The sequence below is a fragment of the Roseicyclus salinarum genome (assembly GCF_029624655.1).
In the GTDB taxonomy this organism is placed as follows: domain Bacteria; phylum Pseudomonadota; class Alphaproteobacteria; order Rhodobacterales; family Rhodobacteraceae; genus Roseibacterium; species Roseibacterium salinarum.
The window spans coordinates 1-54,168 of record NZ_JARRSA010000024.1; the positions used below are offsets into that span (position 1 = coordinate 1).

The window sequence follows — 54,168 nt, forward strand, 5'->3', positions numbered from 1 at the left end:
ACACGGGCTCCATCTGCGCAGGGCCCGTGGCGGAGGGCGCGGGCGCGACCGCGCGGGCGGGCGTCGAAGGCTGCACGACGGGTTGCACCGCGGCGACCGTCTCGGGTGCGGCACGGCCGGCCGTCTCGGGCGGCGTCGCGCTCCGGGCATCGGGCGGCGTCGCGGCCACGCGCGGGGCGCGGTCGGTCGGCGCGACAGGGGTCAGGGTCCCCGCGACGGCGTCCTCGAAACTGTTGCCGATCATGGCGATCTGCGCGGGTCCGCCTGCCAGGGCCTCGGGCGGATCGGGCGCGAAGGCCGTCAGCCCCGCGGCATGGAGGCCCACCGAGGCCACGCAGGCGAGACCTGCCGCCGCAGCGCGCCCCTTCACCGAAGCCCCCGCTCGGTAACAATCCTGACCTCGCCCGCCCCCGCGCCCCGCAGCGCCGAGGCCAGCGCGACCAGATCGCGCGCGGGCAGGTCGCGATCGGGCACGATCCGCAGAACCGCCGCGCCGTCATTGCCCCCGTCGCCCTCCGCGAGACGCGCGGCGAGATAGGCCTCGGGCGTGACGCGATCCCCGCGATAGACCATCGTGCCGTCGGACCGGATCACCGCGGCGTCGGGCGGCGGGCGGGCCTCGAGCCGCTCGGCCCGCACGAGGCGCACGTCGCCGTCGAGGGGCGGCGCGATGGCGGCGGCCGCGAGAAAGAAGATCAGCATCAGGAAGACGATGTTGATGAGGGCGATCATCGGCTGGGACCGCCGGCGTCTCGGGGCGGGCGCGAGGGCCATGGCGCTACTCCAGCACCGAGACGGCAAGCCACGGCATCGCCCGCAGCACCACCAGAAGGTCCACCAGCCGCTGCGAGGTCACACGGTCGTCCAGCGTCACCAGGATCGTGCGCGGCGCATCGCCTTCGGGGGCGAGCGGGACGAGCGCGCCCGCAAGCGTCTCGAGCGAATGGGCGTCGCCGTTCAGCGACAGGCCCTCCGCCCCGAGCCGCAGGAACAGGGGCGCCGTGCCCTGCGCCCCGCCCGCGCCCGCGTTGACCAGCGGCACCTCCGCGAAGCGCGTGAAGGTCGAGCTGAGCATGAAGAACAGGAGCAGCAGGAAGATCACGTCGATCAGGGGGGTCAGCGTCACCGGACGGCGCCGCCACGTCGTCCGTTCAAGTGCCATGGGCAAGGTTCCGGAAGGCGGAAACCGCCTCGGGCGCCTCGGCGGAGGCCGGCGCCATCGGATGGAACAGCGCCTCGAGGGCCTCGTCGGCCTTGGCGCGTTCGCGCGCGGCGCGCGCCTCGAACCACGACAGGACGAGCGCGGTGGGCATCGCAACCGCAAGGCCCGCCGCCGTCGTCAGAAGCGCGACCCAGATCCCGCCCGCGAGCGCGGCGGGATCGACCGCCTGCCCCGCCTCCTGCAGCGCGCGGAAGGCGTCGATCATGCCCAGCACGGTGCCGAAGAGGCCGAGAAGCGGCGCGACCTGCGCGATGCTGTCGAGCAGGCGGAAGCCGCGCTCGACGACGGCGAGGCGCGCCTCGGCCATCGCCGTCAGGCGCGGCTTCAGGTTCCCGTCGTCCCGGACCGCCGCGCGCAGCACTGGGGCGAGATGGCTGGGGCTCGCGTCGAGCTCGCTCAGCGCGCGTCCCCGCGCGCCCGCGTCCCGCGCCGCGACCGCCCGGTCGATGGCCCCGTGACGCCCCACGCCCAGCGCGTGGAACTGCCACAGCTTGTAGAGCACGACGGCCAGCACGACGACCGAGAGGCACATCAGCAGTGCTATGACCGGCCCGCCAAGGTCGATCAGCGCGGCGAGGGATCCGGAAAGCGGTTCGAGTGTCATCAGCCGATCACCTCCACGTCGGTTCGGGTGCGCAGCCGCAGCGCGTCGGCGCAGTCCGCCGCGCCGCCGCACTCCGCGACCCCGTTGATCAGGACCCGCCCGAGCGCGTCGCACGACAGGCCGGGGATGTCGAACTGGCGGACGCGCGGCGTGCCGGCGGGCAACGCGCCGAATTCGAACAGCGTCAGCCGCTCGACCACGCCGCCCGCGTCGATCAGGACCGTCTCGAGGGACAGGGCCGCGAGGTCCGCGCCGAGGCCGTTCTCGACCATGAAGGTCAGCCGGCAGGCGCCGTCCAGCTGGTCGATGCGGTTCAGTTCCACCGACACGCCCGGCCCGGGGGCCTCCTGCGCCGAGACGGCGGCGGCGGACATGGCTGCGGCGGACATGGCGAAAACGAGGGCGCTCAGGTGCAGGCGCATGGTCCCTCCGGATGCTGCGGGCAAGGCAAGGCGTGGTCGATGCGCGGTCATGACAGCGCCTCGAGGATGGCGTCGAGACCGTCGGTCAGCGCGGCCGGGCCGGGCTGCAGGATGAGCGGCGACTTGATCTCGGCGATGCGGCCCGCGCGCACCGCGGGGATCGCCTCCCAGCCGGGGCGCGCCGCGATCTTCTCGGGGCGGACCTTCTTGCCGCACCACGAGGCGAGGATGATGTCCGGGGCGGCGTCGATCACCTGCTCGGGCCGCACGATCCTGTCGCGCGCGCCCTCCTTCGCGGCGAGGGCCGGGAACGCCTCGCGCCCGCCCGCGATGCCGATCAGCTCCGACACCCACGCGATGCCCGAGATCATCGGCTCGTCCCATTCCTCGAAATAGACGATGGGGCGGTCGCGGCCCTCGGCCCTGCCCGCGACCTCTGCGAGCCTGCGCTCGTAGCCGTCGGCCAGTTCCTCTGCGCGCGCGCCCGCTCCCACCGTCGCGCCGAGATGCCGGATCATCGCGAGGATGCCGCGCACGTCGCGCTGGTTGTAGCCCATGACCGTGACGCCGGCGCGCAGAAGCTCGGCCGCGATTTCGGCCTGCAGATCCGAGAAGGTCAGCACGAGATCCGGCTCGAGCGCGAGGATCCTCGGCACGTCGGCCGAGGTGAACGCGCCCACGCGCGGCTTCTCGCGGCGCACGCGCGCGGGCCGCACGGCGTAGCCGGTGACGCCGACGATCCGGTGCTCCTGCCCCAGAAGGTAGAGCGTCTCGACCGTCTCTTCCGTCAGGCAGACGATGCGTTCGGGGGGGAAGCGTTTCATGCCGTCTCGCCGCGCCGCGTCACTGGATCATGCGGCCCGAACGCCGCGCGGTCGCGCCTCCGCGGCGCTGCCTGAGCGGCAGCACCATCGCAAGGGGCCGGGGCGGCATCCGGGTGGAGGCCACGAGCAGATCGCAGAACACGGCCACGGCGGGCGAGATGCGCGCAAAGGGCTGCGCCTTGGAGAAAGCCTCCATCGCCGCGCGCCTGTAATCCGCCGCGCCGGGCAGGCCCGCGAGCCATTGCATGTAGCCCAGATGGCCCAGTTCGGCCGCCTTCTCGGGCGGCAGGTGCCCTATGTCGAGCTGTGAGATCGTCCGTTCCAGAAGCATCGCGCCCTCCGCGCAAGGGGGCGAAGGCGCTTCTGCAACGGTGATGTCGGCGGGCCGGTCCGGTCCATCTCGGTCTCTCCGTGCCAGGGCACCCCGCCCGGGTCAAGGTGACTGCGGCGCGTCATGCGCCGGAGATGGCAGGTCTCCTGGCTTGCGGGTCGACGCTTCCCCGAACCTTCCCGGACAGTCGGTCCAGTGGTCACACTCGGGGTCGCTCGCCGCTCACAGTTGCGGGGGCAGCCGCGGACTTGGGGCTTCGCCCCGCACCGCATTCCCTTTTAAGCCGACTCCGTGAGAAGCCGGTCGCCATGCGCGGGAGCATCGCACGCAAGACCGCCCCTGTCCATCGCAAGCGGCGGGCGGCGTCGCGTCCCACCCTGCCCGGCCGCCCGCGCCGGGGGGGCCGCGGCCCGCCTTTCATGGCCGATCGCGCGGCGCCTGCGACGCTTCGTCAGGCGTGCTGGCCGGCGATGTCGCCCCGCCTATCTTCCCGGCGATGCGAACAGGCGAACCGACACCGATGACGCGCCTTCTGGACCTTGCCGCGGGCACACTGCGCCCCCCGCCGGGGCGGCGCCGGCTGGCGCTCGCCCTCGCCTATGGCGCGATCTGCCATACCATCTTCGCGGTCGCCGTCCTGTCGATGATCGCCGCCATGTTCTTCGGGATGAGCGAAAGCCTCGGGCGGGTGCCCGCGCCCTGGCACGTCCTCGCCAACGCCGCCCTGATCGCGCAGTTCCCCCTCGCGCATTCGCTGCTTCTGACGCGGCGTGGCGGGCGGCTCCTGGCGCGGCTCGCCCCCGGCGGGCATGGCGGGACGCTGTCGACGACGAGCTACGCCATCGTGGCCTCCCTCCAGCTTGTCGCGCTGTTCGTCCTCTGGACACCGAGCGGGACCGTGTGGTGGCGCGCGGAAGGGGCGGCCTTCACGGCCATCTGCACCGCCTACGCCGCCTCGTGGCTTCTGCTGATCAAGGCCAGCTACGACGCGGGCGCAGAGGTGCAGTCGGGCGCGCTTGGCTGGATGTCGCTGGCGCAGGACCGCAGGCCCGTCTTTCCCGACATGCCGACCACCGGGCTTTTTGCCATCATCCGCCAGCCGATCTACGTCGCCTTCGCGCTGACGCTCTGGACGGTGCCGGTCTGGACGCCGGATCAGCTTGCCCTCGCGGTGACGCTCACGGCCTACTGCCTCGCTGCTCCGATCCTCAAGGAACGCCGGTTCGCGCGGCGCTACGGCGAGCGGTTCGCGGACTATCGCTCCCGCGTGCCCTATGCCCTGCCCCGCCTTCGGAGACCGCGCAATGGCTGAGCGCGCGCGCAACGACCTCGGGATCTACGACGCCGTCGCGGCCGAGTGGTGGTCGGACGAGATCCGCTGGGTGCGGACGCTGAAGAACCTCGTGCCGGGGCGCCTTGCGTGGTTCGACCGCCATGCCGACTGGGACGGCAAGGCCGTGCTCGACCTCGGCTGCGCGGGAGGGTTCATGGCCGAGGCGATGGCCGACAAGGGCGCGCGCGTCACCGGCATAGACCCCGCCGCGAAGGCCGTGGAGGCCGCCCGCGCGCACGCCACGGCGGCCGGGCGTGACATCGCCTACGATGTCGGCGTCGGCGAGGCGCTGCCCTATGGCGACGGGGCCTTCGACATCGTGGTCTGCGTCGACGTGCTGGAGCATGTGAGCGACCGCGCCCGCGTCCTCGCCGAGGTCGCGCGGGTGCTGAAGCCCGGCGGCCTCTTCCTGTTCGACACGATCAACCGGAACCCCGTCGCCCGCTTCGCCACGATCACGATGGCCGAGGACGTGCTGCGGCTGCTGCCGCGGGGCACGCATGACCCGCGGATGTTCATCCGGCCGTCCGAGATGCGGCAGGGCCTCGCCGATGCCGGGCTGGTGGCGGGGCCGATGTGCGGCCTGGGGCCGCGCGGGCTGAACCGGCGGGGCGATTTCGTCTTCGGCCCGCTGCCGCTGCGGACGGTCATCTACCTCGGCCTCGCGAGGAAGCCGGACACGGACACGAACACGGGAGCCGCCCCATGACCGAGATCGCGCTGCTTGCCACGGCGCTCCTGTTCGGCGGCATGACGTTGTTTTCCTTCGGCTTCGCCGCCTTCGTGTTCAATGCGCTGCCCGCCGCGACGGCGGGAAAGCTTGTCCGGCGCGCCTTCCCTTGGTTCTACCTGTTCGTCTTCGGCACCTCGGCCGTCGCGGCTGGCTGCGCGGCGGCGGGCGACGGCGTCTCGGCCGCGGTCCTCGGCGCGATCGCCCTCACGACAGTCTTCGCCCGCGAGGTTCTGATGCCCGCGATCAACCGGGCGACCGACGCCGGCGAGGCGCGGCGCTTCAAGGTGCTGCACGCCCTCTCCGTCCTGATCACGGTTGCCCATATCCTCGGGGCGGGTGCCGTCCTGCTGCGCCTCGCCACCGGATAGCGGACGTCCCCGCGCGCTCAGTCGGCAAGCCAGCGGGCGAGCGCCGCCGTCGTCTCCTCGGGCCGTTCGAGCGTGGGCATGTGGCCCGCGCCCTCCACCACCACGAGGCGCGAGCCGGGGACGAGCGCGTGCATCAGTTCGTGGCGCTCCACCGGGCAGAGCGCGTCGAGGGCGCCGCACAGGATCAGCGTCGGCACCCGCACCGCGCGCAGGGCGTCCTGCCGGTCGGGACGGTCGCGCAGCGCCAGCGATTGCCGGGCGAAGACCTCGGGGCCGAGATCGAGGGCCATCGCCATGCACACCTCCAGGATCTCGGCGCGGTGCGGGCCGTCGGCGAGGTAGTTCGGCTTCAGTTCCTCGCGCATCACCCGCTCGAGCCCGCCTGCGCGCACCGCCGCGATCTGCGGGGCGCGGCGCGCCTTGACCTCCGGCAGTTCGGCGCGCGGGTTGGTGTCCAGCAGCGCAAGACGCTCGACACGATCGGGCGCCCGGGCCACGATCTCCATCGCGACGATGCCGCCCATGGAAAGGCCTGCAAGTGCAAAGCGTTGCGGGGCGTTGCTCAACACCGCTTCGGCCAGCCCGCCCATATCGGCGGCACCGGCGAGATCGCCGACGACCACTTCGCGTTCGTCCGACAGCGCCTTGATCTGGGGCGAGAAAAGCCTGCCGTCGCACATCATGCCCGGCAACAGGACAAGGGGCGGCGTCATCCGACCGCGCGCGCCCCTTCGCTCAGCGCGGCAAGCTTGGCGTAGGCGATGGCGGGATCGACGGCGCCGAAGCCCGCGAAGGTCCCGAAACCGCAGTCGCTGCCCGCGATCACGCGCTCGGCGCCGACGATGTCGATGAACCGCTGAAGGCGCTGCGCGACGAGCTCGGGATGTTCGACGAAGTTGGTCGTCGTGTCGACGACGCCGGGCACAAGGATCTTGTCGTCGGGGATGTCGCGCTTGCGGTCGCGGAAGACCGTCCATTCATGGCCGTGACGGGGGTTCGACGTCTCGAACAGAACGTAGCGCGCCTTGGCCGACATCAGGGTGTCGAACATCCTGGCCATCGGGATGTCGCAGACATGCGGCCCCTCGTAGTTGCCCCAGCAGATGTGGATGCGCACGCGGTCCTCCGGCACGCCCGAAAGCGCGTGGTTCAGCGCCTCGACATGGGAGGCCGCGACCTTCACGAACTCCTCGTCGGAGAGGTCCGCGAACAGCATGTGGCGCGACAGCGCGAGGTCGGGACAGTCGAGCTGAAGGTCGAGCCCGGCGGCCACGATGGTCTCGTATTCCTCCTTCATCGCGTCCGCGAGCGCGGCGAGATAGGCCTCGCGCGTGGGGTAGTGGGCGTTTTGCAGGAACAGGCTGATCACGCCGGGACTGGCCGCGTTCATGAAGCCGCGCCCGATGCCGTGGGCCTTCATCGCCACTTTCAGGTTCGCGATATCCTTCCCCAGTTCGCCCTGCCCCTTCGACTTCACCTCGCCGACGCACATCGGACGGGCGTATTTCGGCGTTCCGCCGGATTCCGCCAACCTTTTCAGGAAGCTGGGAAAGAGCTTCAGGTCGGCTGGCGCGTTCCTCGGGCTGTCGCCCCCGAAACCCGTGTAGCGATCCTTGACGTAGGTGGCGTAGGAAATTTTCGATGTTTCGCCATCAGAAACGATATCCACACCCGCGGCTTTCTGTTTCGCCACCGTCGCATCCACGGCCGTGGCCATGGCGGCGTCGAACGCCGCCGGGTCGAACGGTTCGCCACGCTCCCGGGCGAAGATGAAATCCACGACCTCCTGGCTGCGCGGAAGGCTTCCGACATGCGTGGTAGGAATGCTCATGCCCGGTCCTCCTCGAGCGTTTCGAAATCGGGGCCCGCGCCTCAGCGCGCGCCGGCGGATGCAGCGGCGCCGGGGTCGAGTTCGGTCTGCACCGCGCAGGCGCCCGTGAAGTCGGATCCGTCGTGATAGAGGCCCGGAAAGGCCAGAACCCTGATGCCCGCCGCCGACGCCGCGCGCAGACCGTCGGGGTTGTCCTCGACGGCGAGCACATCCTCGGCCGCAATGCCGAGCGTCTCGAGCGCGCTCAGGTAGAGGTCCGGCGCGGGCTTGGGCCGGGCGTCCCAGGTGGCGTCCGTCACGAGGTCGAAGTCGCGCCGAGACAGCCGCGCGGCCGCGAGGATCGCGTCGACGTTGTCGGCCAGCGTGCCCGAGACGAAGGCCAGCCGCCCACCCGCCTTCCGCGTCTCGGCAATCGCCTCGATCACGCCGGGGCGGAGGGGCACGCCGGCATCGAGGCGCGCCTGGAACAGCGTGCTCTTGAGGCGGTGAAGCTCGACGGCGTCGACCGTCATGCCCTGCGCCTCGGCATAGTCCGCGATCCGCTGCTGCCCCCCGGAGCGGCGCAGCATCTTCGAATAGGCCTCGCGTGACCAGTTCCAGTCCAGTCCGACCTCGGCGAAGGCGTCGTTGAAGGCCTGCCGCTGAAGCTCGGACGTCTCGGCGAGCACGCCGATGGATCCAAGGAAGAGGTGCGTCATGGGTCGTGTCTCCAGTCTCGCGCGCCGCGGCGAGTTCCCCGCGGGTGGCGCCTGTCTCGGATGCGCGGAGGGCAACTCGCCGTTCCGCGCGGTTCTATCATGCCCAGGTCGCGCCGGCAGGATCGTCGGTGGCGATGACGTGATAGAGCGCCGCCTCGCCGGTCATCGCGGGCACCGCGGCGTGGTCGAGCCCGCCGGGAACGCTCATCGTGTCGCCGGGGGCCAGAACGGTCGCGCCCCCCTCCCAGCTCACGCGCCAATGGCCGCGCACGGGCATCAGGACACTGGGGCGGTCGTGGGAATGCGGGGTCGCGCTCGCGCTGTCGCGGGTCACGAAATCGACCTCGAAACCCGGCCTGTCGCGCAGGATGCCGGTCTCACCGATCACCCGGGCGGGCCTTTTCTCCGCCAGCGCCACCAGGTCCCAGTAGCGGGCGACGTAGTTCGGGACCACCTCCGCGGCGGTCGGTTCGGGGAAAGCCTCCAGCTCCTTCTCGCCAAGGACGGGCATCGGTCCCACCCCCTCGGGCAGGCTTTCGCCCTTCGCGGTGTCGTAGAGCCTGCCGTTCGCGCCCAGAACGAGGCCATGCGCCCGCGCGTCCTCGATCACCTGCGGCGCCCAGATGACGCCGCCGCCCGCGTCGTCGCCGCCGAGGATCGCCATGATCATCCCGTAATCGGTGCCGATGTTCTCGAAGCCGCGGAAGATGCCGGTGGGGATGTTGAAGATGTCGCCCTCCTCCAGCACGACCGACCCCGCGTCGCCGCGGCGCCCCCAGAAGAAGCGCCAGCGCCCCGACAGGACGAAGAAGACCTCGGCCGTGCGGTGGGAATGGAGCGAGTTGCGGCACTTCGGCGGCTGGCCCGCGGCGCCGATGTTGAAGCCGTGCGGGATGGTGATGTGAACGTGCTGGTCCGCGGCCTCCGAGACGCCGCCGCCGATGATCGTGAAGTTCTCCTTGCGGTCGGAGCCCGGTGTGTGGGCGTCGATGAAGGCGGTGCGGCAGGGCTGAAGCTCGCCGTAGCGGACGATGCGGGCTGCCATCTCTTGGGCGTTCATGGGGTATCCCCGGCTGTCATGGTTTCGGGTTGGTGATTGGGCCGTAGGCGTCGATATCGGCCTGGAAACGCTCGAGGATCCAACTCCAGCCGGCCTCCTGTGCGCGGGCGATGTCGCGGCCCGACAGGTCGCTTGCCTGCGCCACGGCCTCGATGCGGCTGCCGTCCTCGGTCGCGATGAACTCGACCACGAGGGCCGTCATCATGGTCACGACGCCGCCGAAGATGCCGACCATAGAACTGGCGAGCAGGCGGTTCTCGTCGACGCGCAGGTGGGTCTGGATCATGCGCCCGATCTCGCGGCCGTCCTGCATCACGCGCACCGTCTCGGTGCCGCCGGGACGGGTGTCGAAACCGTCGTAGACCATCCCCGTATCGGGGCCCGCCTCCCAGCGCCGCCGGGTGACGGGGCTGGTCCAGTGCGCGAAGATGTCCTCGACGGGAAGCGCGAAGTCGCGGGCGGCGCGGATCGTGGCGACGGAGGTTCGCATCAGCGCGCGCCCTCCTGCAGGAGGATCTGCTTCCAGATCGCGGTCTCGTCGTAGAGCGTGCATTCCCGGCGCAGGCCCCATGGGCCGAACTCGGCATGGGTGATGCCCAGGACGTAGACCATCGCGCCCGTGGGCACGCCGAACGCGCCCCAGCCCTCATGACGGCCCCACAGGCTCCAGCGGACGGCGGCGCGGGGCGGCATCATGTCGTCCTCGCGGCCGATGACATGGTGCAGCGTGAACTCGGCGTTCGGAAACGCCGCGCGCAGCCCCATCCAGAAGCGGTCGGCGGCCTCACGGCCATGCGCCGTCACGCCGCCGGGATAGTCGAGATGGCAGGCGCGGTCATACTCGTCGGCGATGGCGGAGAGATCGGCGGACATGATCCGGCTCAGGATCTCGGACAGCCGCTCGCCCCATGCGCTGTCGTTTCCGGTGCCCGTGTAGGGGCCGGGAAGGTCGGTCTCGGGCGTGAGGGGCTTCACGCAGCGCGCCGGGCCGCCTTCGCGCTCGATCAGGCCGGCGGCGTAGTCGCGCGGCTCGAGGCCCAGCTGGCGCACGATCGCGCCCTGGTCGCGGATCAGCCACTCGTCGTCGATGGTGTTCTCGCGCGCGTGGCAGTCGGCGAGGATCCGGTAGACCAGCTTCCGGCCGGTCGCGCGGCCGTAGACGCCGTCGCCCGCATGGGTCGCCATCGACGTGATCCGGTGCGAGGACAGCATCCCCGTCTCGGGGTCGCCCGACCAGATCACGTCCTCGCCCAGAAGGACGCGGTCGGGAAATTCGTGCAGCGTGGCCATCGTGGCGCCGATCACGCCCCTGTTGCCGACGACGACCGAACCGGGGGTGCGCACGACGATGTCGGCCGAATAGTAGTCGTGCAGTGTGTGGATCCCGCGGTCTTCCCAGATCTCCTTGGTGATGCCGATGATGTAGTCGGGGAAATCGCGGAATTTCGCGTCGAAGCCCTTCATGTGTCCCATCCCTGAGGTATGCGCGCCGACCCCCGCAGGATCAGCTGCCCGTTCACCTCCACGCTGCGCGGGGGCGTCGTGGGGTCTTCGACAAGCCCGAGCAGAAGGTCAACCGTCTCGGCCACCATCCGGCCCGCCGGTTGACGCACGGTCGTCAGGTCGTAGGACGGCCAGGATGCCGCCGGAACGTCGTCGTAGCCCGCGACGGACACGTCCAGCGGGACGCGCAGGCCCAGCTCGAAACGCAGGGTGTCCATGACGGCGAGCGCCATGTGGTCGTTGGCCACGAAGAGGGCATCGGGCGGATCGTGCGCGAACATGCGGCGCGCCGCCGCGCGGGCCTCTTCCATGCGGAAGTTCCCGACCTCGCGGCAATGCAGGGACCGCCCGGCGGCCGCAAGCGCGCGCATGAAGCCGAATTCGCGGTCGCGCTGGGTCGAGGCGCCCTCCCACCCGGCGATATAGCCGATCCGCTCGTGTCCGGCCGCAAGGAACATCTCGGCCACCTTCGCGCCGCCCGCGGTATTGTCGGAGGTGACGACGCTGTCGTCCTCTCCGTCCTGCGCGCGGTTGAACAGCACCAGCGGCACGCCCGCCGCGCGGCAGCGGGCCGACAGGTCCGAGGACAGCGCAACGGAAGCGGCGATGATCCCGTCCACCTGGTAGTCGAGCAGCTCCTCCACCACGGTGTCGACGTTGCCGGCCGTCTGCGATGCCATGAACACGAGCACATGGTAGCCGCGTTCCTGCAGCGCGTTCGACAGCCTTTCCAGGACGTCGGGATAGAACTGGTTGTCGAGGTATGCGACCACGAGGCCGATCATCCGGCTCTTGCCAGAAACCATCGCGCGCGCGAGCACGTTCGGCCGGTAGCCCAGCTCGGCCGCCGCGCTGCGCACCTTCTCCACGGTCTTGGCCGAGGCCGAGGCGCCGGGCGTGAAGACGCGGCTCACGGCGGACTGGCTGACGCCGGCCAGCGCCGCGACCTCGGCGGATGTGACCTTGGTCGTGGTCATCGCGACACCGCGCAAGGAATGGGTTGCACCAGACCTAGTCTCATGCCGCCCCCACGGGAAAGGGAATTTCGCCGGGCACGCGCGCCTTGTTGAATTCCCGCAGGCGGGCAAACACGTCCACGCCGAGCTGGCGGTAGACGTCAAGAAGGTCGACCATCACCCAGTTCTCGCGGATGAGCCCGTCCTTCACCCGCCAGAAGTCGAGGGAACACATCGTGATCCGCCTGCCCGAGGGCGCGATCCCCATCCAGCCGTCATGGGTGACCGTCTGGATCATGTTGGGCCAGCCCGTGACGGCGGCGTAATCGCCGTCGCCGAAGAAGTGGTAGGTGATCTCGTCCCAGTACTGCCCCCGGTCGGGCATCGCGTTCAGGAACGGGATCTGGTGCCAGTTGCGGAAGCCCGCGATGCCGCGCCCCGTCCCGATCCCCGCGGGCCCGTACCAGTTGGCGTTCCGGTGCCAGAACCGCGGCATCTCCATCACCTCGGGGCCGCCTTGCGACGGGTGCCGCTTCATGTGGTCGAGCATCGCCACGATGTGATCGCAACTGGCTTGCGCGCGGCCCGCGTCCCAGGGCCCCGGCACGATCCCGTCGCAGGTCGCCGGGCCCGGAATGCAGAACTCCAGGCCGAGCGACGGCGCCATGGGCCATGCCTTGGCCTGCATCATCACCTCGGGAATGTCCCAGATCGCCTGCATCTCGACGACCCGTCCCGCCTCGAAGCGGTAGAACTCGTGGAACCGCATGTGGGAAAGATGCCCCGTCGGCGGAATGTCGAACCACGGACGGACGAAGGTTCCGACGTAGTGCCCGCCACAGCCGACCCAGTCGCCGCCATGTTCGGTCCGCCCGCCCATGACGATCCAGTCACGTCTCTCGAGGTCGGGCATGGCTGCGGCGAGCGGCGCGTAGCAGACGTCGAAGAGCGCCTCGGGACCGGTCATCGTGCCGAGGGGATGGCACATCGCGACGGAGGCCTCGGGGTCGATCACATCCCTCATGGCGGCCCGGACGCGGGACGGCTCGAACTCGTGCATGGCCTCGCGCAGGGGCGCGAGCGCCGCCTTGTTCGCCGTGTGAACGTCGCTCATGCGGTCCCCCCGGAGCTTTGCGGGCGCGGGGCTTCACGACGGCCGGTGTCGAAGGCCTCCCAGCCCTCTCCCGCGAAGACGTCGTGGCCGAGCTGCGACAGCACGTGCGGAAAGTCGACCATCACCCAGTTGTCGGCGATCTTGCCATCGGCCACGCGCCAGAAATCCATGTAGCGGATCTCGACCCGTCTGCCGGTCGGCGCGATGCCCATGAATTCGCCCGAATGCGTCGCTTCCTGGCGTCCGAACGCCGCGGCCCATTCCCCCATGAAGAGCCGCGCCTCGTCGATGCAGACCTTGTCCGAAAACGCGGCCTGGAACGGGCGCTGCCAGTTGTCCTGGAATGCCTTGAGGCCATGTTTCGTGCCGCAGCCGTAATTGCCCATCCAGCGGAAGTTCTCGGCGAAGAACTCTCCGATGTCGTCGATGCGGTGCGCGTTGAGCCCGTCCACCATGCCTTCGATGACCGCGCGCGTCTCATCCGTCCGCGACAGGTCCGCATCGCGGGTCAGGACGGCCTGCAGGGGTGAGGGCACGCTCATGCCGCGTCCTGCGCGATGAAATCCGCGCCGCGCCAGCCGATCATCATCGAGGGCGCGTTCGTGTTGGCCGAAGTGAGCATCGGCATGACGCTTGCGTCGGCGGCCCAGAGCCCCCTCGCCCCCTTCACCGACAGCCTTGCCCCGACCGGTCCCTCGGCGCCCATGGAAAGCGTGCCGGCCGGATGGTAGGCCGTGCCCGCATGGTTGCGGATATGCGCCCTGAGCGCCTCGCCCGTGACGCTCTCGCCGGGAAAGACCTCGGGCGCGCGACGGGGGCCGAAATCGGCGCGCCGCAGAAGCGTCCGAAGCCGCTCCACCCCTGCCGCCATCGTCTCGAGATCCCCCTCCTCGCGGAACAGGCCCAGATCGATGGCTGGCGGCGCGGCGGGATCGCGCGAGGTCAGGCGCAGCGACCCGCGCGAGGCCGGGCGGCACAGGCAGACGTCCGCGAAATACCCCGCCTTGCGCTGGTAGCGCGGCCCCTCGTGGGCGAGGAAGAAGGGGATGAAATGCGTCTGCACGTCGGGAGGGGCATCCTCGCCGCGCGCGTTGAAGAAGGCGCCGGCCTCGCAGGTCGGCGAGGCCAGCGGGCCGCGCCGCAGGAGCCCGTAGGCGACGGGCGCCACGGCCCAGCGCGGCCATTGCGCGCGCTCCAGCCCGTAGCCCGACCCCGCCGCCTCGAAATGGAGGCCGACGCCCGGATGGTCGTGCAGGTTCCGCCCGACCGCAGGCGCATCGATCCGCGAATCGATCCCGAGGGCGGCAAGGTCGCCTCGGGGCCCCACGCCCGAGCGCATCAGGATGGCGGGCGATCCGATGGAGCCCGCGCAGAGAACGACCCCCTTGGCCGCGCGCACCTCGGTGCCGTCCGCGAGGGCGACGCCCGACGCCCTGTCGCCAGACCACAGGAGGCGGTCGACCTCGGCGCCGGTGCGCACCTCGACGTCTGGGCGGGCGCGCAGGTAGGCCCGCGCCGCCGACCTGCGCCGGTGCCGGTCCATGTTGTGCGCGAAAAGGCCCGCGCTTTCGCGGTCCGGGTGCGGGTGTGGGTCGTCGAAGATGGAGGCGAGCCCCCTGGACAGCGGGTGCGCCTCGCGCAGGCGCACGGGCCGCAGTTCCGCCTCGACGGCCTCGAAGGCCGGGGCCACCTCCGCCGCCGACCATCCCGGCACGTCCCATGCGTCGAAGTCGCGGTCGCTGCCACGGAACCAGACCATCGAGTTGATCGACCCCGAGCCCCCGACCATGCGCCCGCGCGGCACTGCGATCTCGCGCCCGCCTGCCGCCTCCTGCGGCACGGTGCGATAGCGCCAATCGCGCGGTCCGCCCAGCAGCCAGACGAGACCGAAGGGCATCGAGACGAGCGGATGCGTCTCGGGCGGCCCGGCCTCGAGCACGAGGACCGACCCCGCCCCGCGCCGCGCCAGTTCCGCCGCCATGACACAGCCCGCAGATCCCGCGCCGATGACAATGAAATCGCGCATCACGCCGGTCCGCGCACAGCGCGCCCGGGACGTGGTCGCGTCGCGCGCGCCCTCATCCCTTCACCGCGCCGGCGGTCAGGCCGCTCACGATCTGACGCTGGAAGAACAGGACCAGCACGAAGAGCGGTGCGGTCGCGGACACGACGGCGGCGACCGCGAACATGACATTGCCGGCCTCCTGCGTCGTGCCGAGGAAGCTGGCGATCGCGGGGATCATCGTCTCGTTCTGCTCCGACAGGAGCATCGAGGTCACGGCGAAGTCGTTGTAGGCGAGAAGGAAGCTGAAAAGGCCGGTGGTGATGACGCCGGGCCACATCACCGGGATGATGACGTGCCGGAACGCCTGGAACCGGGTGCAGCCGTCCACCATCGCGCTTTCGTCGAGGTCCTTGGGGATGTTCAGGAAGAACGAATGCAGCATCCACAGCGTGAACGGCTGGTTGATCGCCACAAGGACGATGATCGTCGTGGGCAGGATGCCCCAGATGTTCCACTCGAAGAAGGGCAGCAGGTAGCCCGAGACCAGCGTGATATGCGGCATCGCGCGGAACACCAGCGCCAGCATCAGGAGCCAGAAGGCGTATCGGAAGCCCGACCGCGCCAGCGCGTAGCCGCCGAGCGTGCCGAAGGTGAGCGAGATCACCACGGTGAAGAAGACGACGATCATCGTGTTCAGCACGGGGCGCCAGAATTCCTCCTGCACCCATGCGCCGTAGTAGCCCTGCAGCGTGAAGGCGCTGCCCGTCTCGCGGATCGTGTTCACGCCGTAGAGCGCATTGCGCCAGTCGGCCCGAGAGAAGAAGTCCGACTGGACCTTGAAGCTGCCCCAGAGCGTCCAGAGGAACGGGAAGGACGCGATGACGAGCCAGAGGATCACCAGCGCGACCGAAAGGACGGTCAGGAGCGTGATGCGCGATTGCGCCTTTGTGGCCATGATGCTCGCCCTCCCTCAGTGCGCCTTGCGGTTGAAATCGCGCCAGGTCCGGATCAGCACCGGCGCAAGCAGGATCGCCACCCCGACGATGGTCAGCATCGAGGTCGCCCCCGCCGAACCGTAGAGCGGGTTTCCCGCCTCGCGCAGGTCGTTGAAGATGATCCAGCTCAGCGAGGTCGCGTAGGCCTGCGCCTGGAAGCCCACGACGGGCTCGAAGACACGGAAATTGTCCATCAGCTGGATCAGCGTGATGAAGATCACCAGCGGCATCAGGTGCGGCACGACGACATGGCGCATCCGCTGCCATTTCGAGGCGCCGTCGATCATCGCGGCCTCCATCGTGTCCTGCGGCACCGTCTGCAGGCCCGCGTAGAAGACGATGAAGCTGAACGGGATCGACGACCAGATGCCGTAGACGATGAGCATGAGCCACGTCAGCCCGGCGGACGCGCGCAGGCTCAGGCTGGGGTCGTTCATGATGTTCTGGATCGTGGCGCCGATGATGCCCTCGGCGTCCACCATCCACAGCAGGATCAGCGACCCGACCAGCGGCGTGACCATCATCGGCAGCAGCGACACGAAGATCGTCGGGCCCTTGAACATGCGCGGCAAGTTGTTGACGCCGACCGCGATGGCGAGGCCCAGAAGCAGGACGAAGGGCGTGACCACGAAGGTGTAGGTCAACGTGAAGGCGAGAGCCCGGTAGAACGGCAGGCCCAGCACGCGGTCGAGGAAGGCGCCCACGGTGTCGGTGGTGGCCCAGGCCTCGCCGATCTGCTCGAACGCGAGATGCGCGCGGTTGGTATAGGTCTTGAGACCGTTGAACCGGCCAAGCGGCGCCTCCTCGCGCAGGGCGCGGGTGGCCTCCTGGTCCACGGCGGTGGACTCGGTGCAGCCGAAGGGGCCGCAGCTTTCGGTGACGACGATCACCTGCTCGTGCTGGATGTGCAGCGACTGGATGAAGACCGAGACGATGGGCAGCGCGATGAACAGCGTCATCGCGGTCAGCGTCGGAAGGATGAACCAGAAGAAGGTCTTGTGTTTCATGCGCCGCGCCCCCGTCGCGCCCCAGGATGGGAGGGAGGGCGGGGCCCGCAAGGCCCCGCCGCCCGTGTCCGCCTTACTGCAGGAAGCCCGCTTCGCGCGCGGCGTCGCGATATGCGGCCTCCACGTCGGCAAGCGCCTGCTCGGCGCTTTCGTTGCCCTGCATGAAGTCAGCCAGTTCGGCGCCGAGCGCGTTGTGCAGGAGGCCGATCTGGGGGACCATCGGATAGGGCTTCGCCCCGCCCCGCGCGGTCGCCGACACGCCCGCGGCCGCCGGGCCGGGGGTGAAGCCGTCCAGAAGCCACACGGCGTCGTCGTTGTGGGCTGCCACCATCTCGGGCGTCAGCGCGCTGGCGAGCGCCGCGAAGGTCGCCTCGGCCTCGCTGTCGGGGACGTTGGCGGCGATGGTGAAGCCGTCCCACCAGAGCGTCGCGGCGGGAATGCCGATGCCCTCGACCACGGGGGCCGCGGCCAGCACGGTGTTGCCCGTGACCTCAGGCGAGGACCCCTCGTCGTCGAGGATGACCGAACCGCGCGAGCCCCACATCATGCCGAGCGCGGCCTGGCCGGCCTCCCACGTCGCCTGGGTCTCGTTCGAGGCCTGGCTGAGGTGGTCGGGATGGGCGTATTCCGCCAGCGCCGCCAGCGTCTCGAGCGTGGCCACGCCCGCCTCGCTGTTGACCAAGGGATTGGCGGTGCCCGGCTCGAAGAATTCGCCGCCATGCGCGAGGAACACGAGGTTGAACGTCTCCGCGAGGTTCCAGCCGACCTGCATGTTCATGACCACCGGATGCTCCATGATGCCCGCGGCGCGAATGGCCTCGGCGGCGGCGAGAAGCTCGTCGAAGGTCGCCGGGACGCCCTCGACGCCGGCCTCCTCCAGGATGTCGGTCCTGGCGAAGAGGTGCTGGGAGTTGGCCATGAAGGCCACGGCCATCACGTCTCCGTTGATGGTGATCAGCAGGTTGGGGTCGATGTTCGCGCCATAGGCCTCGACCAGATCGTTGAGCGGACGCACCAGGCCGTCGTTCATCAGCTGCGTGAGCGTCGCGTTGGCCACGATGACGGAGGTGTATTCGGCCGGATCGGGCGTGAGCGCGGCGTTCATGATGTCCCGCGCCTCGGTCGTGTGGTTGCGCTGGAACTCGGAGGCGGCGGCGCCGCAGTTTGCCTCGGCGGTGCCCGCGACGGCGTGGATCGCGGGGAAGTCGCTGGCGAGGATGCGGATCGACTGCCCCTCGGGCCCGCAGATCGCGTGCCCGTCGGCGTAGGCTGCCGAAGCCATCAGGCCGACAAGGCTTCCCGCTGCGGCGAGTGTCTTGAATGTCATGGTCTTCTCCCTGTTTCTTTTTCGGGTGGATGCGCCTTGCAGGCAGGCATCCCGTCCTTGTGGTCCGGGCCTCCGGCCCGGGCTTTGCTTGCGGGGCTCAGGCCCCCATTCGCTCACCGTTCTTGCCGTCGAACAGGTGGCAGATCCCTGCGGGCACGGCGATCGACACGCGGTCGTCGATCTCGGCCCGGAACGTCTTGTCGGCCCGGACGCTGACCAGCGTGCCGCCGATGCGCACCGTGACCATCGTCGCGTCGCCCAGAAGCTCGAGCGTGTAGATCGGCGCGTTGATCTGGCCGCCCGCCTCGACCACCTGCGCGTCCTCGGCCCTGTAGCCCAGCGTGGCGGGCCCGTCCGGCGCGGAGAGGCCGGTGACCTCGACGTTCGGCGCGGTGAACACGCCGTCCCTGACGGAGCCGTCGATCAGGTTCATCGCGGGGTTGCCGATGAAGCTTGCGACGAAGGTGTTCGCCGGGCGGTCGTAGATCTCGGTCGGGCTGCCGACCTGCTGCACGACGCCCTTCTTCATCACCACGACCCTGTCGGCCAGCGTCATCGCCTCGATCTGGTCGTGGGTGACGTAGATCGTGGTGACGGCAAGCTCGTGGCTGAGGTTCTTGATCTGCGCGCGGGTCGAGACGCGCAGCTTGGCGTCGAGGTTCGACAGCGGCTCGTCCATCAGGAACACGTTGGGCTCGCGCACGATCGCGCGCGCCAGCGCCACGCGCTGCCGCTGGCCGCCCGACAGCTCAGCGGGCTTGCGGTGCAGGAACTCGTCGAGCTCCACCATCGCGCTGGCGCGGCGCACCTTCTCGTCGTGGGTCGCGGGATCGATGCCCCGCACCTTCAGCGGAAAGCGGATGTTCTCGTAGACGTTCATGTTGGGGTAGAGCGCGTAGGACTGGAAAACCATGGCCACGTCGCGGTCCTTGGGCTCCAGGTGCGTCACGTCGCGGCCGTCGATCAGGATCTCGCCGTCGGTGGGATCCTCCAGCCCGGCGATCATGCGCATCGTGGTGGTCTTGCCGCAGCCCGACGGGCCCAGCAGCACGAGGAACTCGCGGTCGGCGATGGTGAGGTTGAAATCGTCCACGCCGACGAAACCGCCCCAACGCTTGCAAACGCCGTTCAGCTTGATTTCCGCCATGGCCGTCCCCCCTGAAGGTCTCTGGGATGCGCATTTTTGCATACGCTTGCAAAAAGCCTAGACAGGAATTCCGCAAGCTGGCAACAGTTTTCTTCGGAGCACGGCCCCCGCGGCGGGAGAGCGGAACGACATGACCGAATTTCAGGCGGAAAAGGCGCTGGTCCGCGCCCACCACGCGGCGCTGGCGGCCGCGACACCGCGCACCGCGGCAGCGGCGCTGGCCGAACACACCGCCCCGGACTGGCAATGGCGCGGCATCTGCCCCTTCGACGAGCGCCGCGGCGCGGACGAGGTCGCGGACGTTTTCTGGACACCGCTCCTGACGGCGATGACGGCGCTTCAGCGGCGCGAGGACATATTCTTCGCGGGCCGGAACGAGATCGACGGTTTCCGGGGAACTTGGGTCGTTTCGATGGGCCACCTTGCGGGACTGTTCGATGCGTCATGGCTCGGCATCCGGCCCACGCGGAAGCTTGCGATGCTGCGCTATGCCGAGTTCCACCGCGTCGAGGACGGCCGCATCGCCGAGACGGCGCAGTTCGCCGACATCCCCCACCTGATGACGCAGGCGGGCCAGTCCCCCTTCGGCCCCGCCACCGCGCAGCACATGGTGCAGCCGGGGCCGCGCACGCATGACGGCCTTCTTCTGGGCCCGCAGCCGCGGACCGAGGGCGAGGCGACGCTGGCCGCGATCGACGCCATGATCTCGGATCTCGGGACCTGGCAGTCGGGGCTGCCGCTCGAGGACGAGCTTCGCCGCACCTGGGCGGAGGACATGCTGTGGTGGGGTCCCGAGGGGATCGGGGCGACCTACACGATCCCGCGCTACGCCGCGCAGCATTCCGGCCCGTTCCGCGCCGCCTTCACCGACCGCTCGCGCACGGGCCACGTCGCGCGGCTGGCCGAGGGGCACTACGGCGGCTTCTTCGGCTGGCCGAACTTCACCGCGCGCCACGCGGGCGGCTTCATGGGCCTGCCCGCCGGCGACCGCCCGGCGGAGTTCCGCGTCGTGGACATCTACCGCCGCGAGGGCGATAGGCTGGCCGAGAACTGGGTCTTCATCGACATGCTGCACGTCATGCGCAGCCAGGGCGTCGACGTGCTGGGCCGGATGCGGGCGATCAGCGGCGCCTGAACGCCCCCAGCCTGCCCGAGGCGACGGCGAGGATGATGATCGTGCCCACGAGGACCTCGCGGATGTAGCTGTCCACGTTCATCTGCGTCAGCCCGTTGTCGAGCAGCCCCAGCAGAAGCACGCCCAGAAGCGTGCCGAGCACGCGCGGCTCGCCCTCCTCGCTCATCGTCATGCCGAGAAACACGCAGGCGATGGCGTCGAGCATCAGCCCGTCGCCCTGCGTCGGATTGGCCGAGGCGACGCGGCTGGCATACATCAGCCCCGCGACCGCAGCGCCGAGACCGGTGAAACAGAACGCCAGCAGCCTGAGCTTCACGACCCGCGTGCCCGCGAGGCGCGCGGCCTCGATGTTGCCGCCGATCGCATAGAGCCGGCGTCCGTAGGGCGTCTGTTCCAGCACCGCCCAGATGATGGCGAGCACCCCGAGCGCGACCAGCGACAGTGCTGGCACGCGAAGGTCCCCAAGCTCGATCCCCGACCGCGCGAAGCCCGAGAAGGAGGCCGGGATGTCACGCCCGAAGATGGTCCGGCCGTCCGAGACGAGGAAGGCAAGGCCGCCGAAGACGGTCATCGTGCCAAGCGTCGCGACGAAGGGCAGGATGCCGAGGACGCTGACCAGAAGGCCGTTCAGAAGCCCGCCCGCGACCCCCACGCACAAGGCCGCCGCGATGGCGAGCCCCACGGGAAGGCCCGCCACGAACAGGACCGCCGCGACGACCCCCGCAAGCGACGCCATCGCGCCCACGCTGAGGTCGAAATCGCCCATCGACATGACCACGGTCATCGTGAAGGCGACGACGGCCAGCATCGATATCTGCTGCGTCACGTTCAGCAGGTTACGCGCGCTCAGGAACGTGTCGGGCAGGTTCACGGCGAAGAAGGCGACCATCGCCGCAAAGCCCAGAAGCGTGCCGTAACGGCGCAGCGATGCCCCCCACGTCATGCCACCGCCTCCACCGGCCGGTCGCCGTAGATCATCGCCAGAAGCGCCGAGGCGGTCAGCCCGTCGGTCGGCACGATCCCCGCCTGCCGCCCGCCGCGCAGCACCAGGATCCGGTCCGACAGCCCGATGAGCTCGGGCAGGTCGGTGGAGGCCATGACGACCGCGGTGCCCTTCGCGCCGAGGTCGCGGATCATCGCGTAGATGTCCTCGCGCGCGCCGACATCGACGCCCCGCGTCGGCTCGTCCAGAAGCGCGAGCCTCGGGCGGCCCGCGACGGCTCGGGCGAAGACGACCTTCTGCTGGTTCCCGCCGGACAGCGTCGAGACGCTCTGGTCGATGCTTTCGTGTTTCAGTCGGACCTCCCTGCCCCGCGCCTCGGCTTCGGCGCGCTCGGCGCGGGGCCGCGACCACAGGCCCGCGCGGCTGAGGCGCGACAGGTGCGGCAGCACGACATTGGGCGCGATGCCCCGGCGCAGCATCAGCCCCTCGCGCCGCCGCTCGCGCGGGACGTAGGCCATCCCGGCGGCCCAAGCCTCGGCGGCCGAGCGCGGGGCCTCGCGGCCGAGGAAGCGCACGCGCCCGCCATGAGGCAGATCGCCCAGGATCGCGCGCAAAATCGCGGATTGCCCGCCCCCCTCGAGCCCCGCGATGCCCATGACGCCGCCCTCTCGCAGCGTGAACGAGACGCCCGAGGCGCCCCCGGCGGACAGATCCTCGACCTGAAGAAGAACGGCCTCGCCCGGCGCGGAGGCGCGCGCGGGATAGGCGTCGGCCACCTCGCGGCCCGTCATCGCCTCGATGATGCCCTCGCGCGAGGTCTCTGCCATCGGGCAGGACAGAACGACCGCGCCGTCGCGCAGGACCGTGACGCGGTCGGCCAGTTCCACCACCTCGGCCATCCGGTGCGAGACATAGAGGATCGCCGCCCCCCGCGCCTTCAGCTCGGCGATCACGCCAAAGAGACGGTCGGCCTCGGCATGGGTCAGCGCGGCCGTCGGCTCGTCGAGGACGAAGACCGACGGCGCGGTATCGTCGGCGGCCACGAGCCCCGCCAGTACGGTCAGCATCCGGTCGCCCGTGGACAGCCGCCCGGCCGGCGCGTCGACATCGACATGGTCCGCGCCGAAGCGCCCAAGCGCCTCGCGCGCCCGCGCCCGCATCGCGGACCAGTCGACGGCGAGGCCGAGCCGGCGCGGCGTCCGGCGCGACAGCAGGATGTTCTCGGCCACAGACAGCGACGGCACGATGTTGAGTTCCTGGTGGACGAAGCGAAGTCCGAGGGCGGCGGCGTCCTCGGGGCCGGCGAGCGCGCGCGCGCGACCGTCGAGCGTCAGCCGCATCGCGTCGGCCGGCACGATCCCGGCGAGCACCTTGATGAGCGTGGACTTGCCCGCCCCGTTCTCACCCATCAGCGCATGGACCTCGCCCGCGCGCAGCTTCAGGCCCACGCCGCGCAGGACGCGGGCGGGCCCGTAGCTCTTGTCGAGACCGGAGATGGCGAGTTCCTGCATCATGCGACGGGGTGCGGGGCGGCCGCGATGGGCCGCCCCGGACGCGATCCCGCGATCCCCGCCCTAGTCGGCGACGTTGGCCGAGGTGATCAGGCGCGTCGGCACGTAGGTGACGGGCGCGGTGATCGTCTCGCCCCCGATCAGCCGGGCCACGGCCTCGGCCGCAGCGGCGCCGATGCCCTCGAAGTCCTGCGCCATGGATGCCTCGAAGCTGCCCCCCGCCGCGATGGCGTCGCGCGCCTGCGGGTTGGCGTCCATGCCGACGATGACGATGCCCTCGCCGGCGCGTCCTGCGTCCTCGATGGCCTGAAGCGCGCCGAGCGCCGGCTGGTCCCATGCCGCCCAGACCGCGTCGATGGAGCCCGGCTCGGGGTTGGCGGCCAGAAGCGCCTCCATCTGCGCGCGGCTGTCGGCGATGCCGCCGTCCTGCACGTCGGGCGTGACGCGCGCGATCACCTCGAGGTCGGGGGTGTTGGCGAAGATGGCGTCTGCGATCACGCCGCGGATCTGGACCGGCGGGAAGGGATCGAAGACAAACATCACCACGTTGCCTTCGCCGCCAAGCCGGTTGACGACGTAGGCTGCCGTCTCGGCCGCCATCGCGTAGCCGTTGGAGGTCACGTTGGTCTCGAGGTAGGGCGACATGCCTGCGTCCATGCCGACCACGGGGATGCCGGCCTCCTCGGCCATCGCGAGGCCCGCCTCGACCTGAGCGGGATCCACGTTGATGACGATGGCGTCGACGCCCTGCGTCACCGCGTCCTCGATACGGCTGATGACGGCCGCGATGTCGCCGGCCGTATCGATCACGTTGACTTCCCAGCCGCGCCCTTCGGATGCGGCCTCGAACCCGTCGACGTAGAACTGCGTTCCGGGCTGCGCGAGGTAGGGGGTGATCACCGTCACCCGCTCCTGCGCCGCCGCGCCCGATGCCACCAGCATGGCGCCGAGGCCGAACAATACACCCTTGAATGGCATGTCTCTTCCCTCCGTTGGATCGTTTTGCCGGACCATGCCCCGCCGCACGGACAGGGGCAAGCGCCTAGCCCATCGCGGCGAGCGCATGGTTGGTGGCGCGCGCCGCGTCGTAGGCCGGACGAAAGAGCGCATAAAGCGCCTCGGCCCGCTCCTGCGCCATCGGGTCGGGCCGGTACGTCCTGTCGAAGCGCACCGCCGAGGCGAGGGCCGCGTCGAGGTCGGAATGAAGGCCTGCCGCCACCGCGGCCAGCGCCGCGGCGCCGAGCGCACCGGGGTCCTTCGCCTCGAGCCGCTGCAGGTCGCGCCCGAGAACGTCGGCCCGGATCTGGTTCCATGTGTCCGAGGCGAACCCGCCGCCGCCGCAATGCAGAAGACCCGCGCGCGTCCCCGACGACGCGTCGAGCGCCGCGAAGGCCAGCCGGACCGACATCGCCACGCCCTCGAGCACTGCGCGCGCCATCTCGGCGCGTCCCATGCCCGCGTCGAGCCCGAGGAAGGTGCCCCGCGCCGAGCCGTCCCAGAGCGGCGCGCGCTCGCCCGACAGATGCGGCAGGAACAGAAGGCCCGGCCCCTCGGGCGCCAGCGCCGCGACCTCGGCCATCAGCGCCTCGGGCGCGGTGTCGAACAGGCGGCAAAGCCACGCCAGCGACGCGCCGCCCGATTGGGTCGGCGCGGCATGCAGCGTCAGGCCCATGTGCGGCGGGAAGACCAGCGCCCCGTCGGCGGGGCGGACCGTGCCTGAAATGACGCCGGGGATCTCGCTCGTGCCCGAAAGATACATCGCATCGCCCTCGGCGCGCACCCCGACGCCGAACATGGACGCCCATGCGTCCATCAGCCCCGTGGCCACCGGCACCGCGCGCGCCGCTCCCGGCAGGACCGTCTCGCCCGCGATCGAGATGGGGTCGCGCAACTCGGGCAGACGGCCCGCGCCGCCCGCGATCCGCGCGAAGAGGTCGGCCACGAATTCGCCGTCCAGCCCCACCGCGCCGACCTGGCTGACCGGGTCCGACACGAAGACGCCCGTCAGCCGCCCGATCACCCAGTCCTTTGGCAGAAGCACCAGCGACGTCGCCTGCCAGACCTCGGGCCTCGCGTCCTCCATCCAAGCCATGCGCGCGGCCATGTGGCTGGCGTCCACGCCCATCGGCGCGCCCCACCAGGCCTGCCGCTCCTGCGCGCCGATCGTGCCGTCGAGCGCGGCGGCGGCGGTTCCGGCGCGGGTGTCCGCCCATGTGATCGCGGGATGCAGGACCGCCCCGTCCGCGCCCGCGAAGACATGCGTGTTGACCTGGCTCGTGACGCCCACCGCCTCGATGCGCGGCGTAAGACCCTTCGCCGCGATTTCCTCGAAGGCCGCGGCGAGGCATGACATCCAGTCCTCGGGATCCTGCTCGACGAAGGCGCCCGCGCGCCGCGTCGGATAGGGGCGCGCGAAGCGATGCCGCTCGCGGCCCTCCGCATCATAGGCCACGACCTTCACGGCCGTGGTCCCGATGTCGATCCCGAGGATCAGCTGCGCGTCGTCCATCCCGCTCACTCCCTTGCCGGGCCAGAGCCTAGACGTCCCGCGCTCCTCCTTCCAGCGTCAGAAGCAGGCTTCGAAACTGTCGGCCATTCCGCGGATCAGTGCCGGGTAGAAACCCGGCCCCGGCGTCAGCTCCGCGCCTACCGGGTCGATCACGCCGATCGTGGCGCCGCTGCCCTCGAAAACCGCGTCGACCATGCCGCGGTTGAACTGCGGCTCGGCGAAGACGCAGCCCGCGCCCAGTTCTGCCACGAGGTCGCGGATCTCGGCCACGCGCGCGGGCCCGGGTTCGGAGGCGTCCGAAACCGAGATCGCACCAGCCGCCTCGAGCCCGAAACGGGCCTCGAAATACTGGTAGGCGTCATGGAAGACGATGAAGGGCCGTCCCCGCAGCGGCGCCATCCGCCCCTCGACCTCGGCGATGAGCGCGTCGATTTCCGCGCGCCCGGCTCTCGCATTGGCGCGATAGGCCGCCGCGTTGCCCGGGTCGAGCTCCGAAAGCGCCTCGGCGATGTCGGCCATCCAGATCCCGGCGTTCACGGGATCGAGCCAGGCATGGGGATCGATGCCCTCGTGCGCGTGGCCATGCGCGTCGTCATGCGCGTGATCGTCGTGATGGTCGTCGTGCGCATGCTCGTCGTGGTGCTCGCCGTCCGCATGCTCGTCGTGGTGGTCGTCGTGCGCATGGTCGTCGTGGTGCTCGTCGTGCGCATGGTCGTCGTGGTGCTCGTCGTCCGCATGGTCGTCGTGATGCTCGTCATGCGCGGGGTCGTCGTGATGGTCGTCGCCGCCATGCTCGTGAGCGCCGAAACGCGCGCCCGTCCGCGTCTCGCGCCTGATCGCGCCCTCGACCTCGAGAAGCTTCAGGCCGGGCGCGTCGCCCGCGAGCCTGTCGATCGCGTCCGCCATCCATGGCGTCAGCTCCGGCCCGATCCACACCACGAGATCCGCGGCCTCCAGCGCGCGCGCCTCGGAGGGGCGCAGGGAATGCGCGTGCGGCGACGCGGTGGCCGGCAGCACGAGGTCGGGCTCGCCCACCCCCTGCATCACGCGCGCGACCAGCGAATGGACCGGCGCGACATCCACGGCGACGCGCGGCACCTCCGCCAGCGCGCCCCCAGCGGCCACGCTCAACGCCAGCGCCGACACTCCTGCAAATCGCACCATTTCCATGTCTCCTGATGTGATGTTATAACTTCGCATGGGTTGATACTTGTGATGACATAACATATCAAGCCCCCACGACACGGCAGGATCCCCATGCAGACGATCGGCTTCGCCCGGCACGACCACCAGCATTGCATCGCCTCGACCATCGAGGCGGCGGCGACGCGCTGCGCGGCCGAGGGGCTTCAGTTCACGCCCGTCCGGCGCCGCGTCCTCGAGATCCTGCTGGAGCGGCACCGCGCCATGGGCGCCTACGACATCCTCGAGATCCTGCGCGACGAGGGCATGGGCGCGCAGCCGCCCGTCGCCTACCGCGCCCTCGATTTCCTGATCGCGCATGGCTTCGCGCACCGGATCGAACTTCTGAACGCCTTCATCGCCTGCCATCATCCCGACGAGCGCCATACCCCCGCCTTCCTGATCTGCAGGGCGTGCAACGCCGTCGCCGAAGCGCCGTCGGGCCCCTCCCGCGAGGGGCTGAACGCGACCGCGGCCGCGGCGGGCTTCACCGTCGAGCGCAGCGTCGTCGAGGCGACGGGTCTCTGCCCGAACTGCGCCGACGAAGGCCGGCGGACATGAACGGGGCCGGCGCGGGGCGCCTGATCGAGGCGCGCGGCCTTGCCGTCGGATATGGCGCCGAGCCTGTCCTGAGCGGTGTCGATTTCCACGTCGACCGGGGCGAGATCGTCACCATCGTCGGGCCCAACGGGTCGGGCAAGTCGACGCTGCTGCGCGCGCTGATCGGGGCGGTGACGCCATCGGCCGGCCGGATCGAGCGCGCGCGCGGCACGCGGATCGGTTATGTGCCGCAACGGCTTCATATCGATCCCACCCTGCCGCTGACTGTGCGCCGCTTTCTCGATCTGCCAGTCCGCGTGTCCGCCGACGAGACCGCCCGCGCGCTCGACGCCTCGGGCGCAGGCGACGTGCGGGACCGGCAGATGAGCGCCCTGTCCGGCGGCCAGCTGCAGCGCGTGCTTCTGGCCCGCGCGCTTCTCTGCCAGCCGGACGTCCTGATCCTGGACGAGCCGACACAGGGCCTCGACCAGCCCGGCTCGGCCGCCTTCTACCGCCAGATCGAGGCCGTGCGCGCCCGGCTCGGCTGCGCCATCGTCATGGTCAGCCACGAGTTGCACGTCGTCATGGCCGCCTCGGACCGCGTGGTCTGCCTCAACGGACATGTCTGCTGCGAAGGGCACCCCGAGCATGTCGCCTCGGCGCCCGAATACCGCGCGCTCTTCGGCACCGGCACCGGCGGCGCGCTGGCGCTCTACCGGCATGAGCACAGCCACGCCCACGATCATTCAGCCACCGCGACGGCGCTTGACGCGCAAGTCGAAGATAATGGCGTAAGCTGATGGAATTGCTAGATAGCTTCCTTGTCCGCGCAACGCTTGCCGCGGTCGGCGTCGCGATGGCCGCAGCCCCCTTGGGGGCCTTCGTGGTGTGGCGGCGGATGGCCTATTTCGGCGATGCCACGGCCCATGCGGCAATCATGGGCGTGGCCCTGTCGCTTGGCTTCGGCATCTCGATCTTCGCCGGCGCGCTGGTGATGGCGCTCTTGATGGCCACAGCCGTCTCCGCGCTCACCGGCCGCGGATACGCCGTGGACACGATCCTTGGCGTGCTGGCGCATTCGGCCCTTGCCGTGGGCCTCGTGGCGGTCAGCCTCCTTCCGGGAGTCCGGGTGGACCTGTCCGCCTATCTTTTCGGGGACATCCTGGCCGTCGGGCGCACGGATCTGGGGGTGATCTGGGCCGGCGCGCTGCTGGTGCTCGGCCTGCTCTGGGCGCGGTGGTCGGCGCTTCTGACGGCCACGCTGTCGCCGGAACTGGCCTGGGCGGCGGGGCTCGATCCCCGGCGCGAGCAATACGTCCTGACGCTTGCGCTGGCGGTCGTGGTCGCCGTCGCGATCAAGGTGGTGGGCGTCCTTCTCATCGCGGCGCTCCTGATCATTCCCGCCGCGGCGGCGCGGCCCTTCGCGCGGACGCCCGAGGGCATGGCGATGATCGGCGCGGCCCTCGGCGCGGTGTCCGCACTCGGCGGGATGGCCGCCGCTTGGCAGTTCGACACGCCGGCAGGCCCCACGATCGTGTGCTGCGCCGCCCTCGTCTTCGCAGTCTCGAACATGATGAAGCTTGTGACGGCAAGGTCCTGATTTTAAAAGAGAGTGACAGCGCCACGCCAATGCGCGCGCTCCATCCACAGGTCGGCTGCCCCAGCCCGCCAAGGGCGCTGCTGACGGCAGACTGCCCGATGGCGCTAAGATCCCACATACCTTTGAAACGAAACGGTTTCCTGAATTATCCACATGGGGATAACGGGGTCCCGTTTCATTTAGGGCCCCGGATCCAGTCCGTCTCGAAGACGACGTCGGCGCAGCCCGCGAAACGCGCCGCGCGCTCGATCTCGGCCACGAGACGGGCCACGCGGCCCTTGCCCATCCGCACGCCGCGCTCGGGCCAGAACGCCCGGACAGCGAGCCGCTCGCGCCCCTCCCTTGCGGCCATGTCGATGCGCCCCGCGAGCCGGTCCCCCTCGAGCACGGGAAAGACGTAGTAGCCGTATTCGCGTTGCGCCTCGGGCACGAAGATCTCGATCCGGTAGCGGAACCCGAACAGCCGCTCGGCGCGGTTGCGGTCCCTCAGTGCGGGGTCGAAGGGGCTGAGGACGCGGAGGCGCGCGGGCGGCGGCGGAACCGTGTCGAGGCAGGCGAGCGCCTCGGGCCGCATCACCGACCGGCGCGTGCGGCCGTCCGCGCCCTCGACCAGCACCTCCACGAGCCGCCCGTCACGCAGCGCGGAGGCGACCCAGGTCTTCGCCTCGTCCGGTCTCACGAGGTCCCAGAACGCCGCAAGCTCTCCCGATGTGGCGAAGCCCAACCGCTCCAGCGCGGCGCGGCAGGCCCAGTCCACCGTCTCCTCGGGATCAGGGTGGCGGGCGTTCAGCCACTCGGGCGGGATCACGCGTTCGCAAAGGTCGTAGACCTTGCGGAACCCCTCGCGCCGCGTCACCGCCAGCTCGCCAGAGCGCCAAAGGTATTCCAGCGCGGTCTTCGAGGGATGCCAGTCCCACCAGCCCGTCGACTTCGACGCCCGTTCGCCCGCGAAATCGGCGCTCGAAACCGGCCCCGTCTCGGCCACGTGGGCCAGCACGCGGTCCAGCTCGCCATGGAACTCGGGCCCGTGCCAGTTGCGCCACCGCGCGTGCAGGCGGTCGCGGTCGCGCGCGAAGCGCAGGCGCCAACGGGGAAAGAACTCCACCGGGATGATCGCGGCGTCATGGGTCCAGTGCTCGAACGTGGACCGCTTGGCGTCGTTGAGCCAGCGCAGCGAGGCCGGCCGATACGCCCTTCTGCGCGACCACAGGATCATGTCGTGGGCGCGCGCGAGCGTGTTGACGCTGTCGACCTGCACGAAGCCGAGCCGCCCGACAAGTGCGGCGAGGGCCGCCCCGGCGGCCGGTCCCGCCGGCGCCTCGGCCAGCGCGTGCCGGTCGAGAAACAGCCGCCGTGCGGCCGCGTTGCCGATCACGGGAAGGGTCACGGCGGCCGCCCTACGGGTCGCGCCAGGCCCAGGGCCGGGTATACTGGCCGAGCACGCTGTTGACCTGCGCGTCGTCCGCCTCGCCCATGCGCTTGATGACCGCGACGAGCCCGAGGCGCCGGTCCTCGCGCACCTCGGCCACCCGGGCGGGCACGCCGGCCTCCGCCAGGGCCGTGTCGTAGACCCGCGTGATGGCAAGCTTGCGCAAGGCGGGCTTGAACACCTTGCCGACGGCGGTGGTGGGCATTTCGGGCAGGATCTCCAGATGCTTGGGCACCGCCGCGCGCTCATGAACATGCTCGCGGCACCAATCCATGAGCTCCTCTACCTCGACATGCGCTCCGTCCACCAACTCGACGTAAACGCACGGCAATTCGCCCGCGAAGGCGTCGGGCTGGCCGATCGCCCCGGCAATGGCGACGGCAGGGTGCCCGGCCAGCGCCTCCTCGATCTCGGCGGGGTCGATGTTGTGGCCGCCGCGGATGATCAGGTCCTTCGCGCGGCCGGTGATCCAGAGGTAGCCGTCGGCGTCGATCCGGCCGAGGTCGCCGGTGCGAAGGAAGCGGCCGAAATGATAGAGATCGACGTTCTTGCGCTGCTCGGTATAGGTCGCGCCCTCAAGCACGCCGGGGTTGTCGACGCAGATCTCGCCCACCTCGTCGGTCTCGCAGTCGATGACGCCCTCGGGCGTCTGCTTGAGGATGCGCACCCTGCAATGCGGGAACGGGATCCCGACCGAGCCGATCTTCTTCTCGCCGTCCACGGGGTTGCACGAGACAAGGCAGGTCGCCTCGGTCAGGCCGTAGCCCTCGATGAGCGTCACGCCCGTCGCGCGTTCGAAGCGGTTGAACAATTCGACCGGAAGCGGCGCCGAGCCCGAGAACGCCGTCTTGACCGAGGAGACGTCCGCATCGACGGGCCGCTGCATCATCGCGGCGATCGCCGTGGGCACGGTGATGATGAAGGTGACGCCCCAGCGCTCCACCAGCTTCCAGAAATTGTCGAAAACGCCCTCGCCCCGGTAGCCCTGCGGCGTGGGCAGGATGATGTGCCCGCCCGACGTCACCATCGCCATCAGGATCACGTGGCAGGCGAAGACGTGGAACAGCGGCAGGGGGCAGATCACGTTGTCGTTCTCGCTGAACAGGATCGTGTGGCCGATCCAGCCGTTGTAGATCATGCCCGAATAGGTGTGCTGCGCGACCTTGGGCATGCCCGTGGTGCCGCCGGTATGGAAGAAGGCCGCCACGCGGTCGGTCGTGCCGGCCTCGAAGGTCAGCCGGTCGCGGGGGTGCCTCGCCGCCTCGGCCTGCCAGTCGACCACCTTCGCCTTGTGGCCGGTAGGGTTCCTTGGACGAATGAACGGGACGATAAGCTTCCTGATCCCTGTCATGTAGCGCAGCAGGTCCACCTCGATCACCACCTGCACGCCGGGCGCGTTGCGCACCGCCTCGGCCATCTTGCCTGCCACGTCGGACCGGGGGAATTCCTTGAGCGTCACGACGACCTTGGCATCCGTCTCGCGGAGGATGGCGGCGATCTGCTCGGGCTCCAGCAGCGGATTGATCGGGTTCACGACCCCCGCCACCGCACCGCCGAGGATGGTCACCGCGGCCTCGGTACAGTTCGGCAGCACCATGGCGACGGTGTCGGTCTCCTTCACGCCGAGCGCGCGGAACATGTTGGCGGCCTGCGTGACGCGGGCGTGCATCTCGGACCAGGTCAGCGTCTCGGCCTTGTCCTTCGGGCCCGAGAACATCTGGAACGACAGCGCGTTGCGCGCGCCATGCCTGCGGGCCGTGTCGCCGAGAAGCTCGTAGAGCGTCGTCGCGCCCCGGCTCTCGGGCCAGGGATGCTCGGCCTCGAGCGCGGCGACGTCGTCGCGATTGGCAAATCTCGCCATGGCGTCCTCCCTCTCCCGCCGCGCGGCCCTCGCCCTTCGAGGCACAGGCCGGCGCGCGGTCCAGCATGAGAGCAAGTGCCGCGCCGCGCAAGGCGGCGCGCAGGATTACTCGGCGGCAAGCCCCTCGGTGAACTGCAGCCGCGCGAGGCGCGCATAGAGGCCGCCCTCGGCCACGAGGCTGTCATGCGTGCCCTCGGCCGCGATGCGCCCGTTCTCGAAGACGAGGATGCGGTCGGCCTGCTTCACGGTGGCGAGGCGATGCGCCACGATCAGCGTCGTTCGCTCCTGCGAAAGCCGGGTCACCGCGTCCTGCACCAGCCGCTCGCTTTCGGCGTCGAGCGCGCTCGTGGCCTCGTCCAGCAAGAGGATCGGAGCATCGCGCAGGATGGCCCGCGCGATCGCGATGCGCTGCTTCTGGCCCCCCGACAGCATCAGGCCGCGTTCGCCGACATAGGTGTCGTAGCCCTGCGGCAACTCGGTGAGAAAGCCGTGCGCGGCGGCCGCGCGGGCTGCTTCCTCGACCTCGGCATCGGTGGCGTCGGGCCGGCCGAAACGGATGTTCTCGCGCGCCGAGGCCGCGAAGATGACCGGGTCCTGCGGCACCAGCGCCATCGCGGCGCGGAAGGTCTCTCGGCGCATGTCGCCCAGCGGCACGCCATCCAGCGAAATGCGCCCCGACACAGGGTCGTAGAAGCGCTGCAGTAGCTGGAACACGGTGGTCTTGCCCGCGCCCGACGGGCCCACGAGGGCCACCGTCTCGCCCGGCCGGATGCGGAAGGACACCCCGTCGAGGGCGTGGCTTTCGGGGCGCGTCGGGTAGAAGAAGCGCACGTCCTCGAACGCGATCTCGCCCCGCCCGCCCTGCGGCAGCGGCTTGCCGCGCACCGGATCCTCGACGCTGTCGTCGGTATGCAGAAGTTCGACCAGCCGCTCGGTCGCGCCCGAGGCGCGCTGCAGCTCGCCCCATATCTCGGACAGGGCGCCGACGGATCCCGCGACCATGATCGCGTAGATCAGGAACTGGATGAGCTCGCCGATCGACATGGCCTCCGCGCGGACGTCGCGCGCCCCGATCCACAGCACGCCCACGATCCCCGCGAAGACCAGCGAGATGACGATGACCGTCATTACCGCGCGCGTGGCGATCCGCTTCTTGGCGCTGTCGAAGCTCTTTTCCGTCACCGCGTCGAAGGTCGCGGCCGAGGGGCGTTCGTGGGTGAAGGCCTGCACGGTCTGCACCGCCAGCAACGCCTCGGAGGCGTTGCCCGAGCTTTCCGCGATCCAGTCCTGGTTCTGACGGCTCAGCGCCCGCAGGCGGCGGCCGAGGACGACGATCGGCACGATGACGGCGGGCACGATCAGAAGGACGGCGGCCGACAGCTTGGGCGAGGTCACCAGCATCAGGCCGAGGCCGCCGATCAGGATCAGGAGGTTGCGCAGGGCGATCGACACGCTCGAGGAGATCACGCTGAGAAGAAGCGTGGTGTCTGTCGTGATCCGGCTCAGGACCTCGCCGGTCATGATCTTCTCGTAGAAGGCGGGGCTCATCCCGATCATGCGGTCGAAGACGGACTTGCGGATGTCGGCCACGACCCGCTCGCCGAGGCGCGTCACGAGGTAGTATCGAAGGCCCGTGCCCAGCGCGAGCAGCAGCGCGATCAGGAGCGCGGCGAGGAAATATTGGTCAAGAAGCTCGGCGCTTTCGGTCTCGAACCCGTCGACGACCCGACGCACGGCAAGCGGCAGCGTGAGCGAGACGACCGCCGTGAGCACGAGCGCCCCGATCGCGGCCAGAACCAGCGTCCTGTAGGGTGCAAGGTAGGGCCCGAGGGCGCGCAGGCTGCCGATGCGGCGCGACTTCGCGCGCTCCTCGCTGGCCAGATTGGGGCCCGGCGCCACGGGCGCCGCGGATTTCTGTGGAGCTGGCCGGAGCGTCGCCATGAGCCGTCTTGTCTTGCCTCGTTTCAACCGTAGCGATACCGCCCGGCCCGGCGGGGCGCAAGAACGCGGGGGCGCGACGAGACGTCCGGATGCGCGTGCGGCGAAGCCTGGGGGGGGCGAACCTGGGGGCGAGCTTGGAGCGGGTAGCGGGAATCGAACCCGCACGACTAGCTTGGAAGGCTAGGGCGCTACCATTACACCATACCCGCCCGGAGATGCCGAGATATGCGCAGGGCCCTTCGAGGTCAAGCCTCCTCGACGCGCGGCGCGCCCGCCTTCGGGGCTTGGAGACGCCCGCCGCGCCGCCTAGGGTGGCGCTGAACCCTCCAGCCGAAAGCCCCCGCATGAGCCGCATCCTGATCCTGTCGAGCTGGGTCGCCCATGGCCATGTCGGGCTGTCGGCGGCCGTGCCGGTGCTTCAGGGCCTCGGCCACTCTGTCACGCAGCTGCCCACGGTGCAGTTGTCGAACCACCCCGGATGGCCGCATGTCGCGGGCCGGCAGGTGCCGCCGCCCGAGATCGACGCGATGATCGGGGCGCTGGAGGCGAACGGGTGGCTCGGCCAGTGCGACACGCTCCTGACCGGCTACCTTCCCTCGCCCGGGCATGTGACGATTGCGGCCGACCTTGTCGCGCGGCTTCGAGCCGCCGGGGCGGATCCGCGCGTCGTCGTGGACCCGGTGCTGGGCGACGCGCCCAAGGGCCTTTACGTCGATGCGGGCGCGGCCGCCGCGCTGCGCGACGGCCTCGTGCCCCTCGCCGACGTGCTGACGCCCAACGCCTTCGAGCTTGGCTGGCTGTCCGGCACCGCCTGCGGGACGCTGGAGAACGTCCGCGCCACCGCCGAAACGCTGCGCGGCCGGACGCGGGGGGCGGAGATCCTCGTGACGTCCCCGCCCCTCGCGCCCGGCGCGACCGGCATCCTTGCGCTGACGGCGGCGGGCGCCGAGGTGCTGCGCGCCCCCCTGCAGGACGCCGGACGCGTGCCGAACGGGCCGGGCGACGTCTTCTCGGCGCTGATCGCGGGCGGCGTGCCCCCCGGCGCGGCGCTGGGACAGCTGGGCGCGCTGGTCGCGGCCAGCCTCGGCGCGCCGCACCTGCGCATTGCCGAGGCCGCCTCGTCATGGCGCGCCGCACCGCCTGTCGCGGCGGAACCCATTGACCGGGCGCCCCCCGGCGCGCTGAGGTAGGGTCATGAGCTTCGACTTCATCCTGATGCTGACCGAGAACGACCGGACCATCCCCGATGCCCGCGCGCGTCTGGAGGAGGCGCTGGAGGGCGGCGTGCGCCACATCGGCTTCAAGGACGTGGGCCTGCCGCTGCCCGAGCTTCGCGGACTGGCCGAGGCGATCAGGGCTGCTGGCGGACGCTCCTACCTCGAGGTCGTCAGCCTCGACGCGGAAAGCGAGATGGCCTCGGCGCGGGCGGCGGTCGATCTCGACGTTGACGTACTGCTGGGCGGAACGCGGGCCGAGGCGGTCACGGGCATCACGCGCCACCACCCGGTGCGCTACTACCCCTTTCCGGGCCGGATCACGGGCCATCCCAGCGTTCTGGAGGGTCCGGCGGACGACATCCTCGCCTCCGCCGGAGCGCTGGCCGAACTGGAGCATGTCCACGGCCTCGACCTGCTCGCCTATCGCTACGGGGGCGACGTGCCGGCCCTGATGACGCAGGTCTGCGCGGCGGTTTCGAAGCCGGTCATCGTGGCCGGCAGCATCGACGGCGCCGCCCGTGTCGAGGCGGTCGCACGCGCTGGGGCCCAGGGCTTCACGGTGGGCACGGCGGCCTTCGCGGGGGCCTTCGCGCCGCCTCCGGAGGGCTTCGCGGGGCAGGTTCGCGCGATCCTGGCCCTGGCCGCGACGGCGCGCGCGCAATCGACGGCGCCGCGGCGGATCGCGCTCGTGGCCCACGACACGCGCAAGTCGCATCTGCGGGCATGGGTCCTGCGCCACGCCGCAGCGCTTGCGGGCCACCGGTTGATATGCACCGGGGGCACGGGCCGGATGATCGCCGATACGGCGCCCGATCTGTCCGTCCACCGGCTGCAGCGCGGCGGGCGCGGCGGCGACCAGCAGCTTGCCGCGATGATCGCGACCGGGGACCTCGACGCGGTGGTGTTCTTCGCCGACCCGACCGTGCCGCATTCCGGCGACGTGGACCTGCAGGCGCTGACGCGGCTGACGACGGTGCACGACACGCCGCTCGCGCTCGGGCCCTCGGGGGCGGACCTGCTGGTGGCGGGATTGCTCGGCGCCGGGGGACGGACCGTGGCGACACACGAACCGGTAAACAAAACGCGCGAAACCGGCCAATAATTCACGATTGTCCGAAAATCGTTTCTTCTACGCCCAAATCTTGCCGCGAATGAGCAGGATTGTCATTCACATGGAAACGGCGGGCGCTTCCCCTCCCGCACCTGCCATTCCAACTTCCCCTGACCCGACTAGGGCCGCATCTTCCCCAGGATGCGGCCCGCCCTTTCCGGGCCCCGCGAGGCGCGAACGCCCCTCACGCCGCAAGTGGCTCGATCAGGTCGGCGCCCTCGGCGCGGTTGGAGTTGACCTTGGGATCGACGCGCCAGCGCCGGTAGCGGCCTTCGGGGGCCGGGCGCATCAGCGTCGCGGCGCCCTTGCCCTCCTCGCCCAGCCACTTCGCCCAGTCGCCGGGCGCAAGGCTCACCGGCTCGCGGTGGTGGGTCTGCGACATCCACTCCGACGCGCCGCAGGTCACGATCGCAAGCGTCGCGAGGCGCTCGTCTCCGCGCTCCCAGTCCTGCCAGATCCCGGCCAGCACCAGCGGCGCGCCGTCGGCCGGGGTGAAGTACCACGGCAGGCGCGACCCGTCCTCGGCCTTCGTCCATTCGTAGAATCCGGTCACCGGCACGAGGCAGCGCCGCTCGCGGCAGGCGGCCCTGAACGCCGGTTTTTCCGCGATCGTCTCGGCTCGGGCGTTGATCAGGAGGGGGCCGTCGCCGGGCGTCTTGTACCAGTGCGGCAGGAAACCCCAGCGCATCGGCCGGTAGCGCCGCCCCTCGGCCGTCGAGGTGACGACGCCGACCGGCTGCGTCGGGCAGATGTTGTAGCGGGGAACTGGCGGAAGGTCGTTCGACGGTGCGGCCTCGAAAAGCCGCGCCATCGCGTCCGCCGGGTGGGTCATGGTCATGCGCCCGCACATGGGCGCCAGACTAGGGTCGGTGACGCCTTCGGGCAAGGCGCACCGCGCCCTGCCCCGTGTCTTGCGCGTCGCGGATCAGGCGCCGTAGACGGCTTCGCGCGCGATGCGTTCGGCGTCGCCGGGGTAGATCCCGAGGTCCTCGATCGCGATGTCCCGGTTCATGCCCTGGATCTCGGCGACGGTGCGGTTGTAGAGCGCACGTTTCTGGGCGGTGGAGCGGAGGTAGGTGATGATCGACGTCATGGGTCAGCTCCTTTCATCGGCTGGTGTGTCCCTTGTTCGTGACCCTCATATGATAGCGCTAACGCCACCGACAATTGCCGCTTTCCGAAAGCCGCCTTGCATTTTCCGCAACGCAGCAAAAAGGCCGGCACGCAGCGCGTGCCGGCCTGATCCGAACCGCCCTCGGGCGCGCCGTCACTCCACGCGGGAGATGCGGCCGTCGGTGTAGGGCGCGTAGGGCATGTTCTCGGCGATGTAATCCGCCACGACCTGCTCCAGACCCGGACCGTAGTCGTAGGCGTTCTCGCCGTAGACCGAGAACACGCCGTAGCCGTCGCCGCCGCCGCGCATGTAGTTGTTCGTCACGACGCCGTAGGTGGCCTCCGGGTCGATGGCGGAGAAGCTTCCGTCCTCGCCCGCGACCTCGACCGAGACGATGCGGCTGCCCGGTTCGGCCTCGGGGTCCCACGTGTAGCGGATGCCCGCCACCTGCGGGAAGCGGCCGGCGCCGTCGGCGACCTGGCTCACGCCGTTCTCCAGCGCCTCGATCACCCGCGCGCCGGTGAGCTGGAACGTGGCCAGCGTGTTCTGGAACGGCAGGACCGTGAAGACCTCGCCCATCGTGATCTCGCCGCCATCGATCGACGCGCGCAGACCGCCGCCGTTCTGGATGGCGATCTGGACGCCCTGGTCCTTCACGCGGTCGAGCATGGCGTCGGCCACCAGGTTGCCCATCGGGCATTCCTCGGCCCGGCAGACCTCGCGCGAGCCCTCGATGAACTCCGAGGTCTCTCCGATGACCTCGGCCATGGCTTCCTCGATCGGGCCGGCCAGCTCCTCGACGCGGGCGGCGATCTCGGGGTCGGGCGTGACCGAGGCGTCAAGCAGCATCGTGTTGCCATCCGCGTAGATCACGTTGCCGTCGTCGTCGAAGGTCACTTCGAGATGCCCGAGGTATTTCGAGTAGGCGTATGCCTGCACGATCGGCACCAGTTCGCCCTCAGGGTTGCTGATCCACGTCGGGTAGGGTCCCGCCCGGTCCGGATCGTCGGCGGAGAGGTAGGTGTGCGAATGCCCGCCCACGATGACGTCGAGCCCGGTCACGGCCTCGGCGATGCGCATGTCGGCCGGCAGGCCCACATGGGTCAGCGCGATGATGATGTCGATGCCCTGCTCGGTCAGCGCGTCGACGTCGGCCTGGATCGCGTCGATCTCGTTCTGGAAGATCACGGTCGGTCCCGGGCTCGAGGTCTCGGCGGTGTCGGTGGCCAGCGCCGACACGATCCCGACCTGCACGCCGTTCACCTCCAGGACGACGGTGTCCTCGACCTCGGCGTCGAGCGCGTCGTTCATGCTGAGGTCGAGGTTGCCCGACACGACCGGGAATTCCACGGTGTCGAGGAAGCGCAGAAGGTTGTCGGGCCCGTCGTCGAACTCGTGGTTTCCGACCGCCATGGCGTCGAAGCCGATCGCCTGCATGAACTCGGCTTCCACGTCGCCCTTGTAGGTCGTGTACATCAGCGAGCCCTGGAACTGGTCGCCGGCATCGAGGACGATCACGTTCTCGCCGTCGAGTTCGTCCCGGAGCGTGTTGATCGCCGTCGCGACCCGCGCCACGCCGCCGAAGCATTCGCCCGCGGCGTCGTCCTCGGCGGGGCAGGTGGAATCGAAGCGGTTGATCGGCTGGATGCGGCTGTGAAGGTCGTTGATGTGCAGAATGTGCAGCGTGGTCTCCGCCGCGACCGGCGCGGCCATCGAAAGGCCCGCGAGTATCGCGGTTGAACCGAGAATCCGTGCAAGCATGTATGCTCTCCCGTATGTGTTGGACTGAAGCCAGACTGGCGGCGCACGCGCGTCAAGTAAAGCGCGATCGTGCCGCTGACGTAACGGCCCCCGGGCGCCTCTTGACGGGCGATTGCGGGCGGGCGAAGGGAACGGACATGCGTATCTACAAGATCCTCAGGCCCCGGGAATGGGCCGAGCTGGAGCGGCAGGGCGAGACCGCCGGTGCCCCGATCGACGTGGCGGACGGCTACGTGCATTTCTCGACCGCGGAGCAGGTGGGCGAGACCGCGGCGAAGCACTTCGCTGGCGAGGAGGGGCTGATCCTCGCCGCGTTCGAGGCCGACGGCCTCGGCCCCGCGCTGCGGTGGGAGCCGTCCCGCGGCGGCGCGCTGTTCCCGCATCTCTACGGGCCGCTGCGCCGCGCCGACGTCGCCTGGCACGCGCCGCTGCTGCTGCTGGACGGCGCGCACGTGCTGCCCGAGGGGCTCTGAGCGCCATGTGGGAACGCTTCGGCCTTTCGGTCATGCAGCGGATGGACCCCGAGCGCGCCCACGCGCTCGCCATCGCGGCGCTCAGGACGGGCGCGCTTCCGCTCAAGGGGCCGGTGACGTCGCCGCGGCTGGCCACGACGCTCGCCGGGCTGGCCCTGCCCAACCCTGTCGGGCTGGCCGCGGGCTTCGACAAGAACGCCGAGGCGATCGCGCCCCTGTCGAGGGCCGGCTTCGGCTTTCTCGAGGTCGGCGCCGCAACGCCCCGCGCGCAGGAGGGCAACGCGAGGCCGCGGCTGTTCCGGCTGACCGAGGATGCCGCCGCGATCAACCGTTTCGGCTTCAACAACGCCGGGATGGAGGCCATCGCCGGGCGTCTTGCGGCGGCACCGCGGCTGGTTCCCGTCGGGCTGAACCTCGGCGCGAACAAGGACAGCGCCGACCGCGCCGGCGATTTCGCCCGCGTCCTCGCACGCTGCGGCCCGCATCTCGACTTCGCGACGGTGAACGTCTCGTCGCCGAACACCGAGCGGCTGCGCGAGCTTCAGGGCCGCGCCGCTCTCGAGGGTTTGCTGGCCGGCGTGATGGCGGCGAACGCGGACCTCGCGCGCCCCGTGCCGATCTTCCTCAAGATCGCGCCCGACCTCGACGACGAGGCGCTCGCCGAGATCGCCGAAGTCGCCAAGGCCAGCGGCATCGCCGGGATCATCGCGACGAACACGACGCTGTCGCGCAGCGGCCTCACCTCCCGGCACCGGGACGAGACGGGCGGATTGTCGGGCCAGCCGCTTTTCGAGAAGAGCACGCGGGTCCTGGCGAAGCTTCACCGGCTGACGGAGGGCGCGATGCCGCTGATCGGCGTCGGCGGGGTGGCGAGCGCGGCGCAGGCATGGGAGAAGCTCCGCGCGGGAGCAACCGCGGTGCAGCTTTATACCGGCCTCGTCTACGGCGGCATCACGCTGGGCGCGCGCATCGCCGAGAAGCTGGACGCGGGCCTCGTCGCCGAAGGCATGACGGTGGCCGAGGTTACGGGAACGGGGGTGGACGCATGGCTATGACGCTCTGGCACAATCCGCGCTGCTCCAAGTCGCGCGCGGCGCTGGCGCTTCTGCGCGAGCGCGGGATCGAACCCGACCTGCGGCTCTACCTCAAGTCGCCGCCGATCGAGGACGAGATCGTGGAGCTTCTGCGCCGACTGCGGATCCCGGCGATCGGCCTCGTGAGGACGAACGAGCCGATCTTCGGCGACCTCGGCCTTGCGGATGCCGACGACACGGCACTCGTCGCGGCGATGGCCGCGTACCCCATCCTGATCGAGCGGCCGATCCTCGACGACGGCCACCGCGCCGTCATCGGCCGTCCGCCCGAGGCGATCCTCGACCTGCTCTAGGACGCCGCCCGCTCGAGCGCGGGGTAGCGCACCCCGAGCGTCACGCCGCGCAGCACGAAGAAGCCCACCAGCGCGGCCCACAGCCCGTGGTTGCCGAAGGCCGGCATCAGCAGGAGCACCATCGCGACGTAGCCCGCAAAGCTCAGCGCCATCATGTTGCGCATGTCCCGCGTCCGCGTGGCGCCGATGAAGATGCCGTCCAGCATCCACGACGCCCAGCCCGCGAGGGGCCCGAGCACCATCCAGGGCAGGTAGTCGCGCGCCGCCTCGCGCACGCCGGGCGCGGTCGTCATGAGGTCGATGAACGCGCCGCCCGCCGTCAGGAACAGCACGGCCATCACGCAGCAGATCACGAGGCCCCAGAAGCTGGTGAGGAGCGCCGCGCGCCTAAGGCGGGCCGCCGCCCGCGCACCCATCGCCTGCCCCACCAGCGCCTCGGCCGCGAAGGCGAAGCCGTCCATCGCATGGGCGGTGACGTAGACGAACTGGATCAGCACCTGGTTCGCGGCGAGGGTGACGTCGCCGAAGTCCGAGGCGAGGAACATGAAGGACGTGAACCCCGCCATCAGCAGGAGCGAGCGGATCAGGATGTCGGCGTTCACGCTGGCCATGCGCCACAGCTGCGCCCGGTCGAGCACCCGCGCCCAGTCGCGCCACGCCGGCACCCCGAAGGCCGCGCGGCAGAGCCAGAGGCCAAGCGCCAGCCCGCTCCATTCGGCGACGAACGTGCCCCAGGCGACGCCCGCCACGCCAAGGTCGAGCCCCAGCACCAGGATGGCGGACAGGACGATGTTCAGACCGTTCTGGAAAAGCTGCAGCGCAAGGACCGCAGACGTCCGCTCCTGCGCGATCAGCCATCCGGTGATGCCATAGATCGCAATCGCCGCGGGCGCGGAAAGGACGCGGATCGTCAGGTAGGTCGAGACGAGCGCCTCGACCTCCGCACTGGCGGGCGACAGCCAGAGCGCGGCGGCGAAAAGCGGGATCTGCAGCAAGATCAGGGCGACGCCCGCCCCCGCCCCGATCATCAGCACCCGCGTCAGCAGGGCCGCGACCTCGCCCGCGTCCCGCGCGCCGATCGCCTGCGCGGCAAGGCCGACGGTGCCCATCCGCAAGAAGCCGAAGGCCCAGTAGATCGAGGTGAGGATCGCGGCGCCGAGACCGACCGCGCCGATCGGCACCGGATCGCCGATCTGGCCGACCACGGCGGTGTCGACGATCCCCAGAAGCGGGATCGTGGCGTTCGAGATGACGACGGGCACCGCGATCCGCAGCACGCGGCCATGGCTCAGCGGCCGGGTTCCGGCGACCTCCGGCGCGGCGTCGGGGACCACGCTCACTCCGCCGGACCGTCCGGCAGCGGCATCAGGAAATGCCCCGTGGCCTGTGCGAAGAGACGCTGGCGGTTGTCCTGCCACGCCTCGACGTGCACGGATGCATAGCGCCGCCCCGACCGGTTGACGCGCGCCCGCGCATAGGCGTCCCGCGGCAGGCCCGAGCGCAGGTAGTCGACGGTGAAATCGATTGTCTTGGGCAGGCGCGGAAGGGCGTCGGCCGACAGCGCCGCGGCATCGAGGCGACCGCTCTCGATGTCGTCCCAGAGCATCTGGAACGACAGCTCCATGATCGCGGAGACCTCGAGGAACGAGGCGATGGCCCCGCCGTGCAGCGCGGGCAGGTAGGGGTTCCCGATGTGCTTCTCGTCGTAGGGAAGCACCGCCGTCAGCTCGTCGCCGCGCCTGTCGAAGGCGATGCCCATGAAGCCGATGTAGGGCACGCCCTCCACCAGCGCCTTAAGCGCCCGGTCGCGGCGGTGCTTGACGAGGTGGACGGGTTCGGGCGGCTGGCGCGGGCTCATGGAGTCCCCTCCCCTTGCGCGGCCCGCGCGACAGTGAAGGCCCCCGTGGCGGCGGCGACGGGGCGGCTTCGGTCGTCGTCCCATGCCTCGGCGCGCACGAAGGCGACCGAGCGCGTGACATGGTAGCAGCTCGCGCGCGCGGTGATCCGCTGGCCGGGCTGGGCGGGGCGCATGTAGTCGATCCTGAGGTCGATGGTCGCCGTTCCCGCCAGCGCCTCGGGATGGGACATCACCGCCGCCCCGCCGCAGGTGTCCATCAGGGCCGAGACCGCCCCGCCGTGGATCACGCCTGTGCGCGGATCGCCCACGAGGCGCGCGTCCCACGGCATCGAGATGACCGCGACGCCGTCGCCGATCTCGTCCAGCCGCATCTGCAGCGCGCGGGAGAACGGGATCGCCTCGATGAACTGCCGCGCGATCGCGGCCTTGTCCGCCCCCTGCCCCTTCCCGTCCGCGCCGTCGCCTGCCATGCCGTCCGTCCCGTCTGCGAAACCCGTCCAAGACATCGCCCCCCGCGCGGCGGCTTGCAAGGGACATGTGGCTCCGCCGCCGCGCTTGGCAGCGTGGCGGACACGGTGTTACATCTGCGCTGCGGGACCCGGAGGGAGAGGCGCCGATGCCCGAGGAGCGGCTGGATTTCAAGGCGATGTGCGCGCGGTTCGACGTGACGCCCCGAACGCTGCGCCACTACGAATACATCGAACTGCTCGCGCCCGAGCGCGAGGGACGCGCGCGTTTCTACAGCGCCCGCGACGTCGCCCGGATGACGCTGATCCTGCGCGGCCGGCGCTTCGGCTTCTCGCTTGAGGAAATCCGCCAATGGCTGGAACTCTATGGCCGCGACCCCGAGGGACGGATGCAGCGCAAGGTCTGGCTTGAGATGGCGGACCGCCAGCTGCAGGAGCTTCAGGACCGCAGGCGCGAACTTGACGAGGTGATCGCCGAGCTGACGGCGCTCAGGAACGAGACCGCGGCCGGCGACGAGGATTGACCCTGCGGCACGTCCCGGCGGCCTGACGCGACGTCGCCCAAAGTGACGCAACGTTCTCTTTACGTCAACGTCATCTTCCCTTGCAACACGTGTCCGCGCAGGACAGGTATTCCCCCAATCCGGGACCACCTCACCTTTTGGACACCGCAATGAGCGACGACACCCTGACCATTCGCGAGATGTGCGACGCGTTCGACGTGACGCCCCGCACCTTGCGCTTCTACGAGGCCAAGGAGCTTCTGTTTCCCCGGCGCGAGGGGCAGAAGCGGCTGTTCACACGGCGCGACCGCGCGCGGCTGAAGCTGATCCTGCGCGGCAAGCGCTTCGGCTTCTCGCTTGAGGAGATCCGCCAGCTTCTCGACCTCTATTACGTCGGCGACCAGCAGGCGACGCAGCTTGCCGCGACCCTCGGCGTGGCGCGCGACCGCCTCGCCGACATGGAGCAGAAGCGCGACGAGCTGACCGCCGCCGTCGACGACCTGCGCAACCAGATGAACATGGTCGAGGACATGCTGTCCTCGGTCGGCCGCGTCAGCGACGCGGCGGAATGAACGACATTCGGGAGGATTGACGATGCCGAGTTACACCGCCCCCGTGAAGGACATGCAGTTCATCCTTCACGACGTCCTGAAGATCGCCGAGGCCGGCATCGCGGGCTACGAGGATCTCGACCGGGACTTCACCGCCGCCATCCTCGAGGAGGCCGGAAAGATCAGCTCCGAGGTGCTGGCGCCGCTCAACCCCGTGGGCGACACCGAGGGCTGCCGGATGGAGAACGGGATCGTCTACACCCCGACCGGGTTCAAGGACGCCTTCGAGCAGATGCGCGAGGGCGGCTGGCCCGCCATCGACATGCCCGAGGAATATGGCGGCCAGGGGCTTCCCTACATCATGAACACCGCCGTGGGCGAGATGTTCTCGGCCGCCAACCAGGCCTTCACGATGTACCAGGGCCTGACCCACGGCGCGGCCTCGGCCATCATCACCCACGGCACCGACGCCCAGAAGGCGACCTATCTGCCCCGGATGGCGTCCTGCGAGTGGACCGGCACGATGAACCTGACCGAGCCGCATTGCGGCACGGACCTCGGCCTGATGCGCACCCGCGCGGTGCCGCAGGACGACGGCACCTACAAGCTCAGCGGCCAGAAGATCTTCATCTCGGCCGGCGAACACGACATGGCCGAGAACATCGTCCATCTCGTGCTCGCCAAGATCCCGGGCGGGCCCGAGGGCGTCAAGGGCATCTCCCTCTTCATCGTGCCGAAGTTCCTCGTGAACGCCGACGGCTCTCTCGGGCCGCGCAACGGCGTCTCCTGCGGCAAGATCGAGGAGAAGATGGGCATCCACGGCAATTCCACCTGCGTGATGAACTACGACGAGGCGACGGGCTATCTTCTGGGCGAGGCGCACAAGGGCATGCGCGCGATGTTCACGATGATGAACGAGGCGCGCCTCGGCGTCGGGATGCAGGGCGTGGCGCAAGCCGAGATCGCGTTCCAGAACGCGCTCGCCTATGCCAAGGACCGTCTGCAGGGCCGTGACGTCACGGGTCCCGCGAACCCCGAGGCGCCCGCCGATCCGCTGATCGTGCACCCCGACATCCGCCGCAACCTGATGGAGCAGAAAAGCTTCACCGAGGGCGGTCGCGCGTTCCTGCTCTGGGGCTCGACCCTGATCGACCGGGCGCACCGCGAGGGCGACGCTGACGCGGACGGCCTCGTGTCGCTGCTCACGCCCGTCATCAAGGGCTTCCTGACGGACAAGGGCTACGACATGACCGTGCAGGCCCAGCAGATCTATGGCGGCCACGGCTACATCGAGGAATGGGGCATGTCGCAGTATACCCGCGACGCCCGCATCGCCATGATCTACGAGGGCGCCAACGGCATCCAGGCCCTGGACCTCGTGGGCCGGAAGCTTTCGCAGGACGGCGGCAAGCACGTCATGGCGTTCTTCGAACTGGTGAAGAGCTTCGGCCGCGACAACGCCGACATCGACGGCATGGCGGAATTCAGCGAACCGCTGAAGCGCGCCTCGAAGGATTTGCAGGCGGCGGGAATGTACTTCATGCAGGAAGGCATGAAGAATCCCAACGCGGCCCTGGCGGGGTCCTACGACTTCATGCATCTCTTCGGCCACGTCTGCCTCGGGCTGATGTGGGCGCGCATGGCGCGCGCCTCGCTCGACGCGCTGGCAAGCGGCACGGGGGACGCGGCGTTCCACGAGACCAAGCTCGCGACGGCGCGCTTCTACATGGCCCGCCAGCTGCCGATGACGGCGACGCACCTCGCGCGCATCCAGTCGGGCGCCGAGCCGGTGATGGCGCTGGAAGCGGCCAATTTCTAAGGGACCGACGTCTGCAGGAGCAAGGATGCCGAAACGCCTTCGCCTCACCCGCCGCCCGAACATCGCGATGAGCGAGGACGGCTATCGCAAGCTGCGCAAGCTGGCGGCGGAGGCGGGCCTCGACGAGGGGGAATTCCTGTCCTTCGTCTTCGAGCACTGGGGCAGCATCATGAACGAAGAGAAGTTCCTCGCCCGCATCCGCCTGTTCAACTCGGAACTGGAAGAGCGCAAGAGATAGGACGGCGTGCGGTGGGGCCGACGGGGGGAATGCGTATTTCGGGAAAGATGAAGACACGAGGGGATCGGCCCCCTGCCGAACCGAGTGTTCCCCTTGGCCTCCGGATGCTTCGGGGCGCTGCACTGAACGACAGGGGCGCCTTCACCTTTCGCGGTCATCGGCTCGCCAGCCTGTACCGCGGACGAAAGATGGCACGTTAACCTTAACGAAGCGTTATGAGCCTTCATCTTTCCTGAAATACGCATTGTCCGGGCGAGGCCCCGGGACGCGGCGATCAAGATACGAGGGACGGCCCCGGCAGGCGCCGGGAACGGAAGGGGACGGCAACCATGACGAACACGCTCTACTGCTTCGGAGAATCGGGCAATGCCTACAAGGCGGCGCTGGCGCTGGAACTGGCCGGCATCGCCTGGTCCCCGCGCCATGTCGACTTCTTCCGTGGCGAGGCGCGCAGCCCGGAGTTCCGCGCGCTCAATCCCATGGGAGAGGTTCCCGTCCTCGACGCGGACGGCACGATCCTGACGCAGTCGGGCGTGATCCAGGACTGGATCATGGGCGAGACGGGCAGGCTGTGCGGCGACGGCTCGGGACCGGTGCGCCGCGAGATCCTGCGCTGGACGATCTTCGACAACCAGAAGGTGTCCGGCATGGCGGGGCCGCTGCGTTTCGTCATGAACTTCCTGCCCGAGGACAAGCGCTCGGCTGACGTGATCGGTTTCCTGTCGGGGCGGCTCAGGGCCGCGCTGCAAGTGCTGGAGGGCGAGTTGCAGTCCCGCGACTGGCTGGCGGGGGACACGCTGACCTGCGCTGACATCTCCTGCGCGGGCTACCTCTACTACGAGGAACCCTTCACATTCGAGCGCGCCGATTATCCGGCAATCGACGCCTGGCTCGACCGCATCGCGGCGACGCCTGGCTGGAGACACCCCTACGACATGATGCAGCGCGCCCTGCCCGCCTCCTGAGCGGTCCGAGCGCAGCCCCGAGAACGTTCCAGACGGACCAGACCAGAGGACATCCGAGATGACCGACGCCTACATCTACGACGCGATCCGCACGCCGCGCGGCAAGGGCCGCAAGGACGGCTCCCTGCAGGAGGTGACGGCCGCGCGCCTCTCGGCCTTCACGCTGAACGCGCTGAAGGAGCGCAACAGCCTCGAGGGCCACGCGGTCGAGGACGTCATCTGGGGCAACGCCACGCAGGTGGCCGAGCAGGGCGGATGCCTTGCGCGGACGGCCGTGCTGGCCTCCGATCTCGACCAGTCGATCCCTGGACTTGCCATCAACCGCTTCTGCGCGAGCGGACTGGAGGCCGTGAACCTCGCGGCGAACCAGGTGCGCGGCGGCGCGGGCCAGGCCTACATCGCCGGCGGCGTCGAGATGATGGGCCGGGTCGCGATGGGCTCGGACGGCGCGGCGATCGCCGTCGACCCCTCCATCGCGATGAACACCTACTTCGTGCCGCAGGGCATCTCGGCCGACATCATCGCGACCGAATACGGCTTCTCGCGGGACGACGCGGACGCGCTCGCCGTCGAGAGCCAGAAGCGCGCGGCAATGGCCTGGGACGAGGGCCGCTTCGCGCGCTCCGTCGTTCCGGTCCGGGACGTGAACGGCCTGACGATCCTCGATCGCGACGAATACATGCGCCCCGGCACCGACATGCAGTCGCTCGGCGCGCTCAAGCCTTCGTTCAAGGAAATGGGCGAGCAGATGCCGGGCTTCGACGCGGTCGCGCTGATGAAATACCCCCACCTCGAGCGGATCGAGCACATCCACCATGCCGGGAATTCCAGCGGGATCGTCGACGGAGCGGCCGCGATCCTCGTGGGCAACAGGGAATTCGGCGAACGGCACGGCCTGACGCCCCGCGCGCGCATCCGCGCCACCGCGAAGATCGGAACCGATCCCACGATCATGCTGACAGGTCCGGTGCCCGCCACGCAGAAGATCCTCGCCGAGAGCGGCATGTCGATCTCCGACATCGACCTTTTCGAGGTGAACGAGGCGTTCTCGTCGGTCGTGCTGCGCTTCATGCAGGCCTTCGACGTGGATCACGACCGGGTCAACGTGAACGGCGGCGCCATCGCGATGGGCCACCCGCTGGGCGCCACGGGCGCGATCATCCTCGGCACGCTGCTGGACGAGCTGGAGCGGTCGGGCAAGGGCACCGGCCTTGCCACACTGTGCGTCGCGTCAGGCATGGGCGCGGCCACCATCATCGAGCGGGTCTGACCGGCCATGGGCGCGGAAGCGGCGCGCATCGCGGGGAACTGGGCCGGCGCCGCCGCGTCGGCGCGGCGCCCGCGCCGGGCGCGGCCCGGCGGACGCCCGGCCGTGTCGGCCTGTCCTTCCAGGAAAATCGGCGCATCGCGGGAGGGGTGGCCATGACCGAAAGCGCGTTCGACATCTACCAGCGCAATTGCGACGAGGTCGCACGCGCCGTCTGGGACCGGGACTTCGATCTCGCGCTACGGCACATCGGGCTGCCGCTGCGCGCGGTCACGCCTGAGGCGGACGTGACGCTGCGCGACGAGGCAGCGCTGATCCAGACCCTCGAAGAGATGCGCGAAAATCTCCGCAAGCTCGGGGCCACGGCGTTTCTGCGCATCTGCCGCGAGGCCGACTTCTACCCCGGCGACGATGGCCGCATCCACGGAAGCCACATGTCCTACGTCCTGCGCGGGGCAACAAATCTCGTGCCGCCATACACAAGCCGGATGCTCCTGGTCCGCGGCCCTGACGGGTGGCAGCAGACCGAACTCATCTCGCGGGTAAGCAACAGGCACGTGACGGTGTTGAGCGAGGACATCGCCGTGACCCACCGCACGCACACCGAATGACGCGGAGCCATCGCGCCCGCCACAGACATACTTGGGAAGGAAACGCCAGATGACCGACTTCACGATGAAGACCGACGAGAACGGCGTCGCCGTGATCACCTGGGACGTTGCGTCGAAGTCCATGAACGTGCTGACGCGCGAGGCTTTCGGCACCATCGACACGCTGATCGACGAGGCGCTCGCGGACGACGCGGTCAAGGGCATCGTCATCACCTCCGGCAAGGACAGCTTCGCCGGCGGCATGGACCTCAACACCCTCGCCACGATCCGCGCCGAGGCCGGAGACGAGCCCGCGCAGGCGCTGTTCGACTTCACGATGAACGGCCACCGCATCCTGCGGAAGCTCGAGCGCGCCGGCCTGGACCCCAAGACCAACAAGGGCGGCAAGCCCGTCGCCTGCGCCATCACCGGCACCTGCGCGGGGATCGGCACCGAGATCGCGCTTGCCTGCCACCGCCGTTTCGTGGCGGACAATCCCAGGGCGAAGATCGGCCTGCCCGAGATCCTCGTGGGCATCTTCCCCGGCGGCGGCGGCACGACGCGCTACAGCCGCATGGTCGGCGCGATGGCGGCCGCGCCGGTGCTTCTGGAAGGCCGGATGCTGAGCCCCGCAAAGGCCAAGGGCGCGGGTCTCGTGGACGAGGTGGTGGCCCCCGACGCGCTTCTGGCGCGGGCGAAGGAGTGGGTCCTGGGCGCGACGGACGCCGATATCGTGAAGCCGTGGGACCAGAAGGGCTGGAAGATGCCGGGCGGCGCGCCCTACCACCCCGCGGGCTTCATGACGTTCGTGGGCGCCTCGGCCATGATCAACGGCCGTACCAAGGGCGTCTACCCGGCGGCCAAGGCGCTTCTTTCGGCCGTCTACGAGGGGGCGCTGGTCGATTTCGACACCGCGCTGAAGATCGAGGCGCGCTGGTTCACGCATGTGCTCATGAACCCCTCCTCCTCGGCCATGATCCGGTCGCTCTTCGTCAACAAGGAAGCGCTCGAGAAGGGCGCGAACCGCCCCGACGTGCCCGACCAGCGCGTGCGGAAGGTCGGCGTCATGGGCGCGGGCATGATGGGCGCGGGCATCGCCTACGTCTCGGCCAACGCGGGCATCGAGGTCGTGCTGATCGACCAGGAGCAGGCGGCGGCGGACAAGGGCAAGGCATTGTCCGAAAGCCTTCTCGACAAGGGCATGAAACGCGGCAAGGTCACGGCCGAGAAGAAGGACGAGGTTCTCGGCCGGATCACGGCTACGACGGATTACGCCGCGCTTCAGGGCTGCGACCTGATCGTGGAGGCCGTCTTCGAGGATCCGGGCATCAAGGCGGAGGTCACGAAGAAGGTGCTCGCCGTCGTGCCCGAGGACTGCATCTTCGCCACCAACACCTCGACCATGCCGATCACCGAGCTTGCCAAGGCCTCCGACAAGCCCGAGCAGTTCATCGGCATCCACTTCTTCTCGCCCGTCGACAAGATGATGCTGGTCGAGATCATCAAGGGCGCCGGGACCGGCGACCGGGCGGTGGCCAAGGCGCTCGACTACGTCCGCCAGATCCGCAAGACGCCGATCGTGGTGAACGACGCGCGCTTCTTCTACGCCAACCGCTGCATCATCCCCTACATCAACGAGGGCATCCGCCTCGTGAAGGAGGGGGTCGCCCCCACCCTGATCGAGAACGCGGCGAAGCTCGTGGGAATGCCGCTCGGGCCGCTGCAGCTGGTGGACGAGACCTCGATCGACCTCGGCGTGAAGATCGCCAGGGCCACCAAGGCCGCGATGGGCGACGCCTATCCCGACGACGCCGTGGACGAGGTGCTGTTCTGGATGGCGGGCGAGGGCCGGATGGGCCGCAAGTCCAACGCCGGGTTCTACGCCTACGACGAGGCGGGCAAGCGGCAGGGCCTGTGGGAGGGCCTGGGCGCGCGCTATCCTGTGGCCGAGGACCAGCCGGACGTGACCGAGGTGCAGCACCGCCTTCTGTTCGCACAGGTCCTCGAGGCCGTCCGCGCGCTGGAGGAAGGCGTCCTGACGGATATCCGCGAGGGCGACGTGGGCGCGATCCTCGGCTGGGGCTTCGCGCCGTGGTCCGGCGGCCCGTTCTCGTGGCTCGACATGCTGGGCACGCCCTACGCGGCCGAGCGCTGCGACGCGCTGCAGGAGGCGCATGGCGACCGCTTCGCCTGCCCCGCCCTCCTGCGCGAGATGGCCGCGAAGAACCAGACGTTCTACGGCCGGTTCGGGTCGCACGACCAGGCCGCCGCCTGACATCCGGGCACGCCGGCCGCCATTGGCCGGCGGCCCGCCGTCTTCACGGAAAGCGCCGCGAGGGCCCGCGCCGAGGCCGGGTCCTCGCGGCAGGACACCGGGGTGGAGACCGGGACCTCGCGGCAGGAAACCGGGGTCGAGGGACCTCGGCGGCGCGGCCCCCCCCGGCGCGCCTCGCCCGGCCCTGCCCTCGCCCGCCGCCGCCACGGCGATGCGTCCGGGCACGTAGGGGGGGCGCAGCCCCTCGACCCCGTCCCCCGTCCCCGACGCCCCCTCAGGCCCCCGCACGGGGCCGATCTCCTCCCGAACGCCGATGCAGGCACTTTTGGCCGCGCCGGCGCTGCCCTAGGCTTCGCGCGCGCTCGCTTCGGCCGCTTCCTGCCGCCGCGGCGATCTCGCGCCCCATGCGAAGGGATGAAAAGGGAGGGACACATGGCAGAAGAACCGCGGATGAGGCTTTCCGGCCTCGATGGCCTGCGCGTCGCCGTGACGGCGGGCGGCGGGGGCATCGGGCTCTGCATCGCGCGCGCGCTCGCCGCACAGGGCGCGCGCCTCGCGATCTGCGACGTCGAGGAGGAGGCCCTGACGGCCGCGCGCGCCGAGCTTGGCGCGGAGGTGGCCGAAATCGCGGACGTCTCCGACGAGGATGCGGTCGCGCGGTTCTTCGCGCGCATCGCCGGGCGGATGGGCGGGCTCGACGCATTGGTGAACAACGCCGGGATCGCCGGGCCGACCGGCGGCGTGGACGAGATCTCCCCGGCCGAGTGGCGGCGCTGCATCGACGTGTGCCTGACGGGGCAGTTCCTGTGCACGCACCACGCCGTGCCCATGCTGAAGGCCGCTGGGGGCGGCTCCATCGTCAACATCTCCTCGGCGGCGGGCCGGTTCGGGTATGCGTTCCGCACGCCCTATTCCTCGGCCAAGTGGGGCGTGATCGGCTTCACCCAGAGCCTCGCCAAGGAGCTGGGTCCCGACGGCATCCGCGCCAATGCGATCCTGCCCGGCATCATCGAGGGCCCGCGCATGGAGGGCGTGATCGCGGCACGGGCCCGCCAGACCGGCGTCAGCCACGACGCCATGAAGGCGGAATACCTTTCGCGGATCTCGCTTCGGCGGATGACCCCGCCCGAGGACGTCGCCGACATGGCCGCCTTCCTGATCTCGGATGCAGGCCGCAACCTGTCGGGCCAGAGCTTTCCAGTCGACGGCAACGTGGAGGCCCTGTGATGGACACCCCCCTCGAGATCGCGGGCCGGGCGGCCCCGAAACACGCCGACCGCGCAGCCGGCCCTTGCCGCGCGGGACCGAAGCGCGGACAGGAAGACAGGAGACCGACATGATCCGAGCCGACAAGGTCATCATAAGCTGCGCCGTGACGGGCGCGATCCACACGCCCTCGATGACGCCGCACCTTCCGATCACGCCCGACGAGATCGCCGAGGCCGCCATCGGCGCGGCCGAGGCGGGCGCCGCGATCCTGCACCTGCACGCACGCGACCCCGTGACCGGCCGCCCCGACCAGTCGCCCGAGGCCTTCGCGCCCTTCCTGCCGAGGATCAAGCAGGCAACCGATGCCGTGGTGAACATCACCACTGGCGGCTCGCCCTACATGACCGTCGCCGAGCGCGCCGGCCCCGCCGCGCGCTACAAGCCCGAGATCGCCTCGCTCAACATGGGCTCGATGAACTTCGGCTTCTTCCCGCTGCTGGCGAAATACAAGGAGTTCCGGCACGACTGGGAATACGACCACCTCGAGGGGTCGCGCGACCTCGTGTTCCGCAACTCCTTCAAGGACATCGAGTTCGTCCTCGAGACCTGCTACGGCAACGGCACCCGGTTCGAGTTCGAGTGCTACGACATCTCGCATCTCTACAACCTCGCGCATTTCGCCGACCGGGGCCTGGTGAAGCCGCCCTTCTTCATCCAGTCGGTCTTCGGGCTTCTGGGCGGGATCGGCACCCACCCCGAGGACGTCATGCACATGAAGCGCACCGCCGACCGCCTTTTCGGCACGGATTTCCGCTGGTCGGTCCTGGGCGCGGGCAAGGACCAGTTCCGCATCGCGACGCAGGCGGTGTCGATGGGGGGCAACATCCGGGTCGGGCTCGAGGACAGCATCTGGATCGCGCGCGGCGAACTGGCCTCGTCGAACGCGCAGCAGGTCGACAAGGCGCGGCGGCTGGTGGAGGGCCTGGGCCTGCAGGTCGCCACCCCGGCCGAGGCGCGCGAGATGCTGTCGCTGAAGGGCGGCGACAGCGTCAATTTCTGAGGCCCGGCCGCCTGGATCGCGCATCCGCCGCAGGGGCGTCGCCGCGCGCGCTGCCCCCATGAACCGGAAGGCCGGGGCCCGCCCTTGGGACGCCTGCGGCGCGCGCGCGGCGCGGCCCTCAGCCCTCCCCGCCGCGCAGCCAGACGTCCCCCGCACGGCGGAAGCGCGAGAT

The 54,168-nt window shown here is 70.0% G+C and carries 57 protein-coding genes, 1 tRNA gene, 1 pseudogene and 1 riboswitch (1 of these 60 only partly in view); of the genes and pseudogenes, 22 read left to right on the forward strand and 37 right to left on the reverse strand.

The genetic code is table 11. The annotated features are described in order from the left end of the window. The 7 genes and pseudogenes from P6F26_RS14495 to P6F26_RS14525 form a co-directional block, all read right to left on the reverse strand. Positions 1-370: pseudogene (locus P6F26_RS14495) on the reverse strand (hypothetical protein); the annotation flags it as partial. Next, positions 367-732 carry an ExbD/TolR family protein gene (locus tag P6F26_RS14500; protein WP_278029412.1) on the reverse strand — a complete coding sequence of 122 codons (366 nt, stop codon included), beginning with the start codon at positions 730-732 and terminating at the stop codon, positions 367-369. The gene P6F26_RS14500 and the pseudogene P6F26_RS14495, both read right to left, overlap by 4 nt. A gap of 46 nt (positions 733-778) precedes the next feature. After that, entirely contained in the window at positions 779-1,162 is a 384-nt protein-coding gene (locus P6F26_RS14505) for a biopolymer transporter ExbD (RefSeq protein WP_278029413.1), read from the reverse strand. Further along, entirely contained in the window at positions 1,152-1,826 is a 675-nt protein-coding gene (locus tag P6F26_RS14510) for a MotA/TolQ/ExbB proton channel family protein (protein WP_278029414.1), read from the reverse strand. Before P6F26_RS14510 ends, P6F26_RS14505 begins: the two co-directional genes overlap by 11 nt. Further along, a complete protein-coding gene (locus tag P6F26_RS14515; protein WP_278029415.1) occupies positions 1,826-2,248 on the reverse strand; it encodes a hypothetical protein in 423 nt (140 codons plus the stop codon). The genes P6F26_RS14510 and P6F26_RS14515 overlap by 1 nt, the downstream gene beginning before the upstream one ends. A gap of 47 nt (positions 2,249-2,295) precedes the next feature. Further along, positions 2,296-3,072, reverse strand: coding sequence for a cobalamin-binding protein (locus P6F26_RS14520; RefSeq protein ID WP_278029416.1), 777 nt, complete (start codon positions 3,070-3,072; stop codon positions 2,296-2,298). Between the two features lie 19 nt (positions 3,073-3,091). Continuing rightward, positions 3,092-3,403, reverse strand: coding sequence for a hypothetical protein (locus P6F26_RS14525; protein ID WP_278029417.1), 312 nt, complete (start codon positions 3,401-3,403; stop codon positions 3,092-3,094). Between the two features lie 119 nt (positions 3,404-3,522). Then, positions 3,523-3,729, reverse strand: a riboswitch (cobalamin riboswitch). Positions 3,730-3,923: 194 nt separating this feature from the next. Here P6F26_RS14525 and P6F26_RS14530 point away from each other — a divergent pair. From P6F26_RS14530 to P6F26_RS14540, 3 genes are read left to right on the forward strand one after another with little or no spacing between them, the layout of a single operon-like run. Further along, positions 3,924-4,715, forward strand: a complete 792-nt coding sequence (locus P6F26_RS14530; RefSeq protein ID WP_278029418.1) for a methyltransferase family protein — start codon at positions 3,924-3,926, stop codon at positions 4,713-4,715. Then, positions 4,708-5,445: a bifunctional 2-polyprenyl-6-hydroxyphenol methylase/3-demethylubiquinol 3-O-methyltransferase UbiG gene (gene ubiG / locus P6F26_RS14535; RefSeq protein WP_278029419.1), complete on the forward strand. Its 738-nt coding sequence runs from the start codon at positions 4,708-4,710 to the stop codon at positions 5,443-5,445. The genes P6F26_RS14530 and ubiG overlap by 8 nt, the downstream gene beginning before the upstream one ends. Beyond that, positions 5,442-5,837, forward strand: a complete 396-nt coding sequence (locus P6F26_RS14540; RefSeq protein ID WP_278029420.1) for a DUF4149 domain-containing protein — start codon at positions 5,442-5,444, stop codon at positions 5,835-5,837. The genes ubiG and P6F26_RS14540 overlap by 4 nt, the downstream gene beginning before the upstream one ends. A gap of 17 nt (positions 5,838-5,854) precedes the next feature. On the opposite strand, the gene P6F26_RS14545 is transcribed toward P6F26_RS14540, so the two are convergent. From P6F26_RS14545 to P6F26_RS14610, 14 genes are all read right to left on the reverse strand, one after another. Further along, on the reverse strand, positions 5,855-6,550 hold the full coding sequence (locus P6F26_RS14545; RefSeq protein ID WP_278029421.1) for an alpha/beta fold hydrolase: 696 nt from the start codon (positions 6,548-6,550) through the stop codon (positions 5,855-5,857). Next, a complete protein-coding gene (locus P6F26_RS14550) occupies positions 6,547-7,668 on the reverse strand; it encodes a cobalamin-independent methionine synthase II family protein (RefSeq protein WP_278029422.1) in 1,122 nt (373 codons plus the stop codon). Before P6F26_RS14550 ends, P6F26_RS14545 begins: the two co-directional genes overlap by 4 nt. Positions 7,669-7,709: 41 nt before the next feature. Beyond that, the gene (locus P6F26_RS14555; RefSeq protein WP_278029423.1) at positions 7,710-8,366 is read right to left on the reverse strand and encodes an HAD-IA family hydrolase; all 657 of its coding nucleotides are present in this window, start codon (positions 8,364-8,366) and stop codon (positions 7,710-7,712) included. Between the two features lie 97 nt (positions 8,367-8,463). Further along, complete coding sequence (locus tag P6F26_RS14560) at positions 8,464-9,426, reverse strand: cupin domain-containing protein (protein WP_278029424.1); 963 nt, start codon at positions 9,424-9,426, stop codon at positions 8,464-8,466. A 16-nt stretch (positions 9,427-9,442) separates the two neighbouring features. Further along, the gene (locus P6F26_RS14565; protein ID WP_278029425.1) at positions 9,443-9,916 is read right to left on the reverse strand and encodes an SRPBCC domain-containing protein; all 474 of its coding nucleotides are present in this window, start codon (positions 9,914-9,916) and stop codon (positions 9,443-9,445) included. Further along, positions 9,916-10,890 (reverse strand): nuclear transport factor 2 family protein, encoded by a 975-nt coding sequence (locus P6F26_RS14570; RefSeq protein WP_278029426.1) that lies wholly within the window; start codon positions 10,888-10,890, stop codon positions 9,916-9,918. The genes P6F26_RS14565 and P6F26_RS14570 overlap by 1 nt, the downstream gene beginning before the upstream one ends. Further along, positions 10,887-11,906 (reverse strand): LacI family DNA-binding transcriptional regulator, encoded by a 1,020-nt coding sequence (locus P6F26_RS14575; protein ID WP_278029427.1) that lies wholly within the window; start codon positions 11,904-11,906, stop codon positions 10,887-10,889. Before P6F26_RS14575 ends, P6F26_RS14570 begins: the two co-directional genes overlap by 4 nt. A gap of 40 nt (positions 11,907-11,946) precedes the next feature. Continuing rightward, positions 11,947-12,999: an ester cyclase gene (locus tag P6F26_RS14580; RefSeq protein WP_278029428.1), complete on the reverse strand. Its 1,053-nt coding sequence runs from the start codon at positions 12,997-12,999 to the stop codon at positions 11,947-11,949. Continuing rightward, entirely contained in the window at positions 12,996-13,541 is a 546-nt protein-coding gene (locus P6F26_RS14585) for an ester cyclase (protein WP_278029429.1), read from the reverse strand. The genes P6F26_RS14580 and P6F26_RS14585 overlap by 4 nt, the downstream gene beginning before the upstream one ends. Continuing rightward, entirely contained in the window at positions 13,538-15,025 is a 1,488-nt protein-coding gene (locus tag P6F26_RS14590; protein WP_278029430.1) for a GMC family oxidoreductase, read from the reverse strand. Before P6F26_RS14590 ends, P6F26_RS14585 begins: the two co-directional genes overlap by 4 nt. Positions 15,026-15,077: 52 nt before the next feature. Further along, positions 15,078-15,959 carry a carbohydrate ABC transporter permease gene (locus P6F26_RS14595; protein WP_278029431.1) on the reverse strand — a complete coding sequence of 294 codons (882 nt, stop codon included), beginning with the start codon at positions 15,957-15,959 and terminating at the stop codon, positions 15,078-15,080. A 15-nt stretch (positions 15,960-15,974) separates the two neighbouring features. Then, positions 15,975-17,006 carry a carbohydrate ABC transporter permease gene (locus P6F26_RS14600; protein WP_278029432.1) on the reverse strand — a complete coding sequence of 344 codons (1,032 nt, stop codon included), beginning with the start codon at positions 17,004-17,006 and terminating at the stop codon, positions 15,975-15,977. A gap of 73 nt (positions 17,007-17,079) precedes the next feature. After that, complete coding sequence (locus P6F26_RS14605) at positions 17,080-18,333, reverse strand: ABC transporter substrate-binding protein (protein ID WP_278029433.1); 1,254 nt, start codon at positions 18,331-18,333, stop codon at positions 17,080-17,082. A 97-nt stretch (positions 18,334-18,430) separates the two neighbouring features. Beyond that, positions 18,431-19,480: an ABC transporter ATP-binding protein gene (locus tag P6F26_RS14610; protein ID WP_278029434.1), complete on the reverse strand. Its 1,050-nt coding sequence runs from the start codon at positions 19,478-19,480 to the stop codon at positions 18,431-18,433. Positions 19,481-19,610: 130 nt separating this feature from the next. Here P6F26_RS14610 and P6F26_RS14615 point away from each other — a divergent pair, with 130 nt between their 5' ends. Further along, positions 19,611-20,615, forward strand: a complete 1,005-nt coding sequence (locus P6F26_RS14615) for a nuclear transport factor 2 family protein (RefSeq protein ID WP_278029435.1) — start codon at positions 19,611-19,613, stop codon at positions 20,613-20,615. On the opposite strand, the gene P6F26_RS14620 is transcribed toward P6F26_RS14615, so the two are convergent. From P6F26_RS14620 to P6F26_RS14640, 5 genes are all read right to left on the reverse strand, one after another. Continuing rightward, complete coding sequence (locus P6F26_RS14620; RefSeq protein ID WP_278029436.1) at positions 20,602-21,558, reverse strand: ABC transporter permease; 957 nt, start codon at positions 21,556-21,558, stop codon at positions 20,602-20,604. The two genes, P6F26_RS14615 and P6F26_RS14620, sit on opposite strands and share 14 nt — an antisense overlap. Then, positions 21,555-23,072 carry a sugar ABC transporter ATP-binding protein gene (locus P6F26_RS14625; protein ID WP_278029437.1) on the reverse strand — a complete coding sequence of 506 codons (1,518 nt, stop codon included), beginning with the start codon at positions 23,070-23,072 and terminating at the stop codon, positions 21,555-21,557. Before P6F26_RS14625 ends, P6F26_RS14620 begins: the two co-directional genes overlap by 4 nt. A gap of 60 nt (positions 23,073-23,132) precedes the next feature. Further along, positions 23,133-24,047, reverse strand: a complete 915-nt coding sequence (locus P6F26_RS14630; protein WP_278029438.1) for a substrate-binding domain-containing protein — start codon at positions 24,045-24,047, stop codon at positions 23,133-23,135. A 64-nt stretch (positions 24,048-24,111) separates the two neighbouring features. Continuing rightward, a complete protein-coding gene (locus P6F26_RS14635; RefSeq protein ID WP_278029439.1) occupies positions 24,112-25,578 on the reverse strand; it encodes a xylulokinase in 1,467 nt (488 codons plus the stop codon). Between the two features lie 57 nt (positions 25,579-25,635). Continuing rightward, on the reverse strand, positions 25,636-26,742 hold the full coding sequence (locus P6F26_RS14640; RefSeq protein ID WP_278029440.1) for a zinc ABC transporter substrate-binding protein: 1,107 nt from the start codon (positions 26,740-26,742) through the stop codon (positions 25,636-25,638). 93 nt (positions 26,743-26,835) lie between these two features. Here P6F26_RS14640 and P6F26_RS14645 point away from each other — a divergent pair, with 93 nt between their 5' ends. From P6F26_RS14645 to P6F26_RS14655, 3 genes are read left to right on the forward strand one after another with little or no spacing between them, the layout of a single operon-like run. Then, positions 26,836-27,321 carry a transcriptional repressor gene (locus tag P6F26_RS14645; RefSeq protein WP_278029441.1) on the forward strand — a complete coding sequence of 162 codons (486 nt, stop codon included), beginning with the start codon at positions 26,836-26,838 and terminating at the stop codon, positions 27,319-27,321. Then, positions 27,318-28,100 (forward strand): metal ABC transporter ATP-binding protein, encoded by a 783-nt coding sequence (locus tag P6F26_RS14650; protein WP_278029442.1) that lies wholly within the window; start codon positions 27,318-27,320, stop codon positions 28,098-28,100. The genes P6F26_RS14645 and P6F26_RS14650 overlap by 4 nt, the downstream gene beginning before the upstream one ends. Next, a complete protein-coding gene (locus P6F26_RS14655) occupies positions 28,100-28,900 on the forward strand; it encodes a metal ABC transporter permease (RefSeq protein ID WP_278029443.1) in 801 nt (266 codons plus the stop codon). The genes P6F26_RS14650 and P6F26_RS14655 overlap by 1 nt, the downstream gene beginning before the upstream one ends. Before the next feature lie 175 nt (positions 28,901-29,075). Here P6F26_RS14655 and P6F26_RS14660 read toward each other — a convergent pair whose 3' ends face one another. The 4 genes from P6F26_RS14660 to P6F26_RS14675 form a co-directional block, all read right to left on the reverse strand. Beyond that, the gene (locus P6F26_RS14660) at positions 29,076-30,287 is read right to left on the reverse strand and encodes a winged helix-turn-helix domain-containing protein (protein WP_278029444.1); all 1,212 of its coding nucleotides are present in this window, start codon (positions 30,285-30,287) and stop codon (positions 29,076-29,078) included. 10 nt (positions 30,288-30,297) lie between these two features. Next, complete coding sequence (locus P6F26_RS14665) at positions 30,298-32,190, reverse strand: acyl-CoA synthetase (protein WP_278029445.1); 1,893 nt, start codon at positions 32,188-32,190, stop codon at positions 30,298-30,300. Positions 32,191-32,295: 105 nt separating this feature from the next. Then, positions 32,296-34,131 carry an ABC transporter transmembrane domain-containing protein gene (locus tag P6F26_RS14670; protein WP_278029446.1) on the reverse strand — a complete coding sequence of 612 codons (1,836 nt, stop codon included), beginning with the start codon at positions 34,129-34,131 and terminating at the stop codon, positions 32,296-32,298. A gap of 135 nt (positions 34,132-34,266) precedes the next feature. Further along, positions 34,267-34,340: transfer RNA gene (locus P6F26_RS14675), tRNA-Gly, on the reverse strand. Between the two features lie 135 nt (positions 34,341-34,475). On the opposite strand from P6F26_RS14675, the gene P6F26_RS14680 reads away from it, so the two are divergent. Then, entirely contained in the window at positions 34,476-35,321 is an 846-nt protein-coding gene (locus tag P6F26_RS14680) for a pyridoxal kinase (protein WP_278029447.1), read from the forward strand. 4 nt (positions 35,322-35,325) lie between these two features. After that, a complete protein-coding gene (locus P6F26_RS14685) occupies positions 35,326-36,450 on the forward strand; it encodes a methylglyoxal synthase (protein WP_278029448.1) in 1,125 nt (374 codons plus the stop codon). Between the two features lie 193 nt (positions 36,451-36,643). Here P6F26_RS14685 and P6F26_RS14690 read toward each other — a convergent pair whose 3' ends face one another. The 3 genes from P6F26_RS14690 to P6F26_RS14700 form a co-directional block, all read right to left on the reverse strand. Further along, positions 36,644-37,309: an SOS response-associated peptidase gene (locus P6F26_RS14690; RefSeq protein WP_278029449.1), complete on the reverse strand. Its 666-nt coding sequence runs from the start codon at positions 37,307-37,309 to the stop codon at positions 36,644-36,646. Between the two features lie 75 nt (positions 37,310-37,384). After that, on the reverse strand, positions 37,385-37,552 hold the full coding sequence (locus tag P6F26_RS14695) for a hypothetical protein (protein ID WP_278029450.1): 168 nt from the start codon (positions 37,550-37,552) through the stop codon (positions 37,385-37,387). A 174-nt stretch (positions 37,553-37,726) separates the two neighbouring features. Then, on the reverse strand, positions 37,727-39,334 hold the full coding sequence (locus P6F26_RS14700) for a bifunctional metallophosphatase/5'-nucleotidase (protein WP_278029451.1): 1,608 nt from the start codon (positions 39,332-39,334) through the stop codon (positions 37,727-37,729). A gap of 137 nt (positions 39,335-39,471) precedes the next feature. On the opposite strand from P6F26_RS14700, the gene P6F26_RS14705 reads away from it, so the two are divergent. The 3 genes from P6F26_RS14705 to arsC are packed head-to-tail and all read left to right on the forward strand — an operon-like array spanning position 39,472 to position 41,194. Beyond that, positions 39,472-39,807: a DUF952 domain-containing protein gene (locus P6F26_RS14705; RefSeq protein ID WP_278029452.1), complete on the forward strand. Its 336-nt coding sequence runs from the start codon at positions 39,472-39,474 to the stop codon at positions 39,805-39,807. Between the two features lie 5 nt (positions 39,808-39,812). Next, positions 39,813-40,862, forward strand: coding sequence for a quinone-dependent dihydroorotate dehydrogenase (locus tag P6F26_RS14710; RefSeq protein WP_278029453.1), 1,050 nt, complete (start codon positions 39,813-39,815; stop codon positions 40,860-40,862). Further along, on the forward strand, positions 40,853-41,194 hold the full coding sequence (arsC, locus tag P6F26_RS14715) for an arsenate reductase (glutaredoxin) (protein ID WP_347403047.1): 342 nt from the start codon (positions 40,853-40,855) through the stop codon (positions 41,192-41,194). The genes P6F26_RS14710 and arsC overlap by 10 nt, the downstream gene beginning before the upstream one ends. Here arsC and P6F26_RS14720 read toward each other — a convergent pair. The 3 genes from P6F26_RS14720 to P6F26_RS14730 are packed head-to-tail and all read right to left on the reverse strand — an operon-like array spanning position 41,191 to position 43,522. Further along, entirely contained in the window at positions 41,191-42,534 is a 1,344-nt protein-coding gene (locus P6F26_RS14720; RefSeq protein WP_278029454.1) for an MATE family efflux transporter, read from the reverse strand. The genes arsC and P6F26_RS14720 overlap by 4 nt on opposite strands. Continuing rightward, positions 42,531-43,052, reverse strand: coding sequence for a PaaI family thioesterase (locus P6F26_RS14725; protein WP_278029455.1), 522 nt, complete (start codon positions 43,050-43,052; stop codon positions 42,531-42,533). Before P6F26_RS14725 ends, P6F26_RS14720 begins: the two co-directional genes overlap by 4 nt. Continuing rightward, positions 43,049-43,522 carry a PaaI family thioesterase gene (locus P6F26_RS14730; RefSeq protein WP_278029456.1) on the reverse strand — a complete coding sequence of 158 codons (474 nt, stop codon included), beginning with the start codon at positions 43,520-43,522 and terminating at the stop codon, positions 43,049-43,051. The genes P6F26_RS14725 and P6F26_RS14730 overlap by 4 nt, the downstream gene beginning before the upstream one ends. Before the next feature lie 146 nt (positions 43,523-43,668). On the opposite strand from P6F26_RS14730, the gene P6F26_RS14735 reads away from it, so the two are divergent. From P6F26_RS14735 to kce, 10 genes are all read left to right on the forward strand, one after another. After that, positions 43,669-44,043 (forward strand): MerR family transcriptional regulator, encoded by a 375-nt coding sequence (locus P6F26_RS14735; protein ID WP_278029457.1) that lies wholly within the window; start codon positions 43,669-43,671, stop codon positions 44,041-44,043. Positions 44,044-44,192: 149 nt separating this feature from the next. Further along, on the forward strand, positions 44,193-44,594 hold the full coding sequence (locus P6F26_RS14740; protein ID WP_278029458.1) for a MerR family transcriptional regulator: 402 nt from the start codon (positions 44,193-44,195) through the stop codon (positions 44,592-44,594). A gap of 22 nt (positions 44,595-44,616) precedes the next feature. Further along, positions 44,617-46,392: an acyl-CoA dehydrogenase C-terminal domain-containing protein gene (locus tag P6F26_RS14745; protein ID WP_278029459.1), complete on the forward strand. Its 1,776-nt coding sequence runs from the start codon at positions 44,617-44,619 to the stop codon at positions 46,390-46,392. A gap of 25 nt (positions 46,393-46,417) precedes the next feature. After that, the gene (locus tag P6F26_RS14750; protein ID WP_278029460.1) at positions 46,418-46,630 is read left to right on the forward strand and encodes a hypothetical protein; all 213 of its coding nucleotides are present in this window, start codon (positions 46,418-46,420) and stop codon (positions 46,628-46,630) included. Positions 46,631-46,959: 329 nt separating this feature from the next. Beyond that, complete coding sequence (locus tag P6F26_RS14755; protein ID WP_278029461.1) at positions 46,960-47,595, forward strand: glutathione S-transferase family protein; 636 nt, start codon at positions 46,960-46,962, stop codon at positions 47,593-47,595. Between the two features lie 58 nt (positions 47,596-47,653). Beyond that, positions 47,654-48,865: an acetyl-CoA C-acetyltransferase gene (locus P6F26_RS14760; RefSeq protein WP_278029462.1), complete on the forward strand. Its 1,212-nt coding sequence runs from the start codon at positions 47,654-47,656 to the stop codon at positions 48,863-48,865. 152 nt (positions 48,866-49,017) lie between these two features. Next, entirely contained in the window at positions 49,018-49,473 is a 456-nt protein-coding gene (locus tag P6F26_RS14765) for a hypothetical protein (protein WP_278029463.1), read from the forward strand. A 49-nt stretch (positions 49,474-49,522) separates the two neighbouring features. Continuing rightward, complete coding sequence (locus tag P6F26_RS14770; protein ID WP_278029464.1) at positions 49,523-51,727, forward strand: 3-hydroxyacyl-CoA dehydrogenase NAD-binding domain-containing protein; 2,205 nt, start codon at positions 49,523-49,525, stop codon at positions 51,725-51,727. 432 nt (positions 51,728-52,159) lie between these two features. After that, the gene (locus P6F26_RS14775) at positions 52,160-52,954 is read left to right on the forward strand and encodes an SDR family oxidoreductase (protein WP_278029465.1); all 795 of its coding nucleotides are present in this window, start codon (positions 52,160-52,162) and stop codon (positions 52,952-52,954) included. A gap of 109 nt (positions 52,955-53,063) precedes the next feature. Beyond that, positions 53,064-53,996, forward strand: coding sequence for a 3,5-dioxohexanoate:acetyl-CoA acetone transferase (gene kce, locus P6F26_RS14780; RefSeq protein ID WP_278029466.1), 933 nt, complete (start codon positions 53,064-53,066; stop codon positions 53,994-53,996). 118 nt (positions 53,997-54,114) lie between these two features. Here kce and P6F26_RS14785 read toward each other — a convergent pair whose 3' ends face one another. Further along, a protein-coding gene (locus tag P6F26_RS14785; RefSeq protein WP_278029467.1) for a metallophosphoesterase family protein crosses the window boundary here: on the reverse strand, positions 54,115-54,168 show its final stretch. It continues 750 nt past the right edge of the window; only the last 54 of its 804 coding nucleotides appear in the window; its start codon lies beyond the right edge, outside the window — the gene reads right to left on this strand; it ends in the stop codon at positions 54,115-54,117.

What these genes read in the sequence shown, in the direction of transcription:
- P6F26_RS14635 (WP_278029439.1), bottom strand. Translation starts at nt 25,578, where the DNA reads ATGGACGACGCGCAGCTGATCCTCGGGATCGACATCGGGACCACGGCC.
- P6F26_RS14740 (WP_278029458.1), top strand. Translation starts at nt 44,193, where the DNA reads ATGAGCGACGACACCCTGACCATTCGCGAGATGTGCGACGCGTTCGAC.
- P6F26_RS14695 (WP_278029450.1), bottom strand. Translation starts at nt 37,552, where the DNA reads ATGACGTCGATCATCACCTACCTCCGCTCCACCGCCCAGAAACGTGCG.
- P6F26_RS14625 (WP_278029437.1), bottom strand. Translation starts at nt 23,072, where the DNA reads ATGATGCAGGAACTCGCCATCTCCGGTCTCGACAAGAGCTACGGGCCC.
- P6F26_RS14680 (WP_278029447.1), top strand. Translation starts at nt 34,476, where the DNA reads ATGAGCCGCATCCTGATCCTGTCGAGCTGGGTCGCCCATGGCCATGTC.
- P6F26_RS14600 (WP_278029432.1), bottom strand. Translation starts at nt 17,006, where the DNA reads ATGAAACACAAGACCTTCTTCTGGTTCATCCTTCCGACGCTGACCGCG.
- P6F26_RS14775 (WP_278029465.1), top strand. Translation starts at nt 52,160, where the DNA reads ATGGCAGAAGAACCGCGGATGAGGCTTTCCGGCCTCGATGGCCTGCGC.
- P6F26_RS14615 (WP_278029435.1), top strand. Translation starts at nt 19,611, where the DNA reads ATGACCGAATTTCAGGCGGAAAAGGCGCTGGTCCGCGCCCACCACGCG.
- P6F26_RS14510 (WP_278029414.1), bottom strand. Translation starts at nt 1,826, where the DNA reads ATGACACTCGAACCGCTTTCCGGATCCCTCGCCGCGCTGATCGACCTT.
- P6F26_RS14555 (WP_278029423.1), bottom strand. Translation starts at nt 8,366, where the DNA reads ATGACGCACCTCTTCCTTGGATCCATCGGCGTGCTCGCCGAGACGTCC.
- arsC (WP_347403047.1), top strand. Translation starts at nt 40,853, where the DNA reads ATGGCTATGACGCTCTGGCACAATCCGCGCTGCTCCAAGTCGCGCGCG.
- P6F26_RS14690 (WP_278029449.1), bottom strand. Translation starts at nt 37,309, where the DNA reads ATGTGCGGGCGCATGACCATGACCCACCCGGCGGACGCGATGGCGCGG.
- P6F26_RS14505 (WP_278029413.1), bottom strand. Translation starts at nt 1,162, where the DNA reads ATGGCACTTGAACGGACGACGTGGCGGCGCCGTCCGGTGACGCTGACC.
- P6F26_RS14580 (WP_278029428.1), bottom strand. Translation starts at nt 12,999, where the DNA reads ATGAGCGACGTTCACACGGCGAACAAGGCGGCGCTCGCGCCCCTGCGC.
- P6F26_RS14605 (WP_278029433.1), bottom strand. Translation starts at nt 18,333, where the DNA reads ATGACATTCAAGACACTCGCCGCAGCGGGAAGCCTTGTCGGCCTGATG.
- P6F26_RS14665 (WP_278029445.1), bottom strand. Translation starts at nt 32,190, where the DNA reads ATGGCGAGATTTGCCAATCGCGACGACGTCGCCGCGCTCGAGGCCGAG.
- P6F26_RS14525 (WP_278029417.1), bottom strand. Translation starts at nt 3,403, where the DNA reads ATGCTTCTGGAACGGACGATCTCACAGCTCGACATAGGGCACCTGCCG.
- P6F26_RS14640 (WP_278029440.1), bottom strand. Translation starts at nt 26,742, where the DNA reads ATGGTGCGATTTGCAGGAGTGTCGGCGCTGGCGTTGAGCGTGGCCGCT.
- P6F26_RS14765 (WP_278029463.1), top strand. Translation starts at nt 49,018, where the DNA reads ATGACCGAAAGCGCGTTCGACATCTACCAGCGCAATTGCGACGAGGTC.
- P6F26_RS14760 (WP_278029462.1), top strand. Translation starts at nt 47,654, where the DNA reads ATGACCGACGCCTACATCTACGACGCGATCCGCACGCCGCGCGGCAAG.
- P6F26_RS14630 (WP_278029438.1), bottom strand. Translation starts at nt 24,047, where the DNA reads ATGCCATTCAAGGGTGTATTGTTCGGCCTCGGCGCCATGCTGGTGGCA.
- P6F26_RS14570 (WP_278029426.1), bottom strand. Translation starts at nt 10,890, where the DNA reads ATGAAGGGCTTCGACGCGAAATTCCGCGATTTCCCCGACTACATCATC.
- P6F26_RS14735 (WP_278029457.1), top strand. Translation starts at nt 43,669, where the DNA reads ATGCCCGAGGAGCGGCTGGATTTCAAGGCGATGTGCGCGCGGTTCGAC.
- P6F26_RS14670 (WP_278029446.1), bottom strand. Translation starts at nt 34,131, where the DNA reads ATGGCGACGCTCCGGCCAGCTCCACAGAAATCCGCGGCGCCCGTGGCG.
- P6F26_RS14705 (WP_278029452.1), top strand. Translation starts at nt 39,472, where the DNA reads ATGCGTATCTACAAGATCCTCAGGCCCCGGGAATGGGCCGAGCTGGAG.
- P6F26_RS14725 (WP_278029455.1), bottom strand. Translation starts at nt 43,052, where the DNA reads ATGAGCCCGCGCCAGCCGCCCGAACCCGTCCACCTCGTCAAGCACCGC.
- P6F26_RS14530 (WP_278029418.1), top strand. Translation starts at nt 3,924, where the DNA reads ATGACGCGCCTTCTGGACCTTGCCGCGGGCACACTGCGCCCCCCGCCG.
- P6F26_RS14595 (WP_278029431.1), bottom strand. Translation starts at nt 15,959, where the DNA reads ATGGCCACAAAGGCGCAATCGCGCATCACGCTCCTGACCGTCCTTTCG.
- P6F26_RS14500 (WP_278029412.1), bottom strand. Translation starts at nt 732, where the DNA reads ATGATCGCCCTCATCAACATCGTCTTCCTGATGCTGATCTTCTTTCTC.
- P6F26_RS14520 (WP_278029416.1), bottom strand. Translation starts at nt 3,072, where the DNA reads ATGAAACGCTTCCCCCCCGAACGCATCGTCTGCCTGACGGAAGAGACG.
- P6F26_RS14560 (WP_278029424.1), bottom strand. Translation starts at nt 9,426, where the DNA reads ATGAACGCCCAAGAGATGGCAGCCCGCATCGTCCGCTACGGCGAGCTT.
- P6F26_RS14710 (WP_278029453.1), top strand. Translation starts at nt 39,813, where the DNA reads ATGTGGGAACGCTTCGGCCTTTCGGTCATGCAGCGGATGGACCCCGAG.
- P6F26_RS14590 (WP_278029430.1), bottom strand. Translation starts at nt 15,025, where the DNA reads ATGCGCGATTTCATTGTCATCGGCGCGGGATCTGCGGGCTGTGTCATG.
- P6F26_RS14585 (WP_278029429.1), bottom strand. Translation starts at nt 13,541, where the DNA reads ATGAGCGTGCCCTCACCCCTGCAGGCCGTCCTGACCCGCGATGCGGAC.
- P6F26_RS14730 (WP_278029456.1), bottom strand. Translation starts at nt 43,522, where the DNA reads ATGGCAGGCGACGGCGCGGACGGGAAGGGGCAGGGGGCGGACAAGGCC.
- P6F26_RS14610 (WP_278029434.1), bottom strand. Translation starts at nt 19,480, where the DNA reads ATGGCGGAAATCAAGCTGAACGGCGTTTGCAAGCGTTGGGGCGGTTTC.
- P6F26_RS14655 (WP_278029443.1), top strand. Translation starts at nt 28,100, where the DNA reads ATGGAATTGCTAGATAGCTTCCTTGTCCGCGCAACGCTTGCCGCGGTC.
- P6F26_RS14685 (WP_278029448.1), top strand. Translation starts at nt 35,326, where the DNA reads ATGAGCTTCGACTTCATCCTGATGCTGACCGAGAACGACCGGACCATC.
- P6F26_RS14550 (WP_278029422.1), bottom strand. Translation starts at nt 7,668, where the DNA reads ATGAGCATTCCTACCACGCATGTCGGAAGCCTTCCGCGCAGCCAGGAG.
- P6F26_RS14755 (WP_278029461.1), top strand. Translation starts at nt 46,960, where the DNA reads ATGACGAACACGCTCTACTGCTTCGGAGAATCGGGCAATGCCTACAAG.
- P6F26_RS14540 (WP_278029420.1), top strand. Translation starts at nt 5,442, where the DNA reads ATGACCGAGATCGCGCTGCTTGCCACGGCGCTCCTGTTCGGCGGCATG.
- P6F26_RS14645 (WP_278029441.1), top strand. Translation starts at nt 26,836, where the DNA reads ATGCAGACGATCGGCTTCGCCCGGCACGACCACCAGCATTGCATCGCC.
- kce (WP_278029466.1), top strand. Translation starts at nt 53,064, where the DNA reads ATGATCCGAGCCGACAAGGTCATCATAAGCTGCGCCGTGACGGGCGCG.
- P6F26_RS14575 (WP_278029427.1), bottom strand. Translation starts at nt 11,906, where the DNA reads ATGACCACGACCAAGGTCACATCCGCCGAGGTCGCGGCGCTGGCCGGC.
- P6F26_RS14650 (WP_278029442.1), top strand. Translation starts at nt 27,318, where the DNA reads ATGAACGGGGCCGGCGCGGGGCGCCTGATCGAGGCGCGCGGCCTTGCC.
- P6F26_RS14545 (WP_278029421.1), bottom strand. Translation starts at nt 6,550, where the DNA reads ATGACGCCGCCCCTTGTCCTGTTGCCGGGCATGATGTGCGACGGCAGG.
- P6F26_RS14745 (WP_278029459.1), top strand. Translation starts at nt 44,617, where the DNA reads ATGCCGAGTTACACCGCCCCCGTGAAGGACATGCAGTTCATCCTTCAC.
- P6F26_RS14565 (WP_278029425.1), bottom strand. Translation starts at nt 9,916, where the DNA reads ATGCGAACCTCCGTCGCCACGATCCGCGCCGCCCGCGACTTCGCGCTT.
- P6F26_RS14515 (WP_278029415.1), bottom strand. Translation starts at nt 2,248, where the DNA reads ATGCGCCTGCACCTGAGCGCCCTCGTTTTCGCCATGTCCGCCGCAGCC.
- P6F26_RS14770 (WP_278029464.1), top strand. Translation starts at nt 49,523, where the DNA reads ATGACCGACTTCACGATGAAGACCGACGAGAACGGCGTCGCCGTGATC.
- ubiG (WP_278029419.1), top strand. Translation starts at nt 4,708, where the DNA reads ATGGCTGAGCGCGCGCGCAACGACCTCGGGATCTACGACGCCGTCGCG.
- P6F26_RS14750 (WP_278029460.1), top strand. Translation starts at nt 46,418, where the DNA reads ATGCCGAAACGCCTTCGCCTCACCCGCCGCCCGAACATCGCGATGAGC.
- P6F26_RS14700 (WP_278029451.1), bottom strand. Translation starts at nt 39,334, where the DNA reads ATGCTTGCACGGATTCTCGGTTCAACCGCGATACTCGCGGGCCTTTCG.
- P6F26_RS14620 (WP_278029436.1), bottom strand. Translation starts at nt 21,558, where the DNA reads ATGACGTGGGGGGCATCGCTGCGCCGTTACGGCACGCTTCTGGGCTTT.